Annotated in this window: 39 protein-coding genes; 19 read left to right on the forward strand and 20 right to left on the reverse strand. The window is 66.7% G+C overall.

All coding sequences use genetic code 11. The annotated features are described in order from the left end of the window. Positions 1-275: 275 nt before the first annotated feature. A complete protein-coding gene (locus HNP46_RS32470) occupies positions 276-2,675 on the forward strand; it encodes a TonB-dependent siderophore receptor (protein WP_184597406.1) in 2,400 nt (799 codons plus the stop codon). A gap of 94 nt (positions 2,676-2,769) precedes the next feature. On the opposite strand, the gene HNP46_RS32475 is transcribed toward HNP46_RS32470, so the two are convergent. The 3 genes from HNP46_RS32475 to HNP46_RS32485 are packed head-to-tail and all read right to left on the reverse strand — an operon-like array spanning position 2,770 to position 4,636. Continuing rightward, positions 2,770-3,708 (reverse strand): class I SAM-dependent methyltransferase, encoded by a 939-nt coding sequence (locus HNP46_RS32475; protein ID WP_184597408.1) that lies wholly within the window; start codon positions 3,706-3,708, stop codon positions 2,770-2,772. A gap of 56 nt (positions 3,709-3,764) precedes the next feature. Continuing rightward, positions 3,765-4,256, reverse strand: a complete 492-nt coding sequence (locus HNP46_RS32480) for an AAA family ATPase (RefSeq protein WP_184597410.1) — start codon at positions 4,254-4,256, stop codon at positions 3,765-3,767. Beyond that, complete coding sequence (locus HNP46_RS32485) at positions 4,253-4,636, reverse strand: YybH family protein (RefSeq protein ID WP_260403329.1); 384 nt, start codon at positions 4,634-4,636, stop codon at positions 4,253-4,255. The genes HNP46_RS32480 and HNP46_RS32485 overlap by 4 nt, the downstream gene beginning before the upstream one ends. Positions 4,637-4,943: 307 nt before the next feature. Here HNP46_RS32485 and HNP46_RS32490 point away from each other — a divergent pair, with 307 nt between their 5' ends. After that, positions 4,944-5,564: a DUF4157 domain-containing protein gene (locus HNP46_RS32490; RefSeq protein ID WP_184597421.1), complete on the forward strand. Its 621-nt coding sequence runs from the start codon at positions 4,944-4,946 to the stop codon at positions 5,562-5,564. Positions 5,565-5,567: 3 nt separating this feature from the next. On the opposite strand, the gene HNP46_RS32495 is transcribed toward HNP46_RS32490, so the two are convergent. The 6 genes from HNP46_RS32495 to HNP46_RS32520 all read right to left on the reverse strand — a co-directional run bounded on the left by HNP46_RS32495 (position 5,568) and on the right by HNP46_RS32520 (position 12,492). Continuing rightward, entirely contained in the window at positions 5,568-7,061 is a 1,494-nt protein-coding gene (locus HNP46_RS32495) for an efflux transporter outer membrane subunit (RefSeq protein ID WP_184597423.1), read from the reverse strand. A gap of 45 nt (positions 7,062-7,106) precedes the next feature. Continuing rightward, entirely contained in the window at positions 7,107-7,415 is a 309-nt protein-coding gene (locus HNP46_RS32500) for a hypothetical protein (protein ID WP_184597425.1), read from the reverse strand. Positions 7,416-7,482: 67 nt separating this feature from the next. Then, entirely contained in the window at positions 7,483-8,586 is a 1,104-nt protein-coding gene (locus HNP46_RS32505; protein WP_184597427.1) for an ABC transporter permease, read from the reverse strand. A 5-nt stretch (positions 8,587-8,591) separates the two neighbouring features. Next, positions 8,592-9,722, reverse strand: coding sequence for an ABC transporter permease (locus HNP46_RS32510; protein WP_184597429.1), 1,131 nt, complete (start codon positions 9,720-9,722; stop codon positions 8,592-8,594). Next, the gene (locus tag HNP46_RS32515) at positions 9,719-11,491 is read right to left on the reverse strand and encodes an ATP-binding cassette domain-containing protein (RefSeq protein ID WP_184597431.1); all 1,773 of its coding nucleotides are present in this window, start codon (positions 11,489-11,491) and stop codon (positions 9,719-9,721) included. Before HNP46_RS32515 ends, HNP46_RS32510 begins: the two co-directional genes overlap by 4 nt. Next, positions 11,491-12,492 carry an HlyD family efflux transporter periplasmic adaptor subunit gene (locus HNP46_RS32520; protein WP_184597434.1) on the reverse strand — a complete coding sequence of 334 codons (1,002 nt, stop codon included), beginning with the start codon at positions 12,490-12,492 and terminating at the stop codon, positions 11,491-11,493. Before HNP46_RS32520 ends, HNP46_RS32515 begins: the two co-directional genes overlap by 1 nt. A 275-nt stretch (positions 12,493-12,767) precedes the next feature. Between HNP46_RS32520 and HNP46_RS32525 the strand changes: the two genes are divergently transcribed. The 3 genes from HNP46_RS32525 to HNP46_RS32535 are packed head-to-tail and all read left to right on the forward strand — an operon-like array spanning position 12,768 to position 15,959. Further along, positions 12,768-14,270: a multicopper oxidase family protein gene (locus HNP46_RS32525; protein WP_184597436.1), complete on the forward strand. Its 1,503-nt coding sequence runs from the start codon at positions 12,768-12,770 to the stop codon at positions 14,268-14,270. A 13-nt stretch (positions 14,271-14,283) separates the two neighbouring features. Beyond that, positions 14,284-15,405, forward strand: coding sequence for a hypothetical protein (locus tag HNP46_RS32530; RefSeq protein WP_184597437.1), 1,122 nt, complete (start codon positions 14,284-14,286; stop codon positions 15,403-15,405). 2 nt (positions 15,406-15,407) lie between these two features. Continuing rightward, the gene (locus HNP46_RS32535; RefSeq protein WP_184597439.1) at positions 15,408-15,959 is read left to right on the forward strand and encodes an SCO family protein; all 552 of its coding nucleotides are present in this window, start codon (positions 15,408-15,410) and stop codon (positions 15,957-15,959) included. Between the two features lie 356 nt (positions 15,960-16,315). Here HNP46_RS32535 and HNP46_RS32540 read toward each other — a convergent pair whose 3' ends face one another. Then, positions 16,316-17,209, reverse strand: a complete 894-nt coding sequence (locus HNP46_RS32540; RefSeq protein WP_184597441.1) for a LysR substrate-binding domain-containing protein — start codon at positions 17,207-17,209, stop codon at positions 16,316-16,318. A gap of 131 nt (positions 17,210-17,340) precedes the next feature. Here HNP46_RS32540 and HNP46_RS32545 point away from each other — a divergent pair, with 131 nt between their 5' ends. The 6 genes from HNP46_RS32545 (at position 17,341) to HNP46_RS32570 (ending at position 23,735) form a co-directional block, all read left to right on the forward strand. Further along, positions 17,341-18,420 carry an ABC transporter ATP-binding protein gene (locus tag HNP46_RS32545; RefSeq protein ID WP_184597443.1) on the forward strand — a complete coding sequence of 360 codons (1,080 nt, stop codon included), beginning with the start codon at positions 17,341-17,343 and terminating at the stop codon, positions 18,418-18,420. Positions 18,421-18,459: 39 nt separating this feature from the next. Next, the gene (locus tag HNP46_RS32550; RefSeq protein WP_184597445.1) at positions 18,460-19,593 is read left to right on the forward strand and encodes an ABC transporter substrate-binding protein; all 1,134 of its coding nucleotides are present in this window, start codon (positions 18,460-18,462) and stop codon (positions 19,591-19,593) included. Between the two features lies 1 nt (position 19,594). Continuing rightward, entirely contained in the window at positions 19,595-20,446 is an 852-nt protein-coding gene (locus tag HNP46_RS32555; protein WP_138216481.1) for an ABC transporter permease, read from the forward strand. Beyond that, a complete protein-coding gene (locus tag HNP46_RS36115) occupies positions 20,443-21,282 on the forward strand; it encodes an ABC transporter permease (protein WP_221455199.1) in 840 nt (279 codons plus the stop codon). The genes HNP46_RS32555 and HNP46_RS36115 overlap by 4 nt, the downstream gene beginning before the upstream one ends. Positions 21,283-21,383: 101 nt before the next feature. Then, the gene (locus tag HNP46_RS32565) at positions 21,384-22,535 is read left to right on the forward strand and encodes a M24 family metallopeptidase (RefSeq protein WP_184597447.1); all 1,152 of its coding nucleotides are present in this window, start codon (positions 21,384-21,386) and stop codon (positions 22,533-22,535) included. Positions 22,536-22,640: 105 nt separating this feature from the next. Further along, complete coding sequence (locus tag HNP46_RS32570; protein ID WP_184597449.1) at positions 22,641-23,735, forward strand: hypothetical protein; 1,095 nt, start codon at positions 22,641-22,643, stop codon at positions 23,733-23,735. 325 nt (positions 23,736-24,060) lie between these two features. Here the strand turns inward: HNP46_RS32570 and HNP46_RS32575 are convergent, their stop codons facing one another. Continuing rightward, entirely contained in the window at positions 24,061-24,867 is an 807-nt protein-coding gene (locus HNP46_RS32575) for a lytic transglycosylase domain-containing protein (RefSeq protein ID WP_184597451.1), read from the reverse strand. Positions 24,868-25,195: 328 nt separating this feature from the next. On the opposite strand from HNP46_RS32575, the gene HNP46_RS32580 reads away from it, so the two are divergent. Beyond that, positions 25,196-25,927, forward strand: a complete 732-nt coding sequence (locus HNP46_RS32580; RefSeq protein WP_184597453.1) for an alanyl-tRNA editing protein — start codon at positions 25,196-25,198, stop codon at positions 25,925-25,927. Between the two features lie 93 nt (positions 25,928-26,020). Here HNP46_RS32580 and HNP46_RS32585 read toward each other — a convergent pair whose 3' ends face one another. Together HNP46_RS32585 and HNP46_RS32590 are read right to left on the reverse strand one after the other, a co-directional pair. Then, a complete protein-coding gene (locus HNP46_RS32585) occupies positions 26,021-26,377 on the reverse strand; it encodes a cupin domain-containing protein (protein WP_184597455.1) in 357 nt (118 codons plus the stop codon). Between the two features lie 11 nt (positions 26,378-26,388). Then, the gene (locus HNP46_RS32590) at positions 26,389-27,774 is read right to left on the reverse strand and encodes an NAD(P)/FAD-dependent oxidoreductase (protein ID WP_184597457.1); all 1,386 of its coding nucleotides are present in this window, start codon (positions 27,772-27,774) and stop codon (positions 26,389-26,391) included. Between the two features lie 153 nt (positions 27,775-27,927). Here HNP46_RS32590 and HNP46_RS32595 point away from each other — a divergent pair, with 153 nt between their 5' ends. From HNP46_RS32595 to HNP46_RS32605, 3 genes are all read left to right on the forward strand, one after another. Continuing rightward, positions 27,928-28,755 carry a nuclear transport factor 2 family protein gene (locus HNP46_RS32595; RefSeq protein WP_184597458.1) on the forward strand — a complete coding sequence of 276 codons (828 nt, stop codon included), beginning with the start codon at positions 27,928-27,930 and terminating at the stop codon, positions 28,753-28,755. A gap of 65 nt (positions 28,756-28,820) precedes the next feature. Further along, entirely contained in the window at positions 28,821-29,198 is a 378-nt protein-coding gene (locus HNP46_RS32600) for a DUF3592 domain-containing protein (protein ID WP_184597460.1), read from the forward strand. Between the two features lie 135 nt (positions 29,199-29,333). Next, entirely contained in the window at positions 29,334-30,806 is a 1,473-nt protein-coding gene (locus tag HNP46_RS32605; RefSeq protein ID WP_184597462.1) for an aldehyde dehydrogenase family protein, read from the forward strand. Positions 30,807-31,015: 209 nt separating this feature from the next. On the opposite strand, the gene HNP46_RS32610 is transcribed toward HNP46_RS32605, so the two are convergent. Next, entirely contained in the window at positions 31,016-32,350 is a 1,335-nt protein-coding gene (locus HNP46_RS32610) for an APC family permease (RefSeq protein WP_184597464.1), read from the reverse strand. 69 nt (positions 32,351-32,419) lie between these two features. Continuing rightward, on the reverse strand, positions 32,420-34,057 hold the full coding sequence (locus HNP46_RS32615) for an amidohydrolase (RefSeq protein ID WP_184597467.1): 1,638 nt from the start codon (positions 34,055-34,057) through the stop codon (positions 32,420-32,422). Between the two features lie 374 nt (positions 34,058-34,431). On the opposite strand from HNP46_RS32615, the gene HNP46_RS32620 reads away from it, so the two are divergent. Further along, positions 34,432-35,340: a LysR family transcriptional regulator gene (locus HNP46_RS32620; protein WP_184597469.1), complete on the forward strand. Its 909-nt coding sequence runs from the start codon at positions 34,432-34,434 to the stop codon at positions 35,338-35,340. A 279-nt stretch (positions 35,341-35,619) separates the two neighbouring features. Here the strand turns inward: HNP46_RS32620 and HNP46_RS32625 are convergent, their stop codons facing one another. Beyond that, on the reverse strand, positions 35,620-36,534 hold the full coding sequence (locus HNP46_RS32625) for a LysR family transcriptional regulator (RefSeq protein ID WP_184597471.1): 915 nt from the start codon (positions 36,532-36,534) through the stop codon (positions 35,620-35,622). 119 nt (positions 36,535-36,653) lie between these two features. Between HNP46_RS32625 and HNP46_RS32630 the strand changes: the two genes are divergently transcribed. The 3 genes from HNP46_RS32630 (at position 36,654) to HNP46_RS32640 (ending at position 41,232) form a co-directional block, all read left to right on the forward strand. Continuing rightward, entirely contained in the window at positions 36,654-38,390 is a 1,737-nt protein-coding gene (locus tag HNP46_RS32630) for an amidohydrolase (protein WP_184597473.1), read from the forward strand. Positions 38,391-38,448: 58 nt separating this feature from the next. After that, on the forward strand, positions 38,449-39,528 hold the full coding sequence (locus HNP46_RS32635) for a C45 family autoproteolytic acyltransferase/hydolase (protein WP_184597475.1): 1,080 nt from the start codon (positions 38,449-38,451) through the stop codon (positions 39,526-39,528). Between the two features lie 366 nt (positions 39,529-39,894). Next, the gene (locus tag HNP46_RS32640) at positions 39,895-41,232 is read left to right on the forward strand and encodes an MFS transporter (protein ID WP_184597477.1); all 1,338 of its coding nucleotides are present in this window, start codon (positions 39,895-39,897) and stop codon (positions 41,230-41,232) included. Here the strand turns inward: HNP46_RS32640 and HNP46_RS32645 are convergent. From HNP46_RS32645 to HNP46_RS32660, 4 genes are all read right to left on the reverse strand, one after another. Further along, positions 41,225-42,109, reverse strand: a complete 885-nt coding sequence (locus HNP46_RS32645; RefSeq protein ID WP_184597479.1) for a DMT family transporter — start codon at positions 42,107-42,109, stop codon at positions 41,225-41,227. The genes HNP46_RS32640 and HNP46_RS32645 overlap by 8 nt on opposite strands. Before the next feature lie 250 nt (positions 42,110-42,359). Further along, entirely contained in the window at positions 42,360-44,801 is a 2,442-nt protein-coding gene (locus HNP46_RS32650; RefSeq protein ID WP_184597481.1) for a TonB-dependent siderophore receptor, read from the reverse strand. 79 nt (positions 44,802-44,880) lie between these two features. Beyond that, positions 44,881-45,849 (reverse strand): FecR family protein, encoded by a 969-nt coding sequence (locus tag HNP46_RS32655; RefSeq protein ID WP_184597483.1) that lies wholly within the window; start codon positions 45,847-45,849, stop codon positions 44,881-44,883. 3 nt (positions 45,850-45,852) lie between these two features. After that, the gene (locus HNP46_RS32660; RefSeq protein WP_184597485.1) at positions 45,853-46,371 is read right to left on the reverse strand and encodes a sigma-70 family RNA polymerase sigma factor; all 519 of its coding nucleotides are present in this window, start codon (positions 46,369-46,371) and stop codon (positions 45,853-45,855) included. Positions 46,372-46,755: the final 384 nt, after the last annotated feature.

The following is a 46,755-nucleotide window of genomic DNA, read 5'->3' on the forward strand; positions in this document are numbered from 1 at the left end:
AAACTGACTCGCATTGCCTTTGCCCTGATGACGACTGAGCAGGCGTATCGGCCTGCGGCCGATACGCGGGGGTAGACATAGAATCTCCTACGCCATACCCAGATTTCGCGGCGAGCTTGTTTGTGAGAAATAAGATACGAAATATTCGTATTTACATATAATTTACATCTGCATACACTTTGGCCCCCGCCGGCGTCCCACGCAGGCCTTCGCCAACCCGAGTCATTGCGCCAACAGAGCGCAAAACCTCGAACCCCAAAGGAACCCTTCAGCAGATGAAAGACGTAGCCTCGGGCGCTCTCCTGCTCAGTCTCTCCACCTTTGCTCTCTCCGCAGTCGGCGCCCCCGTGGCCATCGACCTGCCCAAGCAGCCCCTGGCCGCTTCCCTGGAGCAATTGCAGTCCGCGAGCGGAATGCGGATTTCCTATGATCGTGCCCAGGCCGCCCAGATCGACGCGCCGGCACTCAAGGGCAACATGGAGCCGGGCGAGGCGCTCGATCGTCTGTTGGCGGACAGCGGCCTGCAGGGCACGGTCAGCGGCAACAGTGCGCAGGTCAGCGGCAGCACGCAGACCGCCGCCAGCGACAGCGTCGACCTGGGCGCCACCGAGATCGTCGGCGCCGCTCCCGTGGCACCGGGCACCACCGAGGGCACCGGCTCCTACACCACCGGCGTGATGCGCACCTCCACCAAGCTGAACATGACCATCCGCGAGACGCCGCAGTCGGTCAGCGTGGTGACCCGCCAGCAGATGGACGACCAGGACATGCAGGATCTGGACGACGCGATCCGCGGCGTCACCGGCATGACCGTGCAGCAGTACGGCCCGGCACGCGTGAGCTACGCCGCCCGTGGCTTCGACGTCGACAACATCATGTACGACGGCCTCACCACTGGCATCTCCACCTACACCCAGGACGTGATCACCGCGGCCGACCTGGCGATGTTCGACCGCGTCGAAGTGGTGCGCGGCGCCACCGGCCTGATGCAGGGCGCGGGCAACCCGGCGGCGGCGATCAACATGGTGCGCAAGCGTCCGACCCAGGATTTCCACATGAGCCTGGAAGGCAGCGCCGGCACCTGGGACCGCTACCGCAGCCAGGTCGACGTGTCCGGCCCGTTGAACAGCGAAGGCACCCTGCGCGGCCGCGCGGTGGCCGCCTACGAAACCCACGACAGCTTCCAGGACGTGGTCAGCGGCGAGCGCGGCGTGCTCTACGGCATCACCGAGGCCGACCTGACACCGGACACCACCCTGACCCTGGGGGCGTCCTACCAGAACGACAACAAGAACGACAACTGGGTGGGCCTGCCGGCGCCGCTGGGTGGTCGTCACCTGGACCTCAAGCGTTCCTCCTACTACGGCGCCGACTGGTCCCACTGGGATACCACCACCACCCACCTGTTCGGCGACGTGGTGCACCGCTTCGACAACGGCTGGCAGATGAAGGTCGCCGCCGACAAGCTGTGGGCGCGCATCGACATGCTCGGCCTGTACAACAGCTGCTACTACACCCAGGACTGCCCGACCATGGTCCAGGGGCCGGGCCAGTATGCGTACACTGACGACCACCAGAGCTACGACGCCTTCGCCAACGGCCCGTTCCAGGCCTTCGGCCGCGAGCACGAGCTGGCCTTCGGCGGCAGCTACCGCGAGGAACGCTTCGACGGCCATGGCGGCTGGGGCGACCTGTACTACAAGGACGGTTCGCCGGTCACGCCGTTCGACCCGACCCAGTGGGACCCGGGCTCGGTGCAGAAGCCGAACATCGACATGAGCCTGTGGAACATGAAGCTCGACCAGGAGCAGAAGGGCGCCTACGTCACTACCCGACTGAACATCGCCGACCCGCTCAAGGTCATCCTCGGCGGCCGACTGGACTGGTACGAGGCCGACCCGCACAACGACAGCGGCACCCAGAAGGTTACCCGCAACGTCACCCGCTACGCCGGCGTGGTCTATGACCTGAACGAGGTGTACTCGGTCTACGCCAGCTACACCGACATCTTCAAGCCGCAGAGCAACTTCGACGCCAGCGGCAGCCTGCTCGACCCGATCACCGGCAAGAACTACGAGATCGGCCTGAAGGGAGAACACTTCGGCGGTGCGCTGAACACCCAGCTGGCGATCTTCCAGATCGACCAGGAAAACCGCGCCACCGACGACACCAGCGGCCCCTCGCCGTGCCCCAGCTCGCCGACCTCGCTGTACTGTTCGCGCGCTTCGGGCAAGGTGCGCAGCCAGGGCGTCGACATGGAGATCAGCGGTGCCCTGACCGAGAACTGGCAGGCCATGGCGGGTTACACTTACGTCGACGCCAAGTACAAGCACGACAGCAACGAGGACAACGTCGGCAAGCCGTTCGACCCGAGCAAACCGCGCCACCTGTTCAAGCTCGCCACCAGCTACACCCTGCCGGGTGAGCTGCACCAATGGCGCGTGGGCGGCAACGTCGTGACCCAGAGCCAGACCGAGGACACCAGCACCGGCTTCCAGCAGGGCGGCTACACCGTGGTCAACACGCTGCTGGGCTACAAGGTCAACGAGAACATCGATACCCGGGTGAACTTCAACAACATCTTCGACAAGTACTATTACAGCGGCATCAGCTTCGGCAACCTGAACTACGGCGAGCCGCGCAACCTGATGTTCACGGTGAAGTACTCGATGTGATCCGCCGGCGCGGATGAGCTCCACGATAAAGCCCCGCATTGCGGGGCTTTTCTATTTGGGGCAGGGGGGATTGCTGCTCAGGGAGCCCGACGGCTCAGCCCAGGCGGAACACCAGCGCCTTGAGGCCGCTGTCTGCCTCGATATCGGCGAACTCCGGCGGGTTCTCCAGGCGCTCGACGAAGCGCAGCTGTGGTGCCTCGGCGGCCATGCCCTGGAGGAGGAAGTCGACGCCCACGCCGGGATCGTTCACGCAGGCCAGCACCGTGCCGGCGCCGTCCAGCAGTTCCGGCAGGCGCCGCAGGACGCGGGCGTAGTCCTTGTCGAGGACGAAGCTGCCTTTCTGGAAGCTCGGCGGGTCGATGATGATCAGATCGTACGGGCCGGATTTCTTCACCTTGCCCCAGGACTTGAACAGGTCGTGGTCGAGGAAGCTCACCTTCGACAGGTCGTGGCCGTTCAGGCGGTGGTTGTCGCGGCCACGGCTGAGGGCGGCGCGGGCCATGTCCAGGTTGACCACCTGCTGCGCGCCGCCGGCAATGGCCGCCACGGAGAAGCCGCAGGTGTAGGCGAACAGGTTGAGCACGCGCAGGTCCTTCGAGTGGGCCTGCACCCACTGGCGGCCGTAGCGCATATCGAGGAACAGGCCGTTGTTCTGCTTGCGGCCCAGGTCCAGCTGATAGCGCAGGCCGTGCTCGCTGATCTGCCAGCCGTCGAATGTTTCGCCGTGGAGCACCTCCAGGGTGCTTTCCAGGGTGTAGCGGTGTTGCAGCATCAGGCTACGGGCGCCAGTGGCGCGCCAGATGTCGCCCTGGGCCAGTTCCACCAGCATCGCCCGCAGCGCGTTCAGCTCGTCCTCGGCTGGCTCGCGGAACAGCGACACCAGTAGCACGCCCTCCAGCCAATCGGCGGTGACCTGCTCCAGCCCAGGCCAGCGGCGGCCGCGACCATGGAACAGGCGGCGGGTTTCCGCGGGGGCGGGGTTCAGGGCGGCGAGCAGTTGCTCGCGCAGGGTGGCGATGGCGTCGGTGTTCATGCTGGCGGTCTTTCTGTACAGGCGAATGGGCAAATCGGGGCGGCGATTCTACGCGCTCAGGCGCCGTGGCGCTGCACCTGCAGTTTTTCCTCCGGGCGCGGGGCGACGAAGTAGCGATTCAGTGCCTCGTAGCCGGCCGGGTCCAGCGGCGCTGCCAGCGGCGCGATGGCGTGACGGGCGAGCAGGCGGCTGCGGCAGGTATCCGGGTCGACGTCGAGGAAATGCAGGCAGTGCGCCGCGCCGGCCTGTTGCGCCAGGTCGATCAGCCAGCGGCGGTCGGCCAGGGTATTGGCGGGAATATCCAGCACCACGCTGGTGCCGGCGCGCAGCAGGCCGACCACGTGCGGGCCCATGACCTTGCGCACGCGGCGGGCGTAGAGCTGGTAGTCGTCGGGGTTGCTGATGCCCCAGGGGAACAGCTCGGCCAGCCACTGTTCCTCGGCCAGCATCACGGTGCCCGGCGCCTCGGCCAGCTGCCGCGCCAGGCAGGACTTGCCCGACGCCGCCTTGCCGCACAGCAGGTGCAGCGTGCCTGTCTGCGGACTCATGTCGTGGCCTCCAGCAGGTCGGTGCCGTAGGAGTTGTCGACCGCGCAACGCCAGGCGCCGTCGGCTTCGCGGCGGAACACGTAGGTGGCGCGGCGGCTCAGCTTGCCGAGGCTGGTGTCGAGCAGGGTCTGCGCGACCACCAGGGCGGTGTCGCCGGTCTCGAGGATTTCCAGGCGGCCCTGGCGCACCCGCAGGTTGTGCCCGAAATGCTCGGCGATGGCGACGAAGGCCTGGCGGATCTGCGCCTTGCCGCGCGCCAGCAGGCCGGGCTTGACCACCAGCAGTGCATCGTCGGTGTAGAACGCCAGCAGCGCATCGAAATCCTCGCGGCCGATGGCTTCGTCGGCGGCCTGGATGAGCGCTTGCAGGGGATGCTGCAACGCGTGGGGTTCTGCTTGGAAAGCCTGGTCCATCAGTGTCTCCTCGATCGGGAGCCTCGGACGACGGGCATTAAAAAACCCGCCGGGAGGCGGGTTTGGTTGTTCGCTTGAATGCGCTAACCCACCATCGGAGCGATGGTGGTAATAATCTGCTGGAAGGTGCGGTTGGCGGCATTCATGGATCCGAAGCTAGCAGAAGTTTCACACGTTGCGCCAGTGCTCTTTTTTCCTGCCGGCATGGCATGATCGCGCCGCGCCACTGTCCAAGCGCTATCGAACACTCCACGCCGTAGCGGAGCCTTCCTCCATGCCATCCCCCTTAGCGACCCGTCTCCTGCGCGCCCTGGCGCTGCTTGCCGGCCTGGCCGCATCCGCCGATTCCCTGGCCGCCGCGTGCCCGGCCGGGCAGCGCCAGGTCTGCCTGGACAGCTGCATCTGCCTGCCGGACCTGGGCACCGTGCTCGGCCCGGTGCTTTCCGACACTCGCAAGATGGCCGCCCAGGCCCTGGGCGTGTGGCTGCAACAGTCCCGCGAGCAGGCGGCGCAGGGCGGCACCGAGCCGATCCCGCTGGAAATCCGCGCACAGCTGCAACCGTATTACTCGGACGATGTGCTGATGGCGGCGCGTTATTCCACCGGCGCGCTGGACCAGTTCAACGCCGCCCAGGCGATCATGCAGAACCCCGACACCGAGGCCGTCACCCTGGTGGACGTGATCGTCTTCCGCCGCGAGGAAGACGCGCAGAAGGACGTCGCCCTCTGGGCCCACGAACTGTGGCACGTGAAGCAATACCAGGAATGGGGCGTGCAGGGTTTCGCCACGCGCTATTCGGAGGACTTCGACGCCGTGGAAGCGCCGGCCTACGAGATGCAGCGCCGGGTCGCCAAGGACCTGCGCGACGGCAAGCTCGGCGCACAGACACCCTGAGGATCAGCGGCTGGCGCTGGCCTCCGGCGCCGGCGTGCCGCCGCCCAGGGCCTTGCACAGGGCGATCAGCGTCAGGCGCAGCTGGGTATCGCTGTCCACCACGTCGCGGCGCGATTGCAGGTAGGCGCGCTGGGCGTCCAGTTCCACCAGGAAGTCGGTCATGCCGCCGGCATAGCGTGCCTTGGCCATGCCGTAGGCGGCGTCGCTGCTGCGCAGTTTTTCCTGCAGGCGCTGGTTGCGCTGGCGTTCGGCGCCGTAGTGGCTCAAGGCGTCGTCCACTTCCTGCCAGGCCTTGAGCACGGTCTGCTGGTAGGACACCGCCGCCTCCTGCTCCTCCAGCTTGCGCAGGTTGATCTGCGAGCGCCGCCGGCCATTGTCGAAGATCGGCAGCGACAGGCTCGGGCCGACGTTCCAGGTGCGGCTGCCCCAGTCGCTGAACTTGCCGTCGTCCGCCGATTCGTAGCCGAAGCTGGCGCCCAGGCGGATCGACGGGTAGAGATCGGCCACGGCCACGCCGATGTTGGCGGTGGCGGCGTGCAGCTGGGCTTCGGCGGCGCGGATGTCCGGGCGGCGGCGGGCCACTTCCGAAGGCAGGCCCAGGCTCAGGTCAGGCGTTTGCGGAGCGCTCTGGGCGACGGGCCTGAGGTCCTCGCGCAGACTGCCGGGCTCGGCGCCGATCAGCACGCCGATCTGGTTGATCGTCGCGCTTTCGCTGGCGTGCAGCTGCGGCAGGCTGGAGCGCAGGTCGGCGAGCTGGCCGCGCTGGCGCTCGACGTCGAAGTCGTCCACCAGGCCGCCGTCGGCGCGCACCTGGATCAGCTGCATCGATTCTTCGGTGGCGGTGATGTCCTGATTCGCCACGGCGATCTGCTGCTGGATGCCGCGCAGTTCGAAGTAGGCACGGGCCAGTTCCGCGGAAACCCCCAGGCGCGTCTCCTTGAACATCGCCTGCTGCGCTGCCACGCTGGCGTCGGCAGCCTCCACGGAGCGGCGGATGCGGCCCCACAGGTCGGGCTCCCAGGAGGCGTCGAAACCGGCCTGGTAGAGGGTGAAGGGCTGCGCCAGGACCTTGCTTACCGCGGCGCTGTCGCCGGCGGGGGCGATGCGCTGGATCATCAGGGCGTTGGCGCCGTTCTCGCTGAGGCGCTGGCGGGCCACCGAGCCGGAGGCATTGACGTCCACGCCACGCTGGGCCGCCACCATCTGCCGCTGCATGCGGCTCTGGGCGAAGCGCAGCACGGCGGTGTTGAGGTCCGGGCTGGCCTTGTCGGCGCGGCGCTGCAGGTTGTTCAGCACCGGGTCGTTGAACAGCGTCCACCAATCTTCGCTAAGGCGCACATTGCCCTGTGCCGGGTGCAGCTGCGCATCGCCGGCATGCGCGGCCTGCCAGCTGGCTGGCGACTGGGTTTTCGGCGCCTCGTAGTCGGGGCCGACGGCGCAGCCGGCGAGGCCGGCGCCGAGCAGGGCGAGGGAAACGAGGCGAGACGTGCGGTTCATCGATGGCACCTTTTCAGAATTGCACCTTTTCAGATTCGCGGGGCGCTAGTCATCGGACGAGCCCTCGAAACGCCGTGCGACGTAGCCCATCACCAGGCCGCCGAAAATGCCGACCAGGCCGCAGGCCAGGCCCATGGAACGATTGGTCACCATGCCGACGTTCTTCACGTGGGTCGGCAGGCCCAGCAGGCCGATGAAGAACAGCATCGCCAGCGACAGGGCGATCAGGTAGATGCCGCCGGCGCGCCAGGAGTTGGTGGGGATGCCCTTGCGACGGCAGTACAGGTAGCCCAGCCAGAACGGCAGGGCGAGCTGGGTGACGGCGAAGACGATGAACTGGCTGGTTTCGCTCATGGACAGAGGCTTCTGAAGTGGGTTGAGGGTGAGGGTATTGCATTGCCGGGTCATCTCCAGTGATCGACTACGCAAGCCGGTGGCGGAACAGCCACGAGGCCAGCGGCAGGGTGACGGCAGCCACCACCAGCATGGGCACCAGGTTGAGTCCGACGTCGGCCAGGCTGGCGCCTTCCAGGTACACCCGCTGGATCAGGTCGATGCCGAAACGCAGCGGGTTGGCGTAGGTCACGATCTGCAGGAACTCGGGCATGTTGCGCACCGGCGTGGCGAGGCCGGAGAGCAGCGTCAGCGGCATGATCAGCACGAAGGTGTAGAGCATCGCCTGCTGCATGTTCAGCGACACCGCGCTGATCGACATGCCCAGGCCGACGCAGGCGATGGTGAAGACGAACAGCCCGCCGTAGAGATTGAACAGTGAGCCGGCCATGGGAATGTCGAACCAGAACAGCGCCATGAGCAGCACCAGGGTCGCCTGGGTCATGCCGATCAGGGTCGGCGGGATGGCCTTGCCGAGCATGATTTCCAGCGGCGTGTAGGGCGTCACCAGCAACTGGTCGAAGGTGCCCTGTTCGCGCTCGCGGGCCACCGACAGCGCGGTGAGCATCAGTGTCTGCATCATGCTCAGGGTGGCGATCAGCGCCGGGATCAGCGGCCAGCGCGTCTCCAGGTTGGGGTTGTACCAGGAGCGCGCCACCACCTCGATGGGCGCCGAGGCCAGGCCCTGCTCCTGGTTGAACTCACCGACCACCACGGCCAGCCCGGCGGCGGCGGAGCCGGCGGTGTTGGAGTTGCGCCCGTCGAGGATGACCTGGATCGGCGCCGGATCGCCCTGGGCCAGGCGGGTCTGGAAGTCCGAGGGGATGTGGATCACCAGCAGCGCCTTCTGCTCGTCGATCACCGTCTGGATTTCCTCCACGCGGGTCAGCGTCGCCACCCGGTGGAAGATGCCGCTGCCATCCAGGCGCGAGATCAGGCGCGTGGAGGATTCGCTGTGGCTGAGGTCGAGCACGGCGTAGGGCGCGTCGTTGAGGTCGAAGGTCACCGCGTAGCCGAACAGCACGCTCTGCATCAGCACCGGCGCCACCAGCACGATGCGGTTGGCCGGGTCCTTGAGGATCACCAGCAGTTCCTTGCGCCACAGGTTGAGGATGCGCCAGAGAAATTCCATGTCGGTCAGTCCAGCCGCTTGCGCGTCACCAGCCGCGCCAGGCCGAGCAGGGCGACGGCGTAGGCGGCGAGGATGGCGCAGTTCTTGAAGATCATCGGCCAGAAGTCGCCGGCCAGGAACAGGGATTTCACAAGTTCCATGAAGTAGGTCGCTGGCAGCAGGTTGCCGATCACGCGGATGGCTGTGGGCACGTTGCGCAGGTCGAAGATGAAGCCCGAGAGCATCATCGCCGGCAGGAAGCTGGCGAGCAGGGCGATCTGGCTGGCGAGGAACTGGTTCTTGGTCACCGCTGAGATCAGCAGCCCAATGCCCAGCGCCACCAGCATGTAGAGCATCGAGGAAACCACCAGCACGAAGAACGAGCCGTAGATCGGCACGTCGAACAGAAAGCGCGCGGCGAGCAGGCACAGGGCCAGGCCGATCATGCCGATGGCGAAGCAGGGGATGATCTTCGCCAGGAGGATTTCCACCGGCCGCACCGGGGTGACGAACAGCGCCTCCAGCGTGCCGCGCTCCCATTCGCGGGCCATCACCAGGGCGGTGAGGAAGGCGCCGACCAGGGTCATGATCAGCACGATCAGCCCCGGCACCAGGTACCAGGTGCTGGTGTTGGCGGCGTTGAACCACATGCGCTGGACGATGGTGACGGCGCCGCCTTGATCGGCGCTGCCAGCGCCCCGGTCGGCGTGCTTCTCGCCGTAGCCGGCCAGCGCGCTGCTGACGTAGGTGGAGACGCTGGCGGCGCGGGTGGCGTCGGAACCCTGGACCACCACCTGAACCTGCGCGTGGCCGTCGTTGAGGCGGCGGGTGAAGTCGGAGGGGAACTGCACGACCGCGTCGATCTCGCGCGCTCGCATCAGTGCCTCGCCTTCGGCGAAGGAGCGCACGTAGTGCGGCTCCAGGTACTCGGTGCGGCTGATTCCGGCGGCGACGTCGCGGGCGATGGGCGAGGGGTCGTCGAGGACGATGGCGACGATGGCGCGCTTCACGTCCAGCGACAGGCCGTAGCCGAAGATCAGGATCAGCGCGATGGGCAGGCCGATGCCGATCAGCAGGTTGCTGCGGTCGCGCACCAGTTGCCGCACTTCCTTGCGGGTCAGCGAGGCGAGGCGCCGCCAGAAGCCGCCGGCGCTCATGCTGCGCCCACCTTGGCTTGATGGCGGTTGCTCTCGACTATCTCGATGAACGCCTGCTCCATGTTCAGCGTGCTGCCCTTGCCGCCGGCCTGCTCGCGCACCTCCTGCGGGGTGCCCATGGCCAGCAGCTTGCCGGCGTCCTGGATGACGATGCGGTCGCAGTACTCGGCCTCTTCCATGAAGTGGGTGGTGATGATGATGGTGGTGCCGGCGGCCGCCAGCGCGGTGATGCGCTGCCAGAAGCCGCGGCGGGCGAGGGGGTCGGCGCCGCTGGTGGGCTCGTCGAGGAAGAGGATTTCCGGCTCGTGGAGCAGGCCGACCGCCATCGCCAGGCGCTGCTTGAAGCCGCCGGGCAACTGGCCGCTGGGCGAGTCCTCCTGGCCGCTGAGGTCGAACTGGCGGGACACCGCGTCCATCCGCTGGGTGAGCTGCTTGCCGCCCAGCCCATAGGCGCCGCCGAAGAATCGCAGGTTCTCCGCCACCGAGAGGTTGCCGTAGAGGGAGAACTTCTGCGACACGTAGCCGACCTTGCGGCGCGCCTGGGCCCGCGCGTTGCGCAGGTTGACCCCGGCCACCTGCAGGGTGCCGCTGGTAGCCGGCAGCAGCCCGCAGAGCATGCGGAAGGTGGTGGTCTTGCCGGCGCCGTTGGGCCCCAGCAGGCCGAAGATCTCGCCGCGGTGCACGCTGAAACTGGTGCTGGCGACGGCGGTGAAGTCGCCGAACTTGCGCACCAGGTCCTTCACTTCGATCACCGTTTCGTCGCTGTCGGCGTGACGGTGCGTACCGGCTTTCAGGGATTCCATGTCGACGGCCTCGGCATCGCTGCGGGCGCGCAGGAGGAACATGAAGCCGTCTTCCAGGCGCGCTTCCACCTGGCGCACCGGCGCGCCGTCGAGCAACTGGTCGAGCTTGCCCTGGTCGGCGTCGGGCTGGCGGATGAAGCGTACTTCGCCGGACTGCGGCACGGCGTCGACGATGTTCTGGTGATCGTCCAGCAGCCGCGCCTGCAGGGTGCGGGCAGGTTCGTCGGCCGGTGGCGTGGCGATGAAGCAGAGGTTGTCGGCATGCTCGCGGATCGACGCCGGGTCGCCCTTGGCCATCAGCTGGCCCTGGTGTAGCAGGAAGACTTCGGCGCAGCGCTCGGCCTCGTCCATGTAGGAGGTGGAGACCAGCACGCTGAGCTGCTCCTGCTCGATCAGCTGCTGGATGATCTCCCACAGCTCGCGGCGCGACAGCGGGTCGACGCCGACGGTGGGCTCGTCGAGCAGCAGCAGGTCCGGCGAGCGCACCAGGGTGCAGGCCAGGCCGAGCTTCTGCTTCATGCCGCCGGAAAGCTTGCCCGCCGGGCGCTCGGTGAAGCGCGCCAGATCGGTCATCTCCAGCAGGCGCTGGTAGCGCTCCTTCTGGGGCACGCCGTGGAGGTCGGCGTAGAGGTCGAGGTTCTCCTGCACGCTTAGGTCCTCGTAGAGGCCGAAGCGTTGCGGCATGTAGCTGATGCGGTCCTGCACCTGCTGCGGGTGGGCGTGGACGTCGAGGTCCAGCACGGTGAGCGTGCCGGCGTCGGCGCGCAGCAGCCCGGCGACCAGACGCAGGAAGGTGGTCTTGCCGGCGCCGTCCGGGCCGACCAGGGCGGTGAGCTGGCCGCGCGGGATGTCCAGGCTGATGTCCTTGAGCGCTTCAACCGTCTTGCCCCCGTGTTTGTCTGAGGAACCCTTGACCAGGAAGTGCTTGGCGAGCCCCTCGGCGCGAATGACCGGCGCGTCGCTCATCAGCGCGGCTCGTCGGCGAAGCGTACCGTGGCCGGCATGCCCAGGCGCAGGCGGTTGTCCGCATCCTTCACCAGCACGCGCACCTCATAGACCAGGCTGGTGCGCAGCTCTTCGGTCTGCACCGATTTCGGGGTGAATTCGGCCACCGAGGAAATGAAGCCGACGTGGCCGTCGATGGCCTGCTCCGGGTGGCTGTCGGTGAACACCTGGGCCTTCATGCCGGGCTTGATGCGGCCCAGGTTGCTTTCGCTGACATAAGCGCGGATCCATTTCGGGTCGGTCAACGCCAGGGAGTACACCGGGCGCTGCGGCGAGGCCATGTCGCCGGGTTCCAGCAGGCGCGAGCGCACGGTGGCGTTCTGCGGCGCCTTGAGGTCGGCTTCGTCGAGGTTGTGCTGCAGCAGCGCCACGTCGGCGCGGGCGGCGAGGAGCTGCGCTTCGGCCTGGGCGATGTCTTCCTGGCGCGGGCCGATCTGCGCCAGGCGCAGGGATTTCTGTCGGTCTTCCAGCTCGGCCTGGGCGACCTTCTGCTGCGAGGTGGCGCTGTCGATGTCCTGCTGGCTGACAGCGCGGCCGCCGGGGCTGTTGGCGCGGATGTTCTGCAAACGGCGCAGCTGGGTATTGGCGAGGTCTAGCTGGGCGCGGGCGGCCTTGTCTTGCGCCTTGGCGCGGTCGATATCCTCGGGACGTGAGCCGTTCTTCAGGCGCAGCAGGTTCTGCTCCTGGGCGGCAATCTGCGCCTGGGCCTTGTCGATCTGCAGTTGCAGCGTTCGGGTGTCGAGGCTGGCCAGCACGTCGCCGGCTTTCACCTGGTCGCCTTCCTCGACATTCATCTTCGCGATGCGCTCGCTGCCGATGAAGGCCAGCGACACCTGGCGGATGTCCACGTTGCCGTAGAGCACCAGGCCCTTGTCCTCGTTCCCGCGCGACTGCAGGTACCACCACAGTCCGCCCCCCAGCAGCAGCGCCACGAGCGCCACCAGCACCAGCTTCTTCGGCATGAGCCCATCCCTGTTTCGTGACAGCCCGGTGAAGGATAGACAGTTCCGCGGCAGACAGGCGGACCTGTATCAAGGGCGCAACGCTCTGGCCTGCGGTTGCGCCTTTTCGGATAACCGTTCGGCAGCTATATGGCACGAAGGTTTCAACTCCCTGACGCGGGCGTCTATACAGAATTCCAGTAGCCGTCCCACGCAGCGCAGTTCCGGTAGTACGGGCGACGGCTGAAGGCCCTTGCGGGCTTTTCGGTCCATTGCCACTGCCATCGGGGTCGACCATGTCCAGACTGCGCCTGCCATACGCCGTATTGCTGTGCCCGCTCGCCGTGCTCTCGCTCCAGGGAGCGGTCGCGGCGCCCCTGCAGCCCCCGCCGGAATTTAGCTACGACGCCAATGGCACCACCACGGCAACCCTCACCGCCGAGCGCCGCGAGGTGGCAGTGGGCAATGCGCAGTACAGCACCCTGGTGTTCAACGGCAATTACGATTCGCCGATCCTGCGTCTCAAGCCTGGCGGCACCCTGGCGCTGCGCCTGGACAACCGCATGGACGACATCACCAACGTGCACTTCCACGGCATGACGGTGTCGCCGCTGGACGAGGGCGACAGCATCTTCCGCGAGACGCGCCCGCATCAGGTCGGGGTCTACAACATCAAGCTGCCGGCGGACCACAGCCCCGGCGCCTACTGGTACCACAGCCACTTCCACGGCGGCGCGCAGTACCAGGTATCGGCGGGGATCGCAGGTCCCATCATCGTCGATGGCATCCTCGACCCGTTTCCGGAGCTCAAGGGCATCAAGGAGCGCGTGCTGGTCCTGCGCAACTTCCAGAAGACCCTGACCGGCAGGAACGCCACCGAGGTCATCACCAGCGCGCCATCGATCCGCACCATCAACGGCCAGTTCGAACCGACCATCGACATCCAGCCTGGCGAGACGCAGCTCTGGCACTTCATCAACATCGCCGCCAACCAGTACTTCAACATCGCCATCGACGGGCAGTCGATGCAGGTGCTCTCCCGCGACGGCAACACCGTGACCCGCCGGGTCGACGCCAAGCACGTGCTGATCGGCCCGTCGGCGCGCTTCAGTGTGCTGGTGGTCGGCCCGCCCGCCGGCCAGCACGACATCAGCATGAGCGCGGCCAACACCGGCCCGGCCGGGGACACCTATCCGGCGCAGCGCCTGGCGATCCTCAATTCCAGCGGCGCGCCGGTGGCGACGAAGCAGATCACCAGCGCCTACCCCCAGGCCGAGGATTTCCGCCAGGAGAAGGTCGCCAAGGTGCGCCAGTTCGCCTTCCAGGATTCCGACAGCGACGGCAATACCTTCTACATCAACGGCACGCGCTTCGATGCGGGCAAGGTCAACACCACCGTGAAGCTGGGCGACCTGGAGGAGTGGCGGCTGTACAACCCGTCCCAGGAACTGCACCAGTTCCACATCCACCAGGTGGATTTCCAGGTGGTGGAAATCAACGGCAAACCGGTGCGTTTCAGCGGCTACCGGGACAACGTGTACATCCCTGCCACCGGCTCGATCACCCTGCGCATCCCGTTCCGCGACCCGGTGATCCTCGGCAAGTTCGTCTACCACTGCCACATCCTCGAACACGAGGACGGCGGCATGATGCAGGCGATCCAGGTGGTGAAACCCGAGGACTACGAGCAGGCGGTCAAGCTCGAACCCCTGGGTGGCATCTACGGCGACAACCAGATGTGCGCCTATCTGCGAAACACCGGGCGGGAGGTCGACAAGACCAACCCGCTGGCCAAGTGACGGGGGCGCCGCCATGAATCACCATCGCCTGACCCTGCCGATCCTCGGTGCCTTGCTGGCCGCTCCCGCCGCCCAGGCCGACGACGGCCAGTACCCCAACGTCGGCCTGGATTACGACGCCACCTTCCAGTACGACTACTCCCGCGCCGACCACTCGCAGCCCGGCGGCCGCGAGACCCTGGACGGCTACCCAGACATCAACAGCACCTTCTACTTCCGTTTCAGCCGTGACGCGCAGATCCGCTTCTCCACCGAGATCAATCCCATCGATCCGCCCAACAACGGCGAGAAGCGCTTCTTCGAAGACGTCGGCATGGTCATCAACGAACTGGACTACTACCAGCAGTTCGACAAGCAGGCCTTCGTCGTCGGCAAGTACCACGTGCCCATCGGCCGCGCCATGGACCAGGCGCCGGGCCTGTACACCAGCGACTTCGTCGACACCTACGACATGGATGGCATGCTCGGCGGCACCTATTCGTACCGCTTCTTCAGCCAGACCCTGGGCAACATCGAACCGAACCTGAGCCTCTACACCGCCGACAACTCCTACCTGGGGCGGCCGTACTTCCGCCACGGCGAAATGCTCAAGAAGGACGCCGGCGGCCCCGCCAACACCGGCAAGCTGGACTCCTACGCGGTGATGGTGAACTGGCTGGCGATCCCCGCTGTGCCCTACCTGGAGCTGCAGGCCGGCTACGCCCGCAGCCGCGAAGGCGATGCGGTGGAGGGGCAGGGCGAGCCGGACGACGAGATCATCCGCCTGGCCTCGGCGCGCTACATCTGGGCCTTCCACGGCAATACCCTGGGCCCGACGCTGGATCGCCAGTACATGGACCTGGTGCCCTTCATCGAATACGCCGACGTCGACAACGAAGATGCCATCGCCGGCAATGACACGAAGTACCTGACCACCTCGCTGACCTTCGACTGGGGCCTGTGGGCCTTCGGCCTCACGCGCACCAACAAGAGCTACAGCCAGAGCGGCACGCCGGATGACTACCTCAACGAGTTCAGCGTGGTCTACAACATCACCGGGCAGCTCAAGCTCGACGTCTCCGCCGGCACGCAGAAACAGCAGGGCGAGAACTCCAACATCGTCGGCCTGGCGCTGACCTACTCCGGGGGCTACTGAGCATGCGGCTCTTTCTGTTGTGCCTGGCGCTGTGTACGGGCGTCAGCGTGGCGGCGACACGCAGCGATGTCGGCGGACCGTTCAGCCTGACCGACCAGAACGGTGAGCGCGTCACCCAGCGCGACTACGCAGGGCGGCCGGCGCTGCTGTACTTCGGCTTCACTTCCTGTCCGGATATCTGTCCCACGGACCTGGCGAAGATGGCACGCATCGCCCGCGCGGTGGAGCAGGAAAAAGGCATCAAGCCGCGGCCGATCTTCGTCACCCTCGACCCCGAGCGCGACACCCCGCAGCAGCTCAAGGGCTATGTTTCGCACTTCGACCCGGAGTTCGTCGGCCTCACCGGCACGCCGCAGGAAATCGTCGCGATCACCGACGAGTACCACGTCTTCTACAAGAAGGTCCCCTACGGCGACAAACCCGGCGACTACACGGTGGACCACTCCACCATCCTGTTCCTGCTGGACAAGGATGGCGGCTACCTCGACCACTTCGGCCGGGGCTTGCAGGAGGAGGAAATCATCCAGCGCGTGGCCGCGCGCCTGGCACCCTGATTTCTCCCTGTCCGGCCGCCCGATGAAGGCCTTCTTCGCAGGAGCGGACTCCGTCCGCGATCGATTCGACGCCGCTCCTTCTGACCAGGGAGACAACGCCCACCCATCGCGGACGGAGTCCGCTCCTACGCCATCCCCAACGACGGAGCGAACTCGTCACGGAAACCTCGGCCCCGCCCCGTAGGAGCGGACCTTGTCCGCGAATCCCTCCGGCCACTGCGACGCCCCGGGAAAACCCCGACCGTAGGATGGTGTGCAGCGCAGCGATACCCATCGATTCCGTGCGGCGACAGCATGGGTATCGCTTCGCTCCACCCATCCTACGAAGCTGCCGCGTGCAACCAACCCGACGCGTGCTAATCAAACGCCGGAATCGCCTCCAGCTCATGCAGCAGCCAGTCGGCGAACTCCCGCGCCAGGGCCTGGTTGCCGTGGGGCGGGATGATCAGGAAGTAGGGGTGGGGCGCCGGGAAGTCGATGTCGAACAGACGCACCAGGCGACCCTGGTGCAGCTCCTCGCCGGCGAGGATGTGGTCGCTGATGGTCACGCCGCCGCCGGCCACGGCGGCGCGGATGGTCAGGTAGGCGTCGGGCAGGAACACGTTCTGCCGCGCCTGCAGGCCGGGCACGCCGGCGGCGAGGAAGTAGCGGCTCCAGTCGAAGCCGTCGTCCTCGTGCAGCAGCACCTGGCGCGCGAGGTCGCGGGGTTTGCGCAGGTGCTCCTGGGTGTTGAGCAGGCGCGGGCTGCACACCGGGAAGTAGCGGATGTCGCCCAGTGCGGCGAAGCGCTGGCCCTCGATGTGCGTCTCGCCGAAGGAGATCACCATGTCCACCTCGCCCAGGTCGCTGTTCATCGGCAGCAGGTGCAGGGCGACTTCCTGGTAGTTGCGCAGGAATTTCTCCAGCAGCGACGACACCCGCGCCAGCAGCGCCGGGGCGCAGGCGATGCGCAGTTCGCCAGCGGGCTCCTCGGTGGGCAGGGCGCGGCGGATGTCGCGCAGCTGATCGAAGGCGCTGCTGATCTGCTGGCTCAGCTGGCGTCCGGCCGGAGTCAGCTTGACGCCCTTGCCCTGGCGCTCCACCAGCGCCACGCCCAGTTCCTCCTCGAGCTTCTTCACCTGGTGGCTGACCGCCCCGTGGGTGACGTGCAGCTCCAGCGCCGCGCGGCTGATGCTGCCCTGGCGGACCAGCGCCTCGAAAGCGCGCAGGGCGATCAGGGATGGCAGGCGAAACGCACTGTTCTGACGCATGAATAAGTCCTTTCCGTGAATTTGACTAACGATTCAGCTGGAAAACTATTGAATTGTCGTTAGTTAAATTTGCACAGAAGATGACCCCAAGCCAACACCCAAACACAAGAACAAACGGCTGGAGATCCGCCATGCAGCATTTCGTCGACTTGCTCGGCCTGGGCAAGCGCTACGGCAACCTGCAGGTCCTGAGCGACCTCAGCCTGAGCATCCGCCAGGGCGAATTCCTCACGCTGCTGGGGCCATCCGGCTCGGGCAAGAGCACCACGCTGATGATGCTCGCCGGCTTCGTCGAGCCCAGCGCAGGGCGCATCGAGCAGGACGGCCGCGACATCACCCACCTGTCGCCGGATGCCCGCGAATTCGGCGTGGTGTTCCAGGGCTATGCGCTGTTCCCGCACATGAGCGTGGCGCAGAACGTTGCCTACCCGCTGCGCATCCGCAAGGTGCCGGGCGCCGAGATCGAGCGCCGCGTTGGCGAGGTGCTGGAACGCGTCGGCCTGGCCGGCATGGGTGAGCGAGGTATCAGCCAGCTCTCTGGCGGCCAGCAGCAGCGCGTGGCGCTGGCCCGCGCGCTGGTGTTCAAGCCGAAACTGCTGCTGCTCGACGAACCGCTGTCCGCCCTCGACCGCCGCCTGCGCCAGGAGATGCAGGGCGAGCTGGCGCGCATGCACAAGGACTTCGGCACCACCTTCGTCTTCGTCACCCACGACCAGGAAGAAGCCCTGGCGCTCTCCGACCGCATCGCCGTGTTCAACAAGGGTCGCCTGGAGCAGGTCGGCACCCCACGCGAGGTCTATGAGCGCCCGGCCAGCCGCTTCGTCGCCAACTTCCTTGGCGACACCAACCTGCTGGAGGTCGGTGTGGTCGGTCGCGAAGCCGAAGCCACCCTCTGCGACTTCCGTGGCCAGCATCTGCGCGTGGCCAACTCGTCCACTGTTGGCCAAAGCGGCAAGAGCTGGCTGGCGGTGCGCCCGGAACACATCGACCTGCGCCCGCTGGAGGACGCCGGGCGCGACAACGGCCTGTGCGCCACCGCCGGCCCCGCCACCTACCAGGGCGCCCACGTCAATCTCGAACTGACCCTGGAGCAGGGCGATCGCCTCGACCTGCGCCTGCCGGTATCGCACCCGCTGCTGGGCAGCCTGCGCAGCGGCCAGCGTTACTGGTGCAGCTGGTCACCGCAGCACTGCCACCTGTTGTCCGCCTGACATACGCATAACGAAAACAAACGATCGGGGAGCAATCACATGAGCAATCACGCAAAAGAAGGCCAGGGCTTCATCGAAGACGCCATCGAGATCGCCGCTGAAAAAAGCGAGCGCGCCGGCATCAGCCGCCGCGATTTCAACCGCAATCTGCTGCTGCTCGCCGCCGCCAGCGCCATGCCCTTCGGCATGGGCGGGCGCGCCTTCGCCGCCGGCGGCAGCCTGGTGCTGGCCAACTGGGGTGGCGATGCGGTGCCGGCCTTCGAGAAAAGCTTCGGCGGCTTCGACCAGGTGGCCGGCCTCACCCTGAAAGTCGACGGCAGCGGTCCCACCGAGGGCGCGCTGAAGACCCAGGTGAGCAGCGGCGCGGTACGCTGGGACGTGTGCGACGGCGAGATGTATTCGTCCTACCGCCTGGGCAAGGACAAGTTCCTCACTCCCATCGACTACGGCATCGTCGACAAGTCGCTGATCGGCTACGGCGACGTGCATGACTTCGGTCTGGCCAACTACACCTACAGCTACGTGATCGGCTACGACCACGAGCAGTTCGGCAAGAACCCGCCCAAGTCCTGGGCCGACTTCTGGGACGTGAAGAAGTACCCGGGCAAGCGCACCCTCTACAAGTGGATGAGCGCCAACCTCGAATGCGCGCTGCTGGCCGACGGCGTGCCGCCCGAGCAGCTCTACCCGCTGGATGTCGACCGCGCGCTGCGCAAGATCGAGGAGCTGCTGCCGCACATCGCCACCCACTGGTCCACCGGCGCCGAGTCGCAGCAGCTGATCCGCGACGGCGAGGTGAGCATGGCGCAGATGTGGCACACCCGCGCGGAGCTGGTGAAGAACGACACCGCCGGCAAGATCGACTGGGGCTTCGACGGCGGCATCGTCTCGCCCTCGGTATGGATGGTGCCGCAGAAGAACCCGGCCGGCGCCAAGGCGGCCATGGAGTTCATCGCCTATGCGCTGCGCCCCGAGGTGCAGGCCAGGCTCATGGAGGTCTACAACATGGGCCCGGTGAATCTGAAGGCCAACGAGCTGCTCAGCGCCCAGCTGCAGGCGATCAACCCCACCGCGCCGGACAACCTGAAGAAGCAGGTGTCGCTGAACAACAAGTGGCACGCCGAGCACTACGGCGAAACCCTGGAGCGCTACCTGGCGCTGATCGGTGGCTGAGATGCGACGTTTCGCACCGGGCGTGCTGCCGGTCTACGGCCTGCTGATCCTGCCCCTGCCTGTGCTCGTCGTGGTCGGCTACCTGCTGCCGACCCTCGGGGTGCTGGGCTGGAGCTTCAGCCTGCCGGAGTGGGGCACGCAGAACTACGCGGCCATCGCCGACAACGCCAACCTGCAGGCGGTGATCTGGCGCACCCTGCGCATCTGCCTGCTGACCACCGCGATCAGCGTCGCCATCGCCTACCTGATCGCCTACCGCTGGCGTTTCGCGACGCCGCGCGGGCGGCAGCTGATCGAGCTGTTCGTGCTGCTGCCGTTCTGGCTGTCGATGCTGATCCGCGCCTTCGCCTGGCTGGTGCTGCTGCGCAACGGTGGGCTGGTCAGCCAGGGGCTGATGGCCACCGGCTGGTTCGATGCACCGCCGCCGCTGGTGCGCAACGAGCTGGGCGCGCTGATCGGCATGGTGCACTTCATGGTGCCGTACGCGGTGCTGCCGCTGCTGTCCTCGCTCAAACAGGTGGACGACAGCCTGCTGCGCGCCTCCAGCAGCCTGGGCGCCAGCCACTGGCAGACGCTCAAGGACATCTTCATCCCGCTGACCCTGCCGGGCGTGGTTGCCGCGTCGGCCATCGTCTTCGTCTTCAGCCTCGGTTGCTTCGTCACCCCGGCGCTGCTGGGCGGCGGCAAGGCGGCAATGCTCGCCGAGTACATCTACGTGCAGATGTTCCAGCTGTCGAACTGGGGCCTGGGCGCCGCGCTGAGTATCGTGCTGATGCTGCTGGTGGTCGGTTGCGCGCTGCTGTTCGGACAACTCATCGGCTTCCGCCGCCTGCTCGGGAGGACTGAGCTGTGACCCCGCAGGGAACCTTCCTCTCCGCCGTGCCCAAGCCGGGCAAGCCGCAACTGCCGCGCCCGCCACTGGGGCGCTGGCTGTCCTGGGCCGCGCTGGCGCTGTCCGCGCTGTTCCTGCTGCTGCCGATCCTGGTGATCGTGCCGCTGTCGTTCGGCAACCAGCGCTACCTGGCCTTCCCCGATGGTGGCTGGTCGCTGCGCCACTACGCGACGCTGTTCGACGGCGCCTGGCTGCTGTCGATCCTGCAGAGCCTCGGTCTGGCGCTGGCAGTCGGCGCGCTGTCCACGGCGCTGGCCTTCCTGTTCGCCACCGGCATCTGGCTGCAGCGCCGCTACCGCACGGTGCTGACGCTGATCGTGCTGCTGCCGATGATCGTCCCGCAGGTGGTCTCGGCCATGTCGATCTACTACCTCGACGCGCGCCTGGGGATTCTCGACAGCGTGCTGGGCGTCGGCTTCGGCCACCTGCTGATGGCGCTGCCGTACTCGGTGATCGCCATGCTGGTGGCCTACGCGCGGCTCGACCAGAGCCTGTACAAGGCCTCGCGCTCCCTCGGCGCCGGGCTCTGGCCGACGCTCTGGCACGTGCTGCTGCCCAACGTGCGCGGCGGCATCCTCGGCGGCTTCTTCATGGGCTTCGTGATGAGCTGGGAGGAAGTGGTGGTGACCCTGTTCACCAGCGGCCTGAACGTGGTGACGCTGCCCAAGCGCATCTGGGACGGCCTGCGCTACAACCTCGACCCGGCGATCGCCGCCGTGTCCACCCTGATGATCGTCCTGACCCTGGTGGTGATGCTGCTGCGCATGTACCTGGAGCGCCGCCGACCGCCGTCCTGATCCACCCGATCTACATCCGGTCGCCACGCTGGCGACCCCAACCTCTCTGTAGCAAAGCACCTGCCTGTCGCTTGCACCTTGTCCCTGAGGAGGGAACCCCCATGCTTACCGCTTTCCCTGCACGCACCTACCGTCAACGCGTCGAAGCCGTCAAACGCCGCATGGCCGACCGTGGCCTGGATGCCCTGGTGGTCAACTACCCGGACAACATCAACTACCTGAGCGGCTTCGACAGCCTGGGCTTCCTCTGGTACCAGGCACTGATCATCTCGCCCAAGCTGGCCGAGCCGGTGTTCCTCACCCGCACCAGCGAAGAGCCCTGCACCTGGGAACTGTCGTGCATCAACGAGGCGATCTTCTATGACATCGCCAAGCAGGACCCGCTGAAGATCGTCGCCGACGTGCTCGCCGACGCCGGCCTGTCCCAGGCGCGCATCGGCCTGGAAATGACCGCCTCGACCTTCTCCCCGGCGCAGTACAACGCGCTGCTGGGCTACCTGCCCGAAGCGCGCTTCGAGGACGCCGGCCCGCTGGTCGCGGAGAACCGCCTGATCAAGACCGCCGAGGAAATCGAGTACCAGCGCAGCGCCGCGCGCATGGCCGACCAGGGCATGCTGGCGGCCTTCGAGGCGCTGCGTCCGGGGATCTCCGAAGTGGAAGTCGCCGGCATCGTCGCCAACGCCCTGGGCCGCGCCGGCAGCGAGTACTCGGCGATCAGCCCGATGTGCGCCACCGGTCGGCGCAGCACCATGACCCACGCCATGCCGCACCGCCAGACCATCAGCCATGGCGACGTGGTTATCCTCGAACACGCCGGCGTGTGCAACCGCTACCACGCCATCCTCATGCGCACCGCGGTGATCGGCAAACCCAGCCCGCGGGTGAAGGAGGTGGCGACCCTGCTCACCGAGGCCTTCAACGCCGCCATCGACATCGCCAAGCCGGGCACTCCGGTGGGCGAGTCCAACCGCGTGTGCAACCAGATCCTTGACCGCATCGACCTCTCGCGTACCCGCGTGCACCGCATCGGCTACAGCTTGGGCCTGGCCTACCCGCCGACCTGGCTGGAAGCGATGATGGTGGACGAGGCCGACGACCACGTGTTCCAGCCGAACATGTCGTTCTCCATCGAGCCCAACCTGTCCTTGTACAACGAAGGCTTCGGCATCAAGCTCGGCGACACCGTGCTGTGCGGCGAGAAGGGCTCGGCGAGCCTGTCCGAGCTGCCGCCGGAGCTGACCATTATCGATTGATGGAGGTTCGCCCCCGGTCCGCATACTGCTGGGGGCGAATCCGTGTTGCGTGTCTGCTCCTGCGGGCGCAGTGATGGAATCCGAGGGTTTGCGATGAGTCACACGATGGATGTCTTCTGGCACGACGATGTGCTGCGCCACGACACCGCTGCCGGCGTCTTCGAGGCGCCGCCCAGCGACCTGCTGGCCGAACAGCTGCAGCACCCGGAGAGCAATCCGCGGCTGCTCAACATGCGCGCCATCCTCCAGCGCGGGCCGGTGGCCGACTCGCTGCGCTGGCACACGGGCCGCCATGCCAGCGAAGAGGAACTGCTGCGCTTCCACGATGCCGATTACCTGCGCGGCCTGTTCGAGGCGGATGCCCAGGGCAAGCGCTTCAGCAGCACCACGCTGATGTCCGCTGGTAGCCTCGCCGGCCTCCTGGCCGCCGCTGGTACCAGCCTGCTGGCGTTGGAAAGCGTATTGTCGACCGGCGTTCCGGCCATGGCCCTGGTGCGCCCGCCGGGCCACCACGCTGCTCCGGCCATGGCCGACGGCTACTGCTTCTTCAACAACGTCGGGGTTGCCGCGCGAGCGGCCCAGGCGGCGGGGCTGGAGCGGGTGGCCATCGTCGACTGGGACGTGCACCACGGCAATGGTACGCAGGAGGGCTTCTACGACGATCCTTCGGTATTCACCGTGTCCCTGCACATGGACCACGGCGCCTGGGGTTCGAGCCACCCGCAGACCGGTGCGGCGGACGAGCGCGGCTACGGCGCCGGGCTGGGCAGCAACCTCAACCTGCCGCTGCCCATGGGCTCGGGCGACCAGCTCTACGAGATAGTCTTCGCCCGCTTCGTCGAGCCTGCGCTGCGCGCGTTCAAGCCCGACCTGCTGATCATCGCCAACGGCCTGGACGCCTCGCAGTTCGACCCCAACGGCCGCCAACTGGTGACCATGCAGGGCTTCAACCGCCTGGCCCGCCGCGCCCGCGCGCTGGCCGACGAGCTGTGCCAGGGGCGGCTGCTGGTGGTGCAGGAGGGCGGCTACAACCCGGCGTACAGCGCCTACTGCCTGCATGCGGCGGCCGAAGGCTTCCTCGGCCAGCCGTCCACGCTGCCCGATCCGCTGGCGTACATGCCGGAACCGGCGGCGCGGGTGGAGGCTGATCTCGCGGCGCTGGATACACGCCTGGCAGCGGCGGGGTGGAGGTTCGGCTGATTTTCAGCCCTGATGACTGGCCGCATCTTCGCTGCGGATCGCGGGCATGGCCCGCTCCTACAAGGTCAGGAGCCCCTCACCCCTCTCCCGCAAGCGGGAGAGGGGTGAGGGGATGCGGTCGCGCAGACTTTCATATCCGTAGGGCGCATAACGCGCCAGCGTTATCCGCCGAAGGAGGCCCGGCGGATAACCTGTTCCAGGTTATGCGCCCTACGTGTTGTTGCCACGCTGTTCGCGAGCAAGCTCGCTCCTACAGCCAGAACCTGGCTCAGGTGTGCTTTTTGTAGGAGCGAGCTTGCTCGCGAACCCTCGCTGACCCCTGTTCCTACTGGTGGTTGCGATAACGCTCGGTCAGGGACTGCACGCGGGCGACGTAGGTTTGCGTCTCGCTGTAGGGCGGTATTCCGTTGTACTTGTCGACGGTCATTTCACCGGCGTTGTAACTGGCCAGCGCCAGTGTCTGGTTGCCGTTGAAGCGCTTGAGCAGCCACGCCAGGTAGCGCACGCCGCCACGGATGTTCTGCCGCGCGTCGAACGGATCGCTGACATTGAAGCGCTCGGCGGTGTCGGGCATCAGCTGCATCAGCCCCTGGGCACCGGCGATGGAAATGGCCCTGGGCTGGAACGCCGATTCGGCGTGGATCACCGCCCGCACCAGCGCCCGGTCGACGCCGTAGCGAATCGAGGCAGCCTCGATTTCCTTGCGATAGGAGCGGGTGTCCAGGCGCAGGCTGGCGACGTTGAAATCCCTGGGCGCCATGCACAGGTAGCAGCCCTTGATGTAGTACACCTCGATCACATCGACCCGCGCCGTGATCCCCACCGGGCGGCGGCTGACATACTGGCGCACGCCCTTGTGGACGAAGGTATAGACGCGGATCCGCTCTGCACCCGGCTTGTCACTTCGCTCGGCGCCTGGTGCGGTCTTCGACCTGGAGCCGCCAGTGGCGCCGGCCTTGCCATTCAGGGGAGTGCAGCGAGCGCCGGCAACGGGCTGGCTGGTGTGGCTGAGGGTACCGTCGCGCGCCAGGCACTTGTACTGGGCGCTGGCTAAATGGGGAGCGACCAGCAACGCCAGGCCGATGCATCCGGGAAGGCTCCTGCGAGCCCACTGCCACGCTCTGGAACTCACACTCTCGCTCCGCGCCGCGGGCGCCGATCAGGCCTGGGGTTGCCTGCTCCGTAGTAGGGAAAACGCCGACGAGGAACGCCGCCACGGGATTGACCCCGGGCGACCTGGCGTTTCGATCGGCTAGTTATACCCGTTCTGGTTGGCAGTGGAGCTTGTGCAGACGTACGGCTTGCCGACCTGGCTTGACGCGCTGAAGGTCCGGCTGGACGACGGCAGTCGCGAATTTGCCACTGTCTCTCAACGCTCCTTCCTACGCCTCGCCCAGCCAAGGATTGGGAACTGCCGAGGTAGAGTGCTTTGCTGTTGTTTCCAACAAGGAGAGTCGACGATGACCACCGACGCGTTGTTCCGCCGTGATGCCTACCTGCGCACTTGCGAGGCCTATATCCGCCAGATCAGCGAAACCGGCGTGCTGCTCGACCGCACGGTGTTCTACCCCCTGGGCGGCGGCCAGGCGGGCGACAGCGGCTGGCTGAGCCTGGCCGACGGCACCCGCCTGCGCATCGCCGACGCGCGCAAGGCGCCGTTCGAGGGGGCCGGCCCGGACGATGTGCTGCACCTGATCGCCGAGGAGCAGCGCGAGCTGCTCGCCGGCCTGCACCCGGGCCAGCCGGTGCAGGTGGAGATCGACTGGGAGCGCCGGCACCGGCACATGCGCCTGCACACCGCCTCGCACCTGATGTGCGCGATCCTGCCGTACCCGGTGGACGGCTGCAGCATCACCAGCGACTACGCGCGGCTGGATTTCGTGACGACGGAGCCGCTGTCGCGGGAGGACATCGACGCGCGGCTGGCCGATTTCGTGGCGCAAGCGGCGGACGTGAGCATCACCAGCATCAGCGACGCGGAACTGGCCGCCAGTCCCGAACTGGTGCGCACCATGAGTGTGAAGCCGCCGATGGGCTTCGGCCAGGTGCGCCTGGTGCGTATCGAGGGCATCGACCTGCAGCCCTGCGGCGGTACCCATGTGGCCAATACCGCCGAGATCGGTGGCGTGCGGGTGTCGAAGATGGAGAAGAAGACCGCGCGCACGCGGCGGGTGGTACTGGCGCTGGATTGACCAGACATTGTGTCCTGCGGACACATACCCTGAAGGATCCGGAGCAAAGACGAAGTCAGAGACAACGTAGGATCAAGAACCGCAGCGCCGAACTCAACCGAGAATGAAATACACCTTGCGCACCGGCGTGAGGTTCTCCCAGGTGCCCTTGAAGCCCGCTGCCACCACGAAGGAATCGCCCGGCCCGAAGGTCTTTGCCACGCCGTCGGCGTCGGTCAGGCGCACCGTGCCTTCGAGGATGTGGCACAGCTCGTCGTAATCGCACTCGCAGCGCTCCAGGTGCACGCCGGCTTCCCAGATGCCGGCGATGGCGCTTTTTTCCGGTGCCGCAAAATGCCGCCAGCTGCGGCTCTGGTAGGGCGCATCGACGATGGCCGGGTCGTCGATCACGCGCTCCTGCGGGGCGAGCTCGGGGTTGGCGAAGTCGATGACGTGGCGGGGCAGGGACATGAAGTTCTCCATCAGGAATCGAAACCGATGCCGAAGGCATCGAAGGTCTTGAGCAGCAGGTCGCGGCGGCCGGTGCGGTCTTCCCTGGCCAGCGAGCGCTGGGCCAGGCGCACGCCGAGGTAGCGCAGCGGCTCGGGCGGGAACGGGAAGGGCTTCTGCGAGGTCATGCGCAGTTGGGTACGTTCGGTGCGTTCGCCGCCCAGCTGGTCGAGCATGTTCAGCGCGGCGAAGCGGCTGGCCGCCACACCCTGGCCGGTGAAGCCCAGCGCATAGGCGACGCGTCCGCCGAGCACGCAACCAGTGAACAGCGTGGTGCGCGCGGAGGTGTCGATGATGCCGCCCCAGGCGTGGCTGAACTGCACCGGGCCGAGCTGCGGGAAGGCTTCGCAGAACTGTTCGGCCAGGCGCTGGAAGCTTTCCGGGCGTTGGGTCAGGGCCTCGGTGCGGCGGCTGCCGAAGTGGTAGATGGCGTCGAAGCCGGCCCAGAGGATGCGGTTGTCGGCGGTCTTGCGCAGGTAGTGGAACTGGTTGCCGGCATCGGCGATGCCGTAGCGCTCGACCCAGCCGATGGCGCGCAGCTGGTCGTCGGTCAGCGGCTGGGTGACCAGCGAGTAGTCGTACACCGGGATCACGCTGGAGTTCAGGTGGCCGAGCAGCGGCGGCGCGATATTGGTCGCCAGGGCGATCTGCCCGGCCTCCAGCTCGCCGCGGTCGCAGCGCAGCAGCAGGCGGTCGCCACGCTGGTGCAGCTCGTGCACCGGGGTGTTCTCGAAGACTTCGACGCCCTGTTCCAGGCAGACGCGGCGCAGTTCGGCAGCCATCTTCGCCGGGTTGAGCAGCGCGTAATTGGGTTCGAATACACCGGCCCGGTACTGCGGCGAGTCGAGTTTCTCTGACAGTTCTGCGCCTTCCAGCCACTGGCAGTCGATGCCGAAACGCTGGTAGTTGTGCTGCATGGCACGCAGGCCATCGGCTTGCCAGGGCTGGGCGGCGACGCTGAGCTTGCCGCGCCGTTCGAATTCCACATGCATGTTGAAGCGCTTGAGGTCTGCCTCGAATTCGTTGAGGTTCTGACGGCCCAGGCGTACCAGGGTTTCGGCTTCTTCCGGCCAGCGGCGCAGGGCATTGCCTACGCCGTGGGAAATGCTCGGCGCGCAGAAGCCGCCATTGCGCCCGCTCGCCTCGCCACCACAGCGACGTGCCTCGACCACCGCGATGCTCGCTCCGGGCCAGCGCAGACGGGCGTGCAGGGCGGTCCAGAGGCCGGTGAAGCCACCGCCGACCACCACCAGATCGAAGCGCCGATCGGCCTCCAGCGCCGGGGCGGCGGGAGTGGGATCGAGGGTATCGAGCCAGAAGGGTCTGGGTGTGGCGTGCGCAAGTGGGGCGGATGTCATCGGAAAACTCCGGCAGAATGTCGGAAGAAAAAAGCGGTCTTCGGGCCGCGTTCGGGTTTTGTAATCGCTTCCGGGAGCCAGGCATACGCTCCGGCGCTTTTTGCGGGCACGCCCGGAGCACACAGAGCCGGCCAAGACCGGCGAGGGAAGACAATGAGCGAAGAACAGGGCTGGAGTGCCACGCTGGAAGGCACGACCTACCAGCCCGACCCGGCCAGCGCCGACACCCATGCCGTGGTCATGCGTTACCACCAGGCCTGGCGGCGGCATGACATCGAGGCGCTGATGGCGCTGTTCGATCCGCAGGTGGAGTACAACGATTTCTTCCAGGGGCGTCGGATCGCGCCGAGCGAACTGCGTGAATACCTGCAGACCAGCATGCCGGCGGCAGGGGACGAATCGCAGGTCTACACCGATCGTTTGCGGGTAGATGGCGACACCGCCTTCCTGCAGTACCAGGTGACCCTGCGCGGTACCCAGGGGCTGGTGTCCTTCCGGACAACAGAGGCCTACACCGTGCGCGCCGGGCGGATCGTCCGGGTCAACGAACATGCCGCCTTGGTCGGTCAGCCGCCAAAGCCTGCCGGCGAGCCGCAGCCGCGCATGGCCGACAGCCGCCTGGGGCTCTCCGCGCGGCAACTGAGCCAGCTGGGCGGCGACATCCAGCAGTACTTCCAGCAGTCGCGGCCGTTTCTCAATCCGGACCTGGACATGCCCCAGGTCGCAGCGGCCACCGGCTACACGCGCAACCAGATTTCCTACTTCCTCAACCAGGTGCTCGGCCTGAGCTTCTACCAGTACCTGAACCAGCTCCGCCTGCGCCACCTGCTCGGCCAGCTCGACGGCGCCACCAGCGTCACGCGCATCGATGAGCTGGCGCGGGCGGCGGGGTTCCGCTCGCTGTCGACCTTCTACCGCTGTTTCCGCGAGGAGACGGGGCTGTCGCCCAAGGCTTATCTGGAACAGCGGGCTACGCAATAGCGCAGGGTGCGGGCTCTATTTATTCTGCTCAGGCCGGCAATGGCTTACCGATCAAGGATGATGCAATGAACCTGTTGAAATGGACGATCTGCCTGATCATGGTCGTAGCGTTCGCCAAGATGTACAGCATGGAGTCCAAAAGCCGAAACGGGCCCAGGGCCGAGGCAGTGGTGGAGAGCACCGAGGTGGTGAAGGAGCTGGCGCCGCGCAATAGTTCTCCGAGAGTGCGATACACGGTCTACGCGCACTACGTTTATGAGGTCGGTGGCAGGGAGTATCGCTCCCGCTATGTGGTCGCAATCACGGCGAGCGAGCCGCGGGCCAACCGGGAAGCGGCAGAGTTCCCCACCGGCCGGCCGATCACTGTCGGCTACAACCCGAAGAAGCCGGCTTATTCGGTCATCGTCGAGCCGGAAATTCCACGCTTCCATCTGGTTCATTGAGGTCGAGCTGCCTATTGTCCGCAGCGCTGGCGACCTCCGCGCGTGCCCGCATGCAGAGCGTGCGCGTTATCAATCTCGCACGCATTTCCCTATGCTCGACCGACAACTATTCCAACCCGCTCAGGAGACCTTCCCATGCGCGACCAGCTCTACATCGATGGCCAGTGGCAGGCCCCCGCGCAAGGCGGCCGCTTCGAGGTCTACGAACCGTCCAGCGAAGCGGTACTGACCGAAGTCGCTGCCGCTACCGGTGAAGACATTGACCGCGCCGTGCAGTCCGCGCGCCGGGCCTTCGACGAGGGCGAATGGGGTCGCAGCACGGGCAAGGAGCGCGCTGGCTACCTGCGCGCCATCGCCGACAACCTGCGCGGCCGCCGCGAGGACCTGGCGCGCCTGGAAGTGCAGGACAACGGCAAGCCGCTGCCCGAAGCGCAGTGGGATATCGACGACGCCATCGGCTGCTTCGACTACTACGCCGAGCTGGCCGACGGGCTGAATGACCAGGGTGAAGTGGTGGCGCTGCCCGACGAGCGTTTCACCTGCCGCGTACTGCGCGAACCGGTCGGCGTGGCCGGGCAGATCATCCCGTGGAACTACCCATTGCTGATGGCCTCGTGGAAGGTCGCTCCGGCGCTGGCCGCGGGTTGCACCGCGGTGCTCAAGCCGTCCGAACTGACCCCGCTGACGGCCCTGGAACTGGCCGCCGCCGCCGATGCCGTGGGCCTGCCCAAGGGCGTGCTCAACGTGGTCACCGGCCTGGGCCGCGACGCCGGTTCGCCGCTTTCGGCGCATCCGGGCGTGGACAAGCTGGCCTTCACCGGTAGCGTGCCGACCGGGCGCGCGATCATGCAGGCGGCCGCCCAGGACATCAAGAACGTCAGCCTGGAGCTGGGCGGTAAGTCGGCGTTCATCGTCTTCGATGATGCGGATGTCGAGGCGGCGGTGGAGTGGATCCTCTTCGGCATCTTCTGGAACCAGGGCCAGGTGTGCAGCGCCACCTCGCGCCTGCTGGTGCAGGACGGCCTGCACGATCGGCTGATCGAGCGCCTGGTGGAGGAAACCCGCCGCATCACCATCGGCAATGGCCTTGAGCCGGGCGTGCTGCTCGGCCCGCTGGTCAGTGCCGGGCAACACGCCAAGGTGCTGCAGGCCATCGAGGCCGGCGTGCGTGACGGTGCGAAGCTGGCCACTGGCGGCAAGCGCCCGGCCCATCGCGACAAGGGTTGGTTCGTCGAGCCGACGGTGTTCATCGACGCGCCGTTGGAGAGCGCCGTGTGGCGCGAGGAAATCTTCGGCCCGGTGCTCGCCGTGCGCCGCTTCAAGGACGAAGCCGAGGCGCTGCGCCTGGCCAACGACAGCCAGTTCGGCCTGGCGGCGGCGGTGATGTCCGCCGACCCGGCACGCTGCCAGCGGGTGAGCCGTGGCCTGCGCGCCGGCATCGTCTGGGTCAACTGCTCGCAACCGACCTTCACCCAGGCGCCCTGGGGCGGCTACAAGCAGAGCGGCATCGGCCGCGAGCTGGGCGTGTGGGGTCTGGACAACTACCTGGAGACCAAGCAGGTCACCGAGTACCTCAGCGATCAGCCGTGGGGTTGGTACATCAAGTAAGGCAAGCCCGGTGAGGTGATGAAGCGGCGGATAACCTGTTCCAGGTTATTCGCCCTACGGTACTGATCTGTTGGCTAGCGCAGGTGGGCGAATCCATCGCGGACGGAGTCCGCTCCTGCGGGGGAATGCCTCAGCCATCCGGCTTGCGTAGGAGCGGACTCCGTCCGCGATCGGCCCGCTGCCGCACCCTCGTCAGGCTTGTCTGCGGCTCACACGCTCAGCGCCACACGCCCCTTGCCGCGCAGGTAAAGCCCGTAGAGCACGCCGATCACCAGCCACGCGCTGCCCAGGGCCAGCGCGTGCACATCCATCCCGCAGAGCACCGTCAGCACCACCGCGATACCCACGATGGGCACCAGCCAATGGGCGAACCAGCGCCGGCTGCGGCCCTGGATACCGAACTTGACCAGCACCGACAGGTGCAGCAGGACGAAGGCGGTCAGGGCGCCGAAGTTGACGAAGGACGCGAGAGTGTCGATGCGTTCGCACATCGCCAGGGCGATGCCCAGCGACAGCAGCGTCGACAGCACCAGCGCCACGTGCGGCGTGCCGTGTCTGCGGTGCAGGCGGGCGAACAGCGCCGGCAGCTGGCGGTCGCGGCTCATGGCGAAGAGCACGCGGGACACGCCGACCTGCATCGGCAGGGCGTTGGTCAGGCCGACCATCACCGCGATCACCCACGCCAGCAGCAGGGCAAGCCAGGGGCCGACCTGGGTCGAGGTCAGTTCGTAGATGGCCGCCGAGGCGTCCTTGATAGTCACGCCCGGCATCAGGTTGCCCAGTACCCAGGTGGTTACCACGAACAGCGTGGCGCAGATGAGCAGCACCAGCAGGATGGCACGGCCGACCAGGCGGCGGTCGTTGTCCTTCACTTCCTCGGCGAGGGTGGAAATGGCGTCGAAGCCGAGGAACGACAGCACGCAGATCGAGGTGGCGGTAAACACCTTGCCGAGATCGAAACTGGCGCTGTCGAAGAAGGGCGCGGCGCTCAGCGTGCCCGCGCCCTTGCCCTGGGACAGGGCGAACAGCGCCAACCCAAGCAGGCCGAACATCACGGTGAACTGCAGCACTACCGAGACCATGCTGACCCGCGTGGTGACGGCAACGCCGAACCAGTTGATGCCCAGCGACAGCGCCACCAGCAGCACCAGGCACAGCGCGCGGTCCAGGCCGGGAACGAGAATCTGCAGGCCCACCGACATGATCAGGAACACCAGCGCCGGGATCAGCAGGTAGTCCAGCAGGATCAGCCAGCCGGCGACGAAGCCCGGCAGCTCGCCCAGGCTGTACCGCGCGAAGCCATACACCGAGCCTGCGCTCTGCACCTGGGCTGACAGCGTGGCGTAGCTCTGCGCGGTGAAGTACATGCAGATCGCGCCCAGCAGGTAGGCCAGCGCGATCAGCCCGCCGGAGGCATCCCAGACGAAACCGAAGGTGGTGAGCGGCGCCATCGGCGCGATGTAGGCCATGCCATAGGCCACCAGGTCTTTCAGGTCGAGCGTGCGCTTGAGCTGCGCGCCATCGTGGGGAACTGCAACGCCCATGAGCGAACTCCGTTGTTCTTGTTATCGGGATGCGGGATGGAATGGCCCGCGGTCGCGCGGGCCGGGTAATCAACCGGTGAAGCTGGGGTCGCGGTGCACTTCGCGGCCTTCCAGCAATGTCAGCAGTACCTGCGTCTGGCCTATCTCGTAGGGCGAGATGGCGTAGAGGTCGCGGTCGAGCAGGATCAGGTCGGCGTACTTGCCCGGTTCCAGGCTGCCGGTGCAGTCGTCGCGCCAGGCGGCGTGGGCGGCGTTTACGGTGTAGCCGCGAATCGCGTCGTCGATGCCGATGCGGTGCTGGGCGGTCTGCACCGGGCTGCCTGAGCCCAGCGCCGGGTTCTGCCGGGTGAGGGCGCACTGGATGATCTGGAACGGGTCGTAGCCGGTCACGCCCCAGTCGCTGCTGAGCATGCAGGTCGCGCCCTGGCGGACGAACTCGCCCAGCGGGTAGATGTATTGGCTGCGCTCGGGGCCGATCATGGCCTCGACGATGGCATCGGCCTCGGGGTTGGGTTGCGCCCAGAGCGTCTGATAGTTGGCCAGCACGCCGAGCTGCCTGAAACGCGGGATATCCGTCGGATCGACCACCTGCAGGTGCGCCAGCTGGTGGCGCGAATCCCACTGGCCATTGCGTTGACGGGCGATCTCCAGGCCGTCCAGCGCGGCACGCACGGCGCCATCGCCAATGCTGTGCACGTGGATCTGGAAGCCCTCGCGGTCGAACGCGCTGAAGAACTCGTCGATCTGCTCCTGGCTGAACATCAGCTCGGCGTTGCCACCGGTGTCGCTGCGCGGTGCGGCGAGCACCGCCGTGCCGTTCTCCAGTACGCCGTCGAGGAAGAACTTCGCCGAATGCAGGCGCACGCGCTCGCTGGCATAGGTGGCGCGCAGGTCCTTGAGCTCGGCCATCTGCTCGTCCAGCGGCTTGTGCGCGAAGATCTTCGAGGTGGCGCAGACACGCAGGGTGAGCTCGTCGCGCTCGAAGGAAGTCTGGTAGTTCTTCAGGTAGTTGCGCGCGGCCATGGCATCCAGCACGCCGGTGATGCCGCGGGCGTTGAAGGCCTTGCTGTAGTGCGCCATGGCCCGCAGGTAGTCGTCCTCGGTATAGCCGGGAGCGATGCGGTTCATCGCCCAGATGGCGTCTTCCACCAGCCAGCCCTTCGGGGTGCCGTCGGCCAGGCGCAGGTATTCGCCGTTGTCCGGTTCTGCGCTGCCGGGCCTGACGCCGGCCAGTTCGAAGGCGGCGCTGTTGGCCCAGCCGTTGTGGTAGTCGCTGGCGAACATCAGTGCCGGGCGGCCGTCGGTGACGCTGTCGAGCAACTCCCTGGTGAGCTGCTCGGGGCTGAAGCGCGCGGAGGAGAAACCGACACCGCGAATCCAGGGCTTTTCCGGGTGCGCCTGGGCGAAGGCGCGAATGGTCTCCAGCAGCTCGTCGAGGGTGGTGGCGTCGTACAGCGAGGCGTTGTGGTAGAGGTCGGCGGCACTGAGCTGGAAGTGCACGTGGGTGTCCTGCAGGCCTGGCAGCATCAGGCGCCCGCCGGCATCGATGCGGCGCGTGGCAGCATCGGCCAGCGCTTCGATGCGGGCATTGCTGTCGACCGCCATGATGCGCCCGGCGCGGATGGCGATGGCCTCGGCGCGCGGACGGCGGGCGTCCTGGGTGCGGATGTCGGCGTGGGTGATGATCAGCTCGGCGGTGGTGGACATGGTGGCTCCAGGTAGGACGGAAGGGTGCGGCCCAGGGGTTGGCGGGGGCGAGCGGCGCCTCTTCGCAGAGGGGCGTATCGCCCGGATCGGGGCTGCTCGTCCACGGCGCAGCGGTTCTCGCCGCGGCGACGAGGCAGACTTGCCAAGCCCGTCACCGGTCGTGCCGCTGCAGCCCGGCGGGTGGCAGCGCCAGGCTGACAAGGCCGCTTATTTTCATTTATGAGTTCAAAATGCTCGGCGAGTGAGCGGCACGGCTTTTCTCGGCGAACCGCGTGCCGCTTGATTCCTGTTGACGTTGCGCAGAGGCTAAGGTCCTTCCGCTCGACGAGTAAGCGGCACCTCGGAACAACACTTGGGAAATTTCGGACTCAATCGTGGACAAGCTCAACAGCCTGCAGCTCTTCGTCATCAGCGCCGAACTGGGTAGCTTCAGCCGCGCTGCCGAAGAGCTGGGCAGGACACCTTCCGCTGTCGCCAAATCCATCGGGCAACTGGAGCAGGAGGTCGGCGCGCGGCTGTTCGAGCGCACCACCCGCAGCATGGCGTTGACCGAGGCCGGGCAGCTCTACCTGGAAACCGCGCGGGAGGTGCTGGAGCGCATGCGCGAGTCGGAGGAGGAAATCGCCCAGCTGCACCACAGCCTCAAGGGACGCCTGCGGATCAATGGCCCGCTGGCGTTCGGCCGGCCGTTCCTCAATGGCGCCTGCGCGAGCTTCCTGCAGCAGCACCCGGACATGAGCCTGCAGGTAGACCTCACCGACGCCTATATCGACATGCTCGATGGCCGCTACGACCTCGCCCTGCGCCTTGGGCACAGCGACCTGCCGGGGCTGATCGCGCAGCCGGTGGGGGAGAGCCGCATCGTGTTCTGCGCCAGCCCCGGATACCTGGAGCGCCACGGCGTGCCGCACCGGCCGGAACAACTGGTGGAGCACGAGTGCCTGGTCTATCGCCATCCGGCGCTGGGCGAGAGCTGGCTGATCGAGCGAGCCGGCGAGCGACTGCTGCTGCCACGCAGCGGGAGGCTGAACAGCGACAACCAGGAACTGCTGGTGGAAGCCTGCCTGGCGGGGCAGGGAGTGCTGCCTTGCCCGTACTGGAGCGTGCTGCCGTACCTGCGCGATGGACGGCTGCGGACGATCCTCGACGATTGCCACTTCCATCCCAAGGCGCTGGGTTCGGAGCTGCTGGCGGTATACCCGAGCACGCGGCGGGCGACGCGCAAGATCAGCGCGTTCATCGAACACCTGCGCGGTTACCTGCGGGAGCAGCGGTTGGTGTAGGTCCCGGCCCCCGTTTCAGCGGGCAGCGCCCGCGATTGCGCGGATGGCGTGCTCCCGCTGATGAGCGCTGCACCTCGGCGTACCCCTGCAAGGATGAATTCCGCCGCGGGGGATTTCGCGGACAGGGCCCGCTCCTACGTGAATACCGTGCCAGCGCGTTCCCTCTCCCTGAAGGGAGAGGGAAATCCAGGCACAGATTTCCGGAACAAAGACAGTTGCTCCTACGCTAGCGAGAATGCTGGGAGTCTGCCGGCAGGATGGGCAGGGGCACCGCGCCGATCAGCTCAACCCTTTCCCCTGCAGGTGCTCGCGCAGGTACTCGATGAATACCCGCACCTTGCGCGTGCTGCGCCGGTGCGGCAGGTACAGCACATGCACCCAGGGCCCGAAGGCGCTCTGGTCGCGCCAGCAGTCGGGTAGCTGTTCCACCAGCTCGCCGCTTTCCAGGTAGGGCAGCGCGCTCCATTGCGGGAGGAACTGCAGGCCCTGGCCATCGAGCAGGCACGCGAGGAGGAAGTCGTAGTTGTCGCTGGCGATGCGCGGCACCGGCTGGCGGATGCGGATGCGTTCGCCGTCCTTCTGCACCCACCAGAAGTTCCGGTTCAGCAGCGGGTGGCGGAAGATCAGCCAGTCGTGCTGTTCGTAATTCTCCAGCGTCACCTCCAGCCCCTTTTCCGCGAGGTACCCGGGGCTGGCGCAGAGCATCAGGCGGTTCTCCAGCAGCGGCTGGGCGATCACGTCCGGCAGGTCGATGGGGCCGTCGCGCAGGGCGATGTCGTAGCCGCCTTCCACCAGGTCGACGAACTCGTCCAGCAGGTCCACCTCCAGGCGCACCTGCGGGTGCTCGCGCAGGAATCGGCAGCACACCGCGTTGAAGAAGGCCGGGGCGAAGGAGGGTGGCGAGACGATGCGCAGGCTGCCGCGCAGCTCGGTCTGCAACTGCTCGACTTCCTCGCTGGCGCGTTGCAGTTGCATCAGCGCCGAGCGCGCGCCTTCCAGGTAGATATGCCCGGCCTCGGTCAGCGCCATGCGCCGAGTGGTGCGCTCGAACAGGCGCTGGCCCAGCTCGGCTTCCAGTTGCGCCACCCCCTTGGTGATCGCCGACGGGGTCTTGCCCAGTTGTTCGGCGGCGCGGCTGAAGCCGCCATGCTCGGCGGTGGCGACGAACATGGTGAGGGCGGTCATCTTGTCCATGGATTGCTTCCTGGTATTGCTTCCTGACAGGAACAGAAGTTGTGCGGCAAGTCGGTGTTAAAGCCGCCGGGGCTTTTGCTTAACCTTCATCGCAGATCAACAATAACGAAGGCTCTGCGATGAAACTACTGATTCCGGCGCTGGTGTCGGCGGCTTGCGCTTTTTCCTCAATGGAAACGATGGCCGCCGCTGACCTGATTCTCCATGGTGGCAAGGTCTACACCGCCGAGCCTGGACAGGCGCTGCAACAGGCAGTAGCGGTGGAGAACGGCCGCATCCTCGCGGTGGGTTCCGACGCGCAGATCCTCAAGCTCCAGCAGCCGGCAACGCAGGTCATCGACCTGCACGGCCAGGTGCTGATGCCCGGCTTCATCGACTCCCACACCCATCTGGTCAAGGGCGGCCTGCAGATGCTCCAGGCCAACCTGGACAACCAGGACCTGCCGCTGGCCGAATTCGAGAGCAAACTGCGCCAGTGGCGCGACGACGGCCGCGCGCGGAGTGGCCAGTTCCTCTATGTCGGCGGCGTGCCCACGGCCTACTGGGACGAGCTCGGCGAACTGCAGCAGCGCTTCAACCAGGGTGAATGGGCGAAGCAGCCGATCCTCCTGGCCGGCGGCGACTACCACACCGGCTGGGCCAACCAGGCACTGCTCGACCTCGCCGGCATCGACGCGGCCAAGGTCCGGTCGCTCAAGGGCGAGGAGCAGGCCACTATCGGCCATGGCGCCGACGGCAAACCGAACGGCTTCCTGGTGGATGCCGGCCTCTACCCGGTGCAGGCCATGCTGCCGCTGGCGAGTGACGAGGAGCTGCTCAAGGCGCTGAAGGGCGCGCAGAGCTATTACCACGAACTGGGCATCACCGCCTGGATGGAGCCCCTGGCCAACGAGAACCCCGGCGGCGACATCCACAACGATTCCGTTGGCGTGCTGCCGGCCTACAAGCTGCTGGCGGAAGAGGGCGGGCTGACCGCTCACGTCGCGGCCCTGCTGATGGCCGACTCCAAGGCGACCCCGGCCGACCTCGACGAACTGGACAAGGTGCGTCAGCAGTTCATCGATGTGCCCAACCTGACCCTGCCGGGCATCAAGGTCTTCGCCGACGGCGTGGCCGAAGTGCCGGCGCAGAGCGCGGCGATGCTGGAGCCCTACAGCAACTCGAAGAAGTACGGCGAACTGCTGATCGACCCGAAACATTTCGGCGAGCTGGTCAGCGCCGCCGACGCCCGTGGCTGGCTGGTGCACATCCACGCCATCGGCGACCGCGCGGTGCGCGAATCGCTCAACGGCATCGAGCAGGCACGCAAGGATCGCCACAGCGGCATTCCGCACTCGATCACCCACCTGCAGATGGTCAACCCCAAGGACTTTCCGCGCTTCAAGGCACTCGACGTGATCGCCGCCATGCAGCTGTACTGGGCCGCCGCCGACGAGAACAGCGTCGACCTGGTCAAGCCCTATGTCAGCGCCATGGCCTTCCTGCACATGTACCCGGCGCGCTCGCTGCTGAAGAACGGCGCCACTATTTCCGGCGCCAGCGACTGGCCGATCACCACGCCCGATCCGTGGAAGGCGATCTACCAGGGAATCCAGCGGGTCGGCCCGAAGGGCGTGCTCAATGCCGCCGAAGACATCGATCGGCAGACCCTGTTCCAGGCCTACACCCTCAACGCTGCGCGCACCCTTCGCCTGGAGAACAGCATCGGCTCGCTCAAGCCCGGCAAGCAGGCCGACCTGATCCTGCTCGATCGCGATGTGTTCACGGTCGAGCCCCAGGTGCTGCGTGACACCCGCGTGCTGAAGACCTGGTTCGCCGGCCGCGAAGTCTATAGTCGTTCCAGCGACAAACCGTGATCGTTGTTAACAAAGCACTCCCTGATTCGACAGTTCAAGCAGTAACAGGAGCCTTGCCGTGATCCTTCACACCTTCACCACCGACCTCCGCGACCCGCTGCAGCGTGGCCGGCAGATCGGCGAAACCTTCGCCGGGCAGATCCGCCAGACCGTGGCGCTGTACCTGGATTTCTTCCCGCGCGTCGGCGTGGAGCTGGACAAGGCCCGCGCCATCGGCGAAGCCAGCCTGGCGGCGCTGGCCGACTGGTGCCCGGCGCTGGCCAGGGAAGTCGAGGGCCTGGCCCTGGGTACCGGACTGCCGCTGTGGCAGCTGGCGGCGCTGAATGCGCGTACCGAAATTCTCGCGGTGATGCCCGAGCAGCCGGTGGAAGGCGAATGCTCCACCTCGGTCTACGCCCCGGCAGGCAGCCAGGCGCCGCGCAGCCTGCAGACCTGGGACTGGCACGACAGCCTGGTGCCCCACGGCCTGCTGCTGGGCTTCACCGGCAGCAGCGGCCTCACCGCCAAGCTGTTCACCGAGTTCGGCATGCTCGGCAAGATCGGCGTGAACAGCGCAGGGCTGGGCGTGCACTTCAACATCCTGCACCACGCCAGTGACGACGGCAGCGCCGGCGTACCGGTGCACGCCATCGCCCGCCGCGTGCTGGAAGAGGCCACCAGCGTCACCGAGGCCATCGACCTGGCGCGTTCGGCGCGGGTCAGTGCCTCCACCGTGCTGACCGTCTTCACCCGCAACGATGTGCGTGCCCGCGCCGCCAGCATCGAGATGAGCCCGGCGCACACCGCCGTGGTGGTGCCGCGCGAGGATGGCTGGCTGCTGCATACCAATCACTTCCTCGACGGTGAGCTGAGCTGGGGCGAGCGTACGGCAGATGTGTCCACCACCTATGCGCGCCTGGAGCACCTCAAGGCCGCCACCGCCGGCATGACCGGCAAGGCCCTGCGCGAACGCGCCGACGCTTTCTGCGGTGCCGACGGTGAGCAGGCGGTGGTGTGCTTCCACCCGGATATGTCCGAGCCGGATACCGAGCGCTGGGAGACCTTGCTGAGCATTGGCCTGGATACCGTCGGCTGTGCGCTGGAGTACGTCGCGGGCACGCCGAAGAAGCTGGCCGATGAAGGCTTCCTGCGCTTCTAGAGACCGATGGATAAAGGCCGCTGAGTTCGTAGGGCGCATAACGCGCCAGCGTTATCCGCCGCCAGGCAGTCGGCGGATAACCCGTTCCGGGTTATGCGCCCTGCGGGCTGGAGCGCCGGGCCGCAAAAGCCCCTCACCCTAACCCTCTCCCAGGGGGAGAGGGGACTGACCGGTGCCGGCTGAAACAACGGTGTCAGCCGGCACATTCGGCTCCCTCTCCCTGCGGGAGAGGGCTGGGGTGAGGGCATAGCCCAGGCACCCATCTTTCCGGCCCAAAGCGATTCCGCTTCAAAATCTAATGCCCCGTGGCAGCCCATCGGCCGCCGCGCGGGTTTCGTGTTGCCACAAGAACAAGAGTGAACCGCCATGATCGACCACACGCCCGCCGCCCCCGGCTCGCGCTCGGCCTTCCGCACCTTCTGCGTCTCCGGCATGGGCACCGCGCTGGAGTTCTACGATTTCGTCATCTACGGCTACGCCGCCGCGCTGATCTTCCCGCAGCTGTTCTTCCCCGGCATGGACCGCCTGACCGCCGTGCTGGTGGCCTTCGCCGCGTTCGGCGCCGGCTTCTTCGCCCGGCCGCTGGGCGGCGTGGTATTCGGCCACCTGGGTGACCGCTACGGCCGGCAGAAGGCACTGGTCGCCACCCTGGTGCTGATGGGCCTGAGCACGTTGCTGATCGGCTTCCTGCCCACCCACGCCAGCATCGGCGCGGCCGCTCCGGTGCTGCTGGTACTGCTGCGCCTGGTCCAGGGCTTCGCCGCCGGTGGCGAGTGGGGCGGGGCAGCGCTGTTCGGTATCGAGGTGGCGCCCAAGGGGCGTCGTGGCCTGTGGGGCAGCTTCACCAGCATGGGCATCGGCATCGGCGGCATCTTCGGCGCTGCGGTGTTCGCCATCGTCAGTTTCGCCTTCGACGACGACCTCTCCGGTATCGCCTGGCGCATCCCGTTCTGGCTCGGCGGCCTGCTGGTGCTGGTCGGTCTCTATGCGCGCCTGCATAACACCACACCGCAGCCCAAGGTCGCGCCGAAGACTGAAGCGCGCATGCCGCTGATGGAAGCCTTCCGCCGCCGCCCGCGCGAGTTGCTGCTGTGCATCGGCATCGCTTTCGGCTACGTCACCATCGCCTATATCGGCAGCACCTTCTTCCTCGCCTACGCGACCGATATCGGCTACAGCAGCAGCCACGCCTTGCTGTTCGACTTCTCGCTGTCGGTGGTCATCGTCGCCTCCGCGCCGTTCTTCGGGCACCTGTCGGACCGCTTCGGCCGTCGCGCGGTGATGATCTTCGGCGCGGCGATCATGGCGCTGGGGCTGTTCGCCTTCTTCCCGCTGATCGGCCTGCACAGCCTGCCGCTGGCTTTGCTGGCATACATCGCCGTGGGCTTCTTCATGGGCGCGACCCAGGGGCCGATCCCGGCATTCCTCGCCGAGCAGTTCCCGCGGGAAATGCGCTACTCGGGGATTTCCTTCAGCTACCAGATCGGTGCGGCGCTGGGCGGCGGCACGGCGTCGAGCATCGCCACCGCCATCCTCATCGCCACCGGGCGCAACCCGTTCGGCGTGGCGCTCTATGGCGCGGCGGCCCTGTTGCTGGTGGCGGTGTGTTCCTGGCTGCTGCGGGAAACCGCACGCCTGCCGATGGAGGAGATCGACCGTGACGACGCGCCAGTTGGCGCGGCCCAGGTCCAGCCGCTCAACTGACCGCGCGTGCCTTGGTGCCCGGCACCAGGCCGAGCACCAGCGCACAGCCGAGCAGGATGATCAGCGCGCCCACGCCCTGCATCAGCGACAGGGCTTCGCCCAGCACCAGCGCGCCGACCAGCACCGCGACCACGGTGACGACGAACTCCACGCTGATGGTTTTCGTCGCACCGATGCGTGCGACCAGCTGGAAGTACACGACGTAGTTCACCGCGCTGAGCACGCAGCCGCAGAGCAGCAGGAAGAGGAAATCGATGGGCTGCGGCGTGCCCGGCACCGGCACCCAGATCAGCAACGGCAGGGTGAGCAAGCCGCCGATGCCGAAGGCGCCGCAGGTCACTTCCCAGGGGCCGGCGGTACGCAGCTTGAGGCTCGCGTAATTGCTGCCGAAGGCTGCGCACACCGCGCCGAACACCGAGGCGGCGCTGCCGAGAATGAATTCGTGGGTGATCGGTACTGCCGGGAAACCCACCAGCAGCACCATGCCGCAGAAGCCCAGCACCAATCCGCCCAGACCGCTCCAGGTGATGCGCTCCAGCCCCCAGAGGCGGCCGATGAGCATGGAGAACAGCGGAATGCCGGCGACGAAGATCGCCGCCATGGCGGTGCCGATGCGCGGCGTGGCGTAGGTCATGCCGATCAGCTGGCCGGCCACCGTGGTGGCGCCGACCACGCACAGCGGCTTCCACAGCCCTTCGAAATTCAGCCGGCGCCCGGACAGCTTGGCCACCGCGAACAGCGTGAAGCTGGCGATCAGCGCGCGGAAGCTGACCGCGCCAACCCAGCCGAAGCCGGCGATGGCCTTGAGCAGCACGAGAAAGGACAACCCCCAGCCGATCGCGAGGAACAGGTAGGCGGCAAGGTCGCGCGGTTGCATACGACTCCGGTGGCACAAGGCAGAAGGCGGCCGCCGAAGCGCGGCGGCGAATGCGCCTATCTTGCCGGGCGCCGGTGACGCTTGGGAAGGCAGTGCAGCGACGTTTTTCTGCCTGCCAGCGCCTGCGACCGCCGGCCCGGCCATCTGCCCTGCACAGAGCTGCGGCGCTGCCGGACGCTCACTCCGGGCTGCGGCGAGCGCCGCAGCAGGGTGAGAGTCCAATGGGCAGTAGGTTGCGCAGCGGTCGTGCTCAGTAGGTGCCGCGCAGGGTCAGCATCAGGTTGCGCGGTTCGCCGTAGAAGTTCGAGCCCCAGGCGCTGTCGACGCGCTCGTAGTACTTGCGGTCGAAAATGTTGTTGGCGGTCAGCGTCGAGCTCAGGTGCTCATTGAACTTGTAGCCGAGCTGGGCGGTGGAGACGGCATAGCCGGGCTGTACGAAGTCGGTATTGCTGCGGGTGTAGAGCGTCTCGCTGACCACGCGGGTGCCGCCGGCCACATGGAAGCCCTTCAGCGCGCCGTCGAGGAACTCGTACTTGGACCACAGGTTGAAGTTGTGCTTGGGCGTGATGGTGCTGTAGGTGTCGCCCGAGCTCAGGCCGTTGTTCGGGTCGTCCTCCAGCAGGCGGGTCATGGTGAACGCGTAGCCGGTGACGATGCTCCAGTTGTCGGTCAGGTTGCCGCTCAGCTCGGTCTCCCAGCCCTGGCTGCGCACCTTGCCCTGGGCCTCGTAGGCATTCACCGGGCTGCCGCTCCACTGGGCGCGGTTTTCGTCGTAGATGCGGAACAGGGCGATCGAGGCATTGAGCCGGCCGTCGAGCAGTTCCTGCTTGAGGCCCACTTCATACTGCTTGCCTTCGTGCGGGCCGATCATCTTCTGGCCGCTGCCGTCGGTCTCGCTCTGCGGCTTGAACACGCTGGTGTAGCTGGCGTAGGCGGCCAGGCTCGGGTTCAGCTTGTAGATCACTGCGCCGTAGGGGATGGCCTTGGCGTTGATCTGGCTGGAAGGATTGCCGAAGTTGTCGAAGAAGGTATTGGCGTTCTTCGCATCGGCGTCATACCAGCTCACCCGCGAACCGAGGATCAGGTCCAGGCGGTCGGTCACGCTCAGCCGGGTGCGGCCATAGAGGCCGTACTGGCGGCTCTTGGTGAAGTTGAAGTTGGTGTGCGGCATGTCCAGGCGCGGCAGGTCGTTGGCGCCGTCGATACCGATGGGCACCTCGTCGGCGTAGCCGTCGTTGTCCAGGTCCACGGAGCCGTAGGTGAAGGCCTTGTCCAGGTGCTGGTATTCCGCGCCCAGGGTGAACTCGTGGGTACGCCCGGCGAAGTCGAAGGGCGAGGTGACGAAGCTGTCCAGGCCCAGGGTCTTGATCCGCTCGTAGTAGGAGTAGCGCGCTGCATCGGCAGTCTGGGTCTCGGGATTGACCACCCAGGTGGTCCAGCTGAATTCGCGCAGGGGCAGGCGGGCGTCGCGGTAGGTCAGCGAGGTCTTCCACTGGCCGCCGTTGTCGAGGCTGTGGTCGAGCTCGGAGAAGGCTTCCCAGGTTTCCTCCTTCATGCGGTTCCACTTGGCGTCGACGTAGGTGGAGCGCGGTACGTTGAGCAGGGTGCCGTCGGCATAGGCCGGCAGGCCGAAGGCGGGTGTGGAGTTGTTCTTCTGGTAAGAGCCGCCCAGGGACAGGGTGGTGCTCGGGTCCACGTCCAGTTCCAGGCGGCCGTAGAACATCGGCCGCTCGTTCTGCACATAGTCGACGAAGGATTTGTTGCGCTCATAGGCCATGACCGAGCGGCCGCGGATCGTGCCCTCATCGTTCAGCGGGCCGGTCACGTCGACCATGCTGCGGTAGCGGTCCCAGGAGCCGGCGGCCACCTCGCCGCTCAGGCCGAAGGTGTCCAGGGCGCGCTTGCGTACCAGGTTGATGGTGCCGGCGGGCTCGCCGGAGCCGGCGTACAGTCCGCCCGGCCCGCGCAGGACTTCGACGCGGTCGTACATGGCCAGGTCGAAGCTGGTGGCCATGTCGCCCTGGCCGGTGATCTGCGAGACCCCGTCGACCTGCACCTGGTCCACCAGGAAGCCGCGCATGTACACGTCATTCAGGCTGGAGCCGGTGTTGTAGGTCTTGACCGTGGCGCCGGTGGCCTGGCGCATCGCGTCCTGCAGGTTGTTCATGTTCTGGTCGTCCAGGCGCTGGCGGGTGAGCACGCTGACCGATTGCGGGGTTTCCAGCAGGGAGTGCGCGCCCTTGCCGATGGTGACGGCTCCGCTGGCATAGGAATGGCTGCCTTCGGTGGTGGCCCCCAGGCGCTGGGCGCTGATGGTGGTGTCGCTGAGCTCCACGACGTTGCGTTTCACCAACTGGTAGCCGTTCTCGCCCTGGGCAGCCTGGTAGCCGCTGCCGGCCAGCAGGCGGGAGAAGCCTTCGTCGATCTCGAAGCTGCCCCGCAGGCCCGGCGAGGTCAGGCCCTTGAGGTCGGCGGTGCGGTAGACGATGGCGATGCCGGCCTGCTGGGCGAAGCGGTTGAGGCTTTCGCCCAGGTCTCCGGCGGGAATGTTGAAGCTCGCCGCCTCGGCGTGCGCCACCGAGGGCAGCGCGGCAGCCGCCACGAGGGGCAGGGGCAGGGCCAGGCGCACGGCCAGTGCCAGGGGGATCAGCGAGCCGCCGCAGCGCGGCTGGTTGCGAGTGAAGAACGACATCAGGTGAAGCTCCATTTCTTGGGTTGGCGTCTTCCATGACGGGCCGCCCGAAAAAAGCGGAACCACTTTCACCTGATAATTATTCCTGATTCGCTTCCGCGCTGATCCGCACCAGCCACGGAGTGAACCGGCGCACCTTGACCGGAAGAATCTCCTCGATCAGCGCCAGGGCGCGGGCGCTGTCGTCCAGCGGCAGGACGGCGGAAATCCGCAGGTGGTTCAGGGCCGGATCGTCGTAACTCCAGTAGCCGCGCTGTTGCCGGGACAACTGGTCGAGCACTTCGCCCAGCGGGGCGTCACGCACCACCAGTTGGTGCCGCTGCCAGGCCTGGTCGACGCTGGCCGGGTCGACCTTGCCGAGCGACTGGACATCGTCGCGGGTGATGCGCACCTGCTCGCCGGCGGCAACCTCCTGGGTCCGCGAGCCGTCGGCGCTCTGCGCGGAAACCCGCGAGTGCAGCATGCTCAGCTGCGTATCCTGCGCCTGGAGGTTCACCACGAAGCGGGTGCCGAGGGCGCGCATGCTGCCGTCCGCGGTGGTGACCCGGAACGGTCGCTGCGGGTCGGGTGCGACCTCCACCAGCACTTCGCCGCGCAGCAGTTCGACACTGCGCTGGCCCTGGTCGTAATGCAGCTTCACCGCACTGTTGCCGGCCAGCAGGAGCACCGAGTCGTCGGCCAGACGCTCCCGGCGCCACTCGCCCGGAGCGGTGTGGAGGTCGGCCTGCAGGTCCTGGCGCCAGTCGCCATTGGCCGCCAGAAGTGCCGCCAGTCCGAACGCGACAACCCCCAGCCCGAGGAGTGCCCGCGGTACCCGGCGCTGCTTGCTGGCGAAGGTGCTGGCAATCGCCATGCCGGCGGCCTGGCGTTCGTTCTGCAGGCCGTGCAGCTGGCCGATCAACCCGCGCATCTGGTCCACCGCCTGGCGATGGCGCTCGTCGCTGGCGTACCAGCGCTCGAAGGCCTGGCGCTCGCTTGTGGAGCAGTCGTTCTCGTCCAGTCGCAGGACCCAGTCAGCGGCCGTCTCCAGGATGCTTTCGTCCTTCATGGCTCAGACATCCAGCGCCTGGTTGCAGTGCACCAGCGCCTGCACCAGGTAGCGCCGCACCATGCGCTCGGAGATCGACAGCTGCAGGGCGATTTCTGCCTGCGACAGCTGACTCAGGTAGCGCAACAGGAAGACTTCGCGAGCCTTGGCGCCCAGGCCGTCGAGGGCGAAGCAGACGCGTTCGAGCAGTTCCAGGGTGGCATTGAGCCGTTCCGGTGAAGGTGCTCCGTCGCAGTGTTCGTTCTGCTGCGCCAGCTCCGCCAGATAGGCCGCTTCCAGTCGCTTGCGCCGCGATTCATCGATAATCAGCCGGCGCGCCGTGGTGCTCAGGAACGCGCGCGGCTGGCGCAGGTCGGCCAGCCGCTCGGGCGAGCGCAGCAGGCGGATGAAGGTGTCGTGGGAGACATCCGCCGCGTTGTGCGGGCAGCCCAGCACGCGGCGTAGCCAGGAAACCAGCCAGCCATGGTGATCGACGTAGAGCTCGTGCAGGGCGCGACGCAGGGGATCGGCGGGCTTGTCCATGGAGTACTGGCATGCAATTGATAATTATTGTCAATTGTATGGCCGCTGGCGGCTTCGCGTAAATCCCTGGTTATCGCCGCTGCTACTCGCCTCTAGCTGGCAGGCGTTTTCTAGCGGCCTGAGACGCTAGCCCAGCGCTCGCGCGGCAACTCGTAGCAGAGCCAAGGCGCCGGTGTACCGGAGAGGTCCAGTTCGGCCTGGTAGGCCAGCGTCGCGCCGAGTTTTGCGGTGCCTTTCTGCGAGCGGATATTGCTCGGCGCGATGTGGAACCACACCCGCTCGAAATGCTGTAAGCGCTTGATTGACGACGTCCTTGCGATGCGAGTAGGCGCAGTTACTCAGTCGCGTTGAGGATCCAGGGCAGCAGGGCTTCATAGTCCTCGA

Origin of the sequence: Pseudomonas nitroreducens, from assembly GCF_014204515.1 — a bacterium.
Taxonomy (GTDB): Bacteria; Pseudomonadota; Gammaproteobacteria; order Pseudomonadales; family Pseudomonadaceae; genus Pseudomonas; species Pseudomonas nitritireducens_A.

Coding starts and splice junctions, on each gene's coding strand:
- HNP46_RS32515 (WP_184597431.1), bottom strand. CDS start 11,491: ATGAGCGACGCGCCGGTCATTCGCGCCGAGGGGCTCGCCAAGCACTTC.
- HNP46_RS32570 (WP_184597449.1), top strand. CDS start 22,641: ATGGATGTCTTCTGGCACGACGATGTGCTGCGCCACGACACCGCTGCC.
- HNP46_RS32550 (WP_184597445.1), top strand. CDS start 18,460: ATGAGCAATCACGCAAAAGAAGGCCAGGGCTTCATCGAAGACGCCATC.
- HNP46_RS32505 (WP_184597427.1), bottom strand. CDS start 8,586: ATGGAATTTCTCTGGCGCATCCTCAACCTGTGGCGCAAGGAACTGCTG.
- HNP46_RS32595 (WP_184597458.1), top strand. CDS start 27,928: ATGAGCGAAGAACAGGGCTGGAGTGCCACGCTGGAAGGCACGACCTAC.
- HNP46_RS32480 (WP_184597410.1), bottom strand. CDS start 4,256: ATGAGTCCGCAGACAGGCACGCTGCACCTGCTGTGCGGCAAGGCGGCG.
- HNP46_RS32555 (WP_138216481.1), top strand. CDS start 19,595: ATGCGACGTTTCGCACCGGGCGTGCTGCCGGTCTACGGCCTGCTGATC.
- HNP46_RS32650 (WP_184597481.1), bottom strand. CDS start 44,801: ATGTCGTTCTTCACTCGCAACCAGCCGCGCTGCGGCGGCTCGCTGATC.
- HNP46_RS32520 (WP_184597434.1), bottom strand. CDS start 12,492: ATGCCGAAGAAGCTGGTGCTGGTGGCGCTCGTGGCGCTGCTGCTGGGG.
- HNP46_RS32640 (WP_184597477.1), top strand. CDS start 39,895: ATGATCGACCACACGCCCGCCGCCCCCGGCTCGCGCTCGGCCTTCCGC.
- HNP46_RS32545 (WP_184597443.1), top strand. CDS start 17,341: ATGCAGCATTTCGTCGACTTGCTCGGCCTGGGCAAGCGCTACGGCAAC.
- HNP46_RS32530 (WP_184597437.1), top strand. CDS start 14,284: ATGAATCACCATCGCCTGACCCTGCCGATCCTCGGTGCCTTGCTGGCC.
- HNP46_RS32590 (WP_184597457.1), bottom strand. CDS start 27,774: ATGACATCCGCCCCACTTGCGCACGCCACACCCAGACCCTTCTGGCTC.
- HNP46_RS32535 (WP_184597439.1), top strand. CDS start 15,408: ATGCGGCTCTTTCTGTTGTGCCTGGCGCTGTGTACGGGCGTCAGCGTG.
- HNP46_RS32625 (WP_184597471.1), bottom strand. CDS start 36,534: ATGGACAAGATGACCGCCCTCACCATGTTCGTCGCCACCGCCGAGCAT.
- HNP46_RS32645 (WP_184597479.1), bottom strand. CDS start 42,109: ATGCAACCGCGCGACCTTGCCGCCTACCTGTTCCTCGCGATCGGCTGG.
- HNP46_RS32540 (WP_184597441.1), bottom strand. CDS start 17,209: ATGCGTCAGAACAGTGCGTTTCGCCTGCCATCCCTGATCGCCCTGCGC.
- HNP46_RS32610 (WP_184597464.1), bottom strand. CDS start 32,350: ATGGGCGTTGCAGTTCCCCACGATGGCGCGCAGCTCAAGCGCACGCTC.
- HNP46_RS32615 (WP_184597467.1), bottom strand. CDS start 34,057: ATGTCCACCACCGCCGAGCTGATCATCACCCACGCCGACATCCGCACC.
- HNP46_RS32565 (WP_184597447.1), top strand. CDS start 21,384: ATGCTTACCGCTTTCCCTGCACGCACCTACCGTCAACGCGTCGAAGCC.
- HNP46_RS32630 (WP_184597473.1), top strand. CDS start 36,654: ATGAAACTACTGATTCCGGCGCTGGTGTCGGCGGCTTGCGCTTTTTCC.
- HNP46_RS32605 (WP_184597462.1), top strand. CDS start 29,334: ATGCGCGACCAGCTCTACATCGATGGCCAGTGGCAGGCCCCCGCGCAA.
- HNP46_RS32580 (WP_184597453.1), top strand. CDS start 25,196: ATGACCACCGACGCGTTGTTCCGCCGTGATGCCTACCTGCGCACTTGC.
- HNP46_RS32495 (WP_184597423.1), bottom strand. CDS start 7,061: ATGAACCGCACGTCTCGCCTCGTTTCCCTCGCCCTGCTCGGCGCCGGC.
- HNP46_RS32655 (WP_184597483.1), bottom strand. CDS start 45,849: ATGAAGGACGAAAGCATCCTGGAGACGGCCGCTGACTGGGTCCTGCGA.
- HNP46_RS32500 (WP_184597425.1), bottom strand. CDS start 7,415: ATGAGCGAAACCAGCCAGTTCATCGTCTTCGCCGTCACCCAGCTCGCC.
- HNP46_RS32470 (WP_184597406.1), top strand. CDS start 276: ATGAAAGACGTAGCCTCGGGCGCTCTCCTGCTCAGTCTCTCCACCTTT.
- HNP46_RS32660 (WP_184597485.1), bottom strand. CDS start 46,371: ATGGACAAGCCCGCCGATCCCCTGCGTCGCGCCCTGCACGAGCTCTAC.
- HNP46_RS32525 (WP_184597436.1), top strand. CDS start 12,768: ATGTCCAGACTGCGCCTGCCATACGCCGTATTGCTGTGCCCGCTCGCC.
- HNP46_RS32585 (WP_184597455.1), bottom strand. CDS start 26,377: ATGTCCCTGCCCCGCCACGTCATCGACTTCGCCAACCCCGAGCTCGCC.
- HNP46_RS32600 (WP_184597460.1), top strand. CDS start 28,821: ATGAACCTGTTGAAATGGACGATCTGCCTGATCATGGTCGTAGCGTTC.
- HNP46_RS32475 (WP_184597408.1), bottom strand. CDS start 3,708: ATGAACACCGACGCCATCGCCACCCTGCGCGAGCAACTGCTCGCCGCC.
- HNP46_RS32490 (WP_184597421.1), top strand. CDS start 4,944: ATGCCATCCCCCTTAGCGACCCGTCTCCTGCGCGCCCTGGCGCTGCTT.
- HNP46_RS32510 (WP_184597429.1), bottom strand. CDS start 9,722: ATGAGCGCCGGCGGCTTCTGGCGGCGCCTCGCCTCGCTGACCCGCAAG.